General features: G+C 61.7%; 35 protein-coding genes, 1 tRNA gene and 1 pseudogene. 3 read left to right on the top strand and 34 right to left on the bottom strand.

The features are described from left to right. Positions 1-254 precede the first annotated feature (254 nt). The 22 genes and pseudogenes from smpB to LKX83_RS28180 all read right to left on the bottom strand — a co-directional run bounded on the left by smpB (position 255) and on the right by LKX83_RS28180 (position 30887). Positions 255-740, bottom strand: a complete 486-nt coding sequence (gene smpB / locus LKX83_RS28085) for an SsrA-binding protein SmpB (RefSeq protein ID WP_227886157.1) — start codon at positions 738-740, stop codon at positions 255-257. 506 nt (positions 741-1246) lie between these two features. Beyond that, positions 1247-2176 carry an aspartate carbamoyltransferase gene (pyrB, locus tag LKX83_RS28090; RefSeq protein ID WP_227886158.1) on the bottom strand — a complete coding sequence of 310 codons (930 nt, stop codon included), beginning with the start codon at positions 2174-2176 and terminating at the stop codon, positions 1247-1249. A 227-nt stretch (positions 2177-2403) separates the two neighbouring features. Then, the gene (gene rnr, locus LKX83_RS28095) at positions 2404-5493 is read right to left on the bottom strand and encodes a ribonuclease R (protein ID WP_227886189.1); all 3090 of its coding nucleotides are present in this window, start codon (positions 5491-5493) and stop codon (positions 2404-2406) included. A 127-nt stretch (positions 5494-5620) separates the two neighbouring features. Beyond that, a complete protein-coding gene (gene secG / locus LKX83_RS28100) occupies positions 5621-5857 on the bottom strand; it encodes a preprotein translocase subunit SecG (RefSeq protein WP_227886159.1) in 237 nt (78 codons plus the stop codon). Between the two features lie 154 nt (positions 5858-6011). Beyond that, positions 6012-6140, bottom strand: a complete 129-nt coding sequence (locus tag LKX83_RS34050; protein WP_255654956.1) for a hypothetical protein — start codon at positions 6138-6140, stop codon at positions 6012-6014. Between the two features lie 194 nt (positions 6141-6334). After that, positions 6335-6475 (bottom strand): hypothetical protein, encoded by a 141-nt coding sequence (locus tag LKX83_RS28105; RefSeq protein WP_227886160.1) that lies wholly within the window; start codon positions 6473-6475, stop codon positions 6335-6337. A 135-nt stretch (positions 6476-6610) separates the two neighbouring features. Then, positions 6611-7381 carry a sugar phosphate isomerase/epimerase family protein gene (locus LKX83_RS28110; RefSeq protein WP_227886161.1) on the bottom strand — a complete coding sequence of 257 codons (771 nt, stop codon included), beginning with the start codon at positions 7379-7381 and terminating at the stop codon, positions 6611-6613. 737 nt (positions 7382-8118) lie between these two features. Then, on the bottom strand, positions 8119-10923 hold the full coding sequence (locus LKX83_RS28115) for an alpha-mannosidase (protein WP_227886162.1): 2805 nt from the start codon (positions 10921-10923) through the stop codon (positions 8119-8121). A gap of 19 nt (positions 10924-10942) precedes the next feature. Beyond that, complete coding sequence (locus tag LKX83_RS28120; RefSeq protein ID WP_227886163.1) at positions 10943-14110, bottom strand: alpha-amylase family protein; 3168 nt, start codon at positions 14108-14110, stop codon at positions 10943-10945. Continuing rightward, positions 14103-15428: a glycoside hydrolase family 125 protein gene (locus LKX83_RS28125; protein ID WP_227886164.1), complete on the bottom strand. Its 1326-nt coding sequence runs from the start codon at positions 15426-15428 to the stop codon at positions 14103-14105. The genes LKX83_RS28120 and LKX83_RS28125 overlap by 8 nt, the downstream gene beginning before the upstream one ends. A gap of 37 nt (positions 15429-15465) precedes the next feature. Further along, positions 15466-16380 (bottom strand): carbohydrate ABC transporter permease, encoded by a 915-nt coding sequence (locus tag LKX83_RS28130; RefSeq protein WP_227886165.1) that lies wholly within the window; start codon positions 16378-16380, stop codon positions 15466-15468. A 34-nt stretch (positions 16381-16414) separates the two neighbouring features. Next, entirely contained in the window at positions 16415-17353 is a 939-nt protein-coding gene (locus LKX83_RS28135; protein ID WP_227886166.1) for an ABC transporter permease, read from the bottom strand. A gap of 204 nt (positions 17354-17557) precedes the next feature. Next, on the bottom strand, positions 17558-19057 hold the full coding sequence (locus LKX83_RS28140; protein ID WP_227886167.1) for an ABC transporter substrate-binding protein: 1500 nt from the start codon (positions 19055-19057) through the stop codon (positions 17558-17560). A gap of 141 nt (positions 19058-19198) precedes the next feature. After that, a complete protein-coding gene (locus LKX83_RS28145) occupies positions 19199-20716 on the bottom strand; it encodes a response regulator transcription factor (RefSeq protein WP_227886168.1) in 1518 nt (505 codons plus the stop codon). Then, positions 20709-22544, bottom strand: a complete 1836-nt coding sequence (locus LKX83_RS28150) for a sensor histidine kinase (RefSeq protein WP_227886169.1) — start codon at positions 22542-22544, stop codon at positions 20709-20711. Before LKX83_RS28150 ends, LKX83_RS28145 begins: the two co-directional genes overlap by 8 nt. A 338-nt stretch (positions 22545-22882) precedes the next feature. After that, positions 22883-22958 (bottom strand): annotated as a pseudogene (locus tag LKX83_RS34745) (transposase); the annotation flags it as partial. A gap of 675 nt (positions 22959-23633) precedes the next feature. Further along, a complete protein-coding gene (gene eno / locus LKX83_RS28155) occupies positions 23634-24926 on the bottom strand; it encodes a phosphopyruvate hydratase (RefSeq protein WP_227886170.1) in 1293 nt (430 codons plus the stop codon). A gap of 159 nt (positions 24927-25085) precedes the next feature. Continuing rightward, positions 25086-26624: a 2,3-bisphosphoglycerate-independent phosphoglycerate mutase gene (gpmI, locus tag LKX83_RS28160; protein ID WP_227886171.1), complete on the bottom strand. Its 1539-nt coding sequence runs from the start codon at positions 26622-26624 to the stop codon at positions 25086-25088. A gap of 1 nt (position 26625) precedes the next feature. Beyond that, entirely contained in the window at positions 26626-27381 is a 756-nt protein-coding gene (tpiA, locus tag LKX83_RS28165; protein WP_227886172.1) for a triose-phosphate isomerase, read from the bottom strand. Positions 27382-27391: 10 nt separating this feature from the next. Beyond that, a complete protein-coding gene (locus LKX83_RS28170; RefSeq protein ID WP_227886173.1) occupies positions 27392-28573 on the bottom strand; it encodes a phosphoglycerate kinase in 1182 nt (393 codons plus the stop codon). Between the two features lie 194 nt (positions 28574-28767). Then, the gene (gap, locus tag LKX83_RS28175; protein ID WP_227886174.1) at positions 28768-29775 is read right to left on the bottom strand and encodes a type I glyceraldehyde-3-phosphate dehydrogenase; all 1008 of its coding nucleotides are present in this window, start codon (positions 29773-29775) and stop codon (positions 28768-28770) included. Between the two features lie 89 nt (positions 29776-29864). Further along, positions 29865-30887, bottom strand: coding sequence for a sugar-binding transcriptional regulator (locus LKX83_RS28180; protein ID WP_227886175.1), 1023 nt, complete (start codon positions 30885-30887; stop codon positions 29865-29867). A 368-nt stretch (positions 30888-31255) separates the two neighbouring features. On the opposite strand from LKX83_RS28180, the gene LKX83_RS28185 reads away from it, so the two are divergent. From LKX83_RS28185 to sda, 3 genes are all read left to right on the top strand, one after another. After that, a tRNA-Arg gene (locus LKX83_RS28185) sits at positions 31256-31330 on the top strand. Between the two features lie 155 nt (positions 31331-31485). Next, positions 31486-32067, top strand: coding sequence for an ATP-dependent Clp endopeptidase proteolytic subunit ClpP (gene clpP, locus LKX83_RS28190; RefSeq protein ID WP_227886176.1), 582 nt, complete (start codon positions 31486-31488; stop codon positions 32065-32067). Between the two features lie 227 nt (positions 32068-32294). Continuing rightward, positions 32295-32561 carry a sporulation histidine kinase inhibitor Sda gene (gene sda, locus LKX83_RS28195; RefSeq protein WP_227886177.1) on the top strand — a complete coding sequence of 89 codons (267 nt, stop codon included), beginning with the start codon at positions 32295-32297 and terminating at the stop codon, positions 32559-32561. 191 nt (positions 32562-32752) lie between these two features. Here the strand turns inward: sda and LKX83_RS28200 are convergent, their stop codons facing one another. The 12 genes from LKX83_RS28200 to hisA form a co-directional block, all read right to left on the bottom strand. Further along, positions 32753-33529, bottom strand: a complete 777-nt coding sequence (locus tag LKX83_RS28200; protein ID WP_227886178.1) for an SIMPL domain-containing protein — start codon at positions 33527-33529, stop codon at positions 32753-32755. 358 nt (positions 33530-33887) lie between these two features. After that, complete coding sequence (locus tag LKX83_RS28205) at positions 33888-34157, bottom strand: HPr family phosphocarrier protein (protein WP_185670991.1); 270 nt, start codon at positions 34155-34157, stop codon at positions 33888-33890. 105 nt (positions 34158-34262) lie between these two features. Further along, complete coding sequence (gene whiA / locus LKX83_RS28210) at positions 34263-35195, bottom strand: DNA-binding protein WhiA (RefSeq protein WP_227886179.1); 933 nt, start codon at positions 35193-35195, stop codon at positions 34263-34265. A 6-nt stretch (positions 35196-35201) separates the two neighbouring features. After that, positions 35202-36200: a gluconeogenesis factor YvcK family protein gene (locus LKX83_RS28215; protein WP_227886180.1), complete on the bottom strand. Its 999-nt coding sequence runs from the start codon at positions 36198-36200 to the stop codon at positions 35202-35204. Further along, on the bottom strand, positions 36193-37080 hold the full coding sequence (gene rapZ, locus LKX83_RS28220) for an RNase adapter RapZ (protein WP_227886181.1): 888 nt from the start codon (positions 37078-37080) through the stop codon (positions 36193-36195). The genes LKX83_RS28215 and rapZ overlap by 8 nt, the downstream gene beginning before the upstream one ends. Before the next feature lie 227 nt (positions 37081-37307). Next, positions 37308-38264 carry an ROK family glucokinase gene (locus LKX83_RS28225; protein ID WP_227886182.1) on the bottom strand — a complete coding sequence of 319 codons (957 nt, stop codon included), beginning with the start codon at positions 38262-38264 and terminating at the stop codon, positions 37308-37310. Between the two features lie 138 nt (positions 38265-38402). Next, positions 38403-39359: a thioredoxin-disulfide reductase gene (gene trxB / locus LKX83_RS28230; RefSeq protein WP_227886183.1), complete on the bottom strand. Its 957-nt coding sequence runs from the start codon at positions 39357-39359 to the stop codon at positions 38403-38405. Positions 39360-39426: 67 nt separating this feature from the next. Continuing rightward, positions 39427-41169, bottom strand: coding sequence for a tetratricopeptide repeat protein (locus LKX83_RS28235; RefSeq protein WP_227886184.1), 1743 nt, complete (start codon positions 41167-41169; stop codon positions 39427-39429). Positions 41170-41604: 435 nt separating this feature from the next. After that, positions 41605-42555 (bottom strand): ribose-phosphate diphosphokinase, encoded by a 951-nt coding sequence (locus tag LKX83_RS28240; RefSeq protein WP_227886185.1) that lies wholly within the window; start codon positions 42553-42555, stop codon positions 41605-41607. 184 nt (positions 42556-42739) lie between these two features. Next, a complete protein-coding gene (hisIE, locus tag LKX83_RS28245) occupies positions 42740-43399 on the bottom strand; it encodes a bifunctional phosphoribosyl-AMP cyclohydrolase/phosphoribosyl-ATP diphosphatase HisIE (protein ID WP_227886186.1) in 660 nt (219 codons plus the stop codon). Then, positions 43396-44154 (bottom strand): imidazole glycerol phosphate synthase subunit HisF, encoded by a 759-nt coding sequence (hisF, locus tag LKX83_RS28250; protein ID WP_227886187.1) that lies wholly within the window; start codon positions 44152-44154, stop codon positions 43396-43398. The genes hisIE and hisF overlap by 4 nt, the downstream gene beginning before the upstream one ends. Before the next feature lie 99 nt (positions 44155-44253). Next, on the bottom strand, positions 44254-44991 hold the full coding sequence (gene hisA, locus LKX83_RS28255) for a 1-(5-phosphoribosyl)-5-[(5-phosphoribosylamino)methylideneamino]imidazole-4-carboxamide isomerase (RefSeq protein ID WP_227886188.1): 738 nt from the start codon (positions 44989-44991) through the stop codon (positions 44254-44256). Positions 44992-45235: the final 244 nt, after the last annotated feature.

The following is a 45235-nucleotide window of genomic DNA, read 5'->3' on the forward strand; positions in this document are numbered from 1 at the left end:
TTGATGAAGCGGACGCGTCCCCACTACCCGCAACCCATGCTCGAACTATCCCCGTCGAATCCATAAACGCCCCCAAAATGGGAAGCCGGCATCGCCGCCTCTTGAGGCGATTGGATGCGGATCCTAGGCACCGCCGGCTAAGGCAGTGAGTTCGTGCATCGGTCGTGCTACTTTAGTATACCATAAGCGTACGCGGATTACCGCTCTGCATTGCTGGGAAGCTTGGCGATCGCTGCCTTTAGGCCCAATCGGGCTTATCGGGACACCTTCTGCTTCTCGCGCAATGCCCGCTGGATGTCGCGCTGGGCATCCTTTTTAGCGGCGGATTCGCGTTTGTCGTAGTTCTTTTTCCCTCTGCCCAATCCGATCAGGCACTTGGCGTATCCGTTGCGCGTGTACACCTTTAGCGGCACGATCGTGTAACCTTCTTGCTTGGACAAACCGAGCAGCTTCAGAATTTGCGACTTGTGCATGAGAAGTTTACGGGCGCGCGTCGGGTCCGACGGATTGTGGCGGTTGCCCTGCTCGAACGGACTGATGTGCATGTTGTGCAGGAACAGCTCGCCGTTGCGGATCGTTGCGAACGCGTCACTCAGGTTGGCGCGGCCGCCGCGCAGCGACTTGATCTCCGTGCCCGTCAGCACCATTCCCGCCTCGAACGTATCCTCGATGAAGTAGTCGTGCGAAGCTTTCTTGTTCTGCGCGAGCGGTTTGTGGAACTGGTCTTTGTTCTTCGGCACCCTACTTCACCTCCGTTACGATAGCCAGACATTCATTATATCATGCCGCTTGAACGGCATACAACTGAGCATCGCAACACTTTTCATCGATGACACGGAAGCACGTACTTCAGCATCATGCAGATCCAACTTCAAAAGGCAGCGCGATGCGGAACTACTTCATGAAGACCAGCTTCAGTGTCCATTTAGTTGCATTTATACATCTAATTCAGGCTTTTTCCCGGCGAAATAGACGATTAGTTGTAAAAGTACATCTAATTGATGCTCATATGTGCAAATCCGGTTTTTCGAGCCAAAATAGATGTACGATTGCAACTAAATCGCACAAACCCGCCAAAGCACTTAAATTAGATGTACATCTGCATTTAATTACCGCTCCCACGCCACAGTCGACGTCGAGCGAAAACCAGCGTCCAATCCGGTAGGCAGGTTAGGCACCGATGAGACAAGTTTGTACAAGTTTGCACAAGCTTGTCCAACAAGCCCTAGCCTTCCCTAACCTACTCTCACTTGCCCCCGAGCGCCTTGTCGATGAGCGCCATCCGGATGTACAGGCCGTTCTGCGCCTGGCGGAAGTAGGCGGCACGCGGGTCGCTGTCGACGGCTTCGGCGATCTCGCCGGCGCGCGGCAGCGGGTGCAGGACGATGGCGTCCTTGCGCATACGGCCCATCAGATCGACGTCCACGATGTACTGGCCCGCGGCTTTGTCGTACTCCTCCGGCGATGGGAACCGCTCCTTCTGGATTCGCGTCTGATACAGCACGTCGATGGAGCCTGCTACCGCGTTCAGGTCGTTCGCCTCCTCGTAGCGGACGCCCTTTTCTTCCATATAACGCTTGACGTTGGCCGGGATCCGTACGTTCTCCGGGGAGATGTAGTAGATCATGACGTCCTTGAAATTCGCCAGCATATAGCTCAGCGAGTGCACCGTACGCCCGTAGGCGAGGTCGCCGACCATGGCGATCTTGAGCCCGTCGATTCGTCCGAACTCCTTTTGGATCGTGTACGCATCGAGCAGCGCCTGCGTCGGATGCTCGCCCGCTCCGTCGCCCGCGTTGATGACCGGTACGCCGGATACGGCCGCCGCTCGTTTGGCGGCGCCAATCTCGGTATGACGCATGACGATAATGTCGCTGTAGCCCGTGATGATGCGGATCGTGTCCTCGAGCGTTTCCCCTTTGATCGCGGAGGAAAACTGCGCCGCGTTCTCGGTCCCGATGACCGTGCCTCCGAGGCGCGAGATCGCCGATTCGAACGACAGCCGCGTCCGCGTGCTGGCCTCGAAGAACAACGTCGTCATGATCCGTCCCGCGTACCGCCGGTCGCCGCCCGCCTTTACGATGTCCTCCATCGTCTTGGACGACGCGAACAGCTCCTCCAGCTCCGCCCGCGAGAACTGCTTGGCTCCGAGCACGTGATACAATTGGTCTGCCATTCGTCCATTCCTCCCGTTAACGCGCCCATGGCGCGTCCCATTCACACCATGTATTATCCTACCCGGTTAGGAACGGATTGTCTAATGGCATTTCGTCGAAAATCCGGTCGAGAAACGGCGGTTAACGGCGTCAATCTTAAACGGAGTAAACATCGCATCGTATCACTGCGTCCCCCTTCCTCGAAAAAGGGAGCCCCCGGCAACCGCCGGTAAGCTCCCTCTGATCGCTATTGCTGTTCCTTCGGCGCCTTGGGCTTGCTGCGCCGGCGGCGCGGCTTTCCGCCGTTGCCGCCGGTACCGTTCTCGGCCGAAGCCGAGGTCGCCGCCGTCTGCTGATCCACTACGGCAACGGCCGTGGCCGACGCGGTCTGCTGCCGATTCTTGCCCGCGCGGCCTTTGCCGCCGCCCTCACGCCCCGGCTTGTTCGCCTTGGCAGTAGCGGCAGCGGCTCCAGCCGCCTTGCCGCCGGCACCCGGCTTGCCCGCGCCGGGCTTGCCGCGGCCGTTCGGGCCACCGGGTCTGCCGCCCTTGCGGCCGCCCGCCGTGCGGTTCATGCTGCGCTCGCGGCGCAGCTGGCTCTTCTCGCCGTAGAAGCGCTCCTCCTCATCGTCGTCCTGGTATCGACGCGTCGTGAAGGGGAGACCCCACATGTCGAGCTTCGGCTTCTTGCCTTTCGGAACCGGCGCCGGGATATAGTCCGCCGAGTCGCGGTTCACGCCGTCCGCTTCCTGCGCGCGCGCATCGACGCGCGGCGCGAACCCGGCGTCACCGCCGCTCGACGCCTCCTCGCTGTACGCCTCGCCTTGCCCGCGCCGCATCGGCCGCGCCAGCACGACCGCGTTCGCGAACTCGCCCAACTCGTCGCGACCCGCGCCGCCGCGCTCAGCGGCCTCCTGCCGCTTGGCCTGGCGCTCGGCCTTGCCCGGCCGCTGCTTGCGCCCGCCGCTGCGGCCCTGCGAGGCTCCGCCGGCTGCGCTCGCCGGCACCGCTTCGCGTCCGCCCGCGGCAACTTGGCCGCCGTCGCGCCCGCCGCGTCCCGCCGGCTCGGCGCCGCCGAATGCCGCCGCCGGGGCATCCTGCCTGCCGCCGCGGCGCTTCTTGCCCTTGCCGCGCCCGAAACCGGGCGCGCCGGCGCCGACTTTGGCGCCGATAAAGTTCACGCGGCCCGCGCCGCGCGGCTTCATGTCGACCATTTCGAAGTCGATGTTATAATCGTCCATGTTCACCCGACCTACCCGAATGCGCACCTCGTCTCCGATCCGGTAGATCTTCGACGTGCGCTCCCCGATGAGCGCCATGTGCAGTTCGTGAAAATGATAATAATCGTCCGTCAGATCGCTCAGACGGATCAAGCCTTCGACCGTGTTCTCCAGCTCGACGAACATGCCGAACCCGGTCACGCCGCTGATGATGCCGTCGAATTCCTCCCCGATCTTGTCGAGCATGAATTCGGCCTTCTTCAGCTTGGCGGTGTCGCGTTCCGCGTCGACCGCGACGCGCTCGCGCTCCGACGACTGCTGGGCGATGTCCGGCATCCGGACGGCCAGCTTCTCGAAGCGGTCTTCCGGCAGCGCCCCGCCGTTCTCCAGCACCTCCCGCATGACGCGGTGAATGATCAGATCGGGGTAACGGCGGATCGGCGACGTGAAGTGCGTATAGAATTCCGCGGCGAGCCCGAAGTGACCAAGGCTCTGCGCGTCGTACTTCGCCTGCTTCATCGACCGCAGCATCATCGTGCTGATGACGGTCTCTTCCTTCGTGTCCTTGATCTCCTCGAGCAGCGTCTGCAGCGCCCGCGGGTGGACGGAGTTACCCTTGCCGCGCACGGCGTAGCCGAAGTTGGCCGCGAACTGCATGAAGGTCGTCAGCTTCTCGCCGTCCGGCTCCTCGTGGATCCGGTAGACGAACGGCACTTTCAGCCAGTGGAAATGCTCGGCCACCGTCTCGTTCGCCGCCAGCATGAACTCCTCGATGATCTGCTCGGCGATCGAGCGCTCGCGCTTGACGATGTCGACCGGCTTGCCTTCCTCGTCCACGATGACCTTGGACTCCTGAAAGTCGAAATCGATCGCGCCCCGGCGCATCCGCTGGCTGCGCAGCGCCATGGCGAGCTCCTGCATCGTCTTAAATGTGTCTACGAGCGGCGCGTAGCGCTCCAGCAGCTCCGGATCCTCGTCCACGAGGATCTTGCGCACGTTCGTATACGTCATCCGCTCCGTCGTCTTGATGACGCTCGTGAAGACGTCGTGGCGCACCCGGCGCATCGACTTCGGCTCGAACTCCATCTCGCACGACATCGTCAGGCGGTCCACCTTCGGATTCAGCGAGCAGATGCCGTTCGACAGCCGGTGCGGCAGCATCGGGATGACCCGGTCGACCAGGTAAACGCTGCAGCCGCGGTTGTATGCCTCCAGGTCGAGACGCGAATTTTCACGCACGTAATAGCTGACGTCGGCGATATGCACGCCGAGCAGATAGTTGCCGTTCGGCAGGCGCTCGACATTCACCGCGTCGTCCAGGTCTTTGGCGTCTTCGCCGTCGATCGTGACGATAACCTTGTCCCGCAGGTCGCGGCGGCCCTGGCGCACGATCTCCTCCTCGGTGATCGAGTCCGGTGCGGCGTCCGCTTCGTCCATGACTTCCTCGGGGAATTTTTCCGGGAGACCGTGCTTGCGGATGATGCTCAGGATGTCGACCCCCGGGTCGTCCTTGTGCCCGAGCACCTCGACAATCTCGCCCTCGGCCGCGGAGCGGCCTTCCGGGTAGTGGATAATATTCGCGACGACCTTCTGGCCGGTTACCGCGCCGAAGAAGCCCGTCGGCCGGACGAAGATGTCCTTGTTGATCCGCTTGTCGTCAGGAATGACGAAGCCGTAGCTCTCATGGTTTTCGAACACACCCACGACCTGGGTCACCGCGCGCCTGACGATGCGCACGACTTCGCCCTCCATGCGAGCGCCGTTTTCGCTCTTGGAGGTGATGCGGGCAAGGACGGTATCCCCGTTCATCGCGCCCTTCAGGTCGTTGGCATGGATATAAACGTCTGGGTGGTCCTGCTCGTCCGGCAGCAAAAACGCGAAGCCCTTCGCATGCGCTTGAAGCCGCCCACGCAGCAAGTTCATCCGTTCCGGCACGCCATAGCGGTCGGAACGAGTACGCATGACCTTGCCGTCCTGCTCCAGGTCGGTCAGCATTTTCAGGAAAACTTTGAAGTCCGCCGCATCTTCAATGCCGAAGTGTTTCTCCAGCTCCTGATACGTCATCGGCTTGTATGCACTTTCTAACATGAAGTCCAGCAATTCCTGCTCCGTACACAATGGCACCTGCATCACCTCGTCTTCCCTTAGTATACACGCTTTGGCCGCAGCCCAATCGGGATACGCGCCCGAGGGTATGCACAAAAAAAGCGGGAAGCCTTCGCTCCCCGCTTCGTTGATCCGCTAATTACGCCTTTACGACGTAGGCGACGATCAGAGACAGGATAATGAATCCAATCGCCAGCACGATCGTTGCACGCTGCAGCAACAGATCCAGGCCGCGCGCCTTCTGCTTGCCGAACAGATGCTCTGCACCACCCGAGATGGCGCCCGACAGACCCGCGCTCTTCCCGCGTTGCAACAGGACGACGCCGATCAAGCCCAGCGAGAAAATGACCAAAATAATTTTCAAAGCAATTTCCACTGCTTCCACCTCCTGAGATGCCGGAACAACTGTCGCAGTCCGATCAATACAAAAACAGTATTTTCATTGTACCATAAGCCCCGCAACGTGACAACCGTCTTCGTACAAGCTGCCGTAGCGCGTCGGCGCGGAAGAAAAAGGGGCGCATCTTCTCTTAGTCGCCGTCCATCTGCTTGGCTTCGTCCATTGCCAGGTCTGCCTTCGCGGAGCTGACGTGGCCGCCTCCGGGGACCGAGTCCGCTTTGGCCAGCCCCTCCCGCACCCGGCGGCCGCCATTCGGCATCCCAACCTTCGAGATGGAATCGAGGGGGTATTGTTTCCAGTGCCGAAGAGAGTAGGCGAGATCACGGGGACTACGATCACCGAAGATTTAGTTCACCCCGGGGGAAGTGTGACAAATTCGTTCGTGCTCTGTGCGCGGCGGGTTCAGATTTAACCAGACGATACTCCCACGAGCTACGTTTCCTGTTATCGCCATTAAACGATCTCATCTCCTGCAGGCCCATCGTCGTAAATATCCTCATAAGGCTCGCTTTTCTCCGGTCTCGGCTTGGAAATCAGCGACAGCAATCCAAATCCGTGGATCTTGCCTACCGGAACGCTGCGGTAGTCGGACAAGTTAACCCATCATCTCCTTTTTATCAACAGGTCGTTACCTATGTTCGCGCCATTCTAGCCTGATCTCGCAGCAAAAAGAGCCGTAGAGGAGGTCTCCTCTCGGCTCTTTTTTGCATGGGACGAAGTCTGCCTGCCTTAGATCCAGCCGCGCTCCTTGAACCAAGCGTAGTTCAGCTTCGCGCTCTCGAGCGAGCTCACGTCGTAGCGTTCCTGCTCGATGATAACATACTCGACGCCGGCCTTCTCCGCCGCCGCCAGCGCGGAATCCCAGTCGACGGAGCCTTTGCCGATCTCCGTGTCGTTGCCGTCTTCCTTGAAGTCTTTGGCGTGCACGAGCGGCAGACGGCCTGCGTACTTGGCGATATAAGCAGCCGGGTCCTGGCCCGCCACCTTGACCCAGCCGAGGTCGAACTCGGCGAACAGCTTGCTCGCCGGCAAGCGCTCGAACAGGTGGTCGATGACGAGCTTGCCGTCATAGGCCGGCTTGAATTCGAAGGCGTGGTTGTGATAGCCGAACTGCAGGCCGGCAGCCGTGACGAGGTCCGAAGCCTGCTCCAGCGTAGCCGCGAACTTGGCGATGTCGTCCTCGGTCGGGTTGTCGGCGAGCGGATACCACGGCACGACAAAACGGCTGATGCCGAGCTCCAGAGCGTAATCGATCTGCTGCTTCAGGTTGTCGACGAGCTTGTCCGGCTCGTTCACGGTGAGGCCGACATGCGCGGAGTTGGCGTTCAGGCCGGCGGCCGCCAGCGCCTGCTTCAGGTCCTTCGCCGATACGCCGTAGTAGCCGGCCAGCTCGACGTTTTTGTATCCGATCTCGGCAATCTCGCGAATCGTTCCGAGGAAGTCCTTTTCGCTGCGGTCACGTACGGAGTACAGCTGAATCGCTACTTGCGGCTTGCTCATGGGATAACCTCCAAGGTCGGATTTGCACGCGCTGCAAGCGCATGCATTCTCCCCTCATTATAGGCTTTAGCCACCCGCGGTTGCGAGTACGGTTTTGGCTCAGTTCTTATGGCATTTGGACGTGTGGCCTGATGCCGCCCAAGAGAGCAGCGCACCCGGCTCTTATTCGCATAGAGAGCGTTTCATTCCGTACATCGGGCGCTCCACCGCCATTTCGCTGCAAAGTGAGTAGTTTAACTACCTACATCGACGCTCTACCGCCATTTCGCCGCGAGGTGAGTTGTTTAACTACCTACATCGACGCTCTACCGCCATTTCGCCGCGAGGTGAGTAGTTTAACTACCTACATCGACGCTCCACCGCCATTTCGCTGCAAAGTGAGTAGTTTAACTACCTACATCGACGCTCCACCGCCGCTTCCCCGCAAGGTGAGTAATTTAATTACCTACATCGACGCTCGACCGCCATTTCGCCGCAAGGTGAGTAGTTTAACTACCTACATCGATGCCCGACCGCCGCCTCTCCGCAATGTGGGAGAAATGAAGCCTGCGGAAGACGCGCGCATGCGCCCATCATCAATCCCGCTTCCCTCAAATCAAACAAAGGACCCCCATCCTCCGCGCAATCGCGGAAGAGGAAGTCCTTTTGTTCGCCCGGCAAGGCCGGCCGTCCCCCCCGAACAAAGGGGACAGCCGCCTTGGCGATTCTGATCCCGCGTGAACGCTCTGCGCCTCGCCTCAGCCGTTCCGGCCGGCCCGGGGAAACCGGATGCCCGCGGTGAAAATCTCGCAGGCGCCCAGCGTCTCCGCGAAGCCGGAGCCGTCCTCGCCCGCCGGCAGCGCCTCGCCGACGCGCTCGAGCACGTCGCTCTCGTAGGCGCCGCCCGCCGTGCGAACGCGCAGCTCAGCCGACTCGGAGCGCAGGTTGTACCACCGGAGCATCAGATCGCCGCTCTCCTCGGCGATCTTCGCCGACGAGAATGCGACGCCTTCGCCCGTCCAAGCCAGCAGCGCGTCCGCCGGCTTCAGCGGGCCGGCGTGAACGCCCGTCTGAACGACCGTCCACGGCACCTGGAATTGATAGGCCTCGGCGAATGCGCCGTCCGTCGCGCCGTCTCCCGCATGCGGGATAATCTCGAGCTCGACGGCGTGCGGCCCGATGCATTGGGCTTCCGGCGTCGGGAAGACGCCCCAGTCGCCCAGCTCCGCCACCGAGCGCAGCAGGGTGACGGCGATCGTATTGCGCCCGTCGCGCAGCACTTCGTACTCGTTCAGCCCGAAGTTCGCGATGGCGAGGCCCTGTCGGCCGTCGCTCACGTCGGCGAATGCCTGTTGATGCTGCGCGTTGCTCGGGTTTTCCCATTCGACGGCCGGCACGGTGTCGCGCACCGCGACCTCGAAGATCGCGTCGGCGCGGTGTGCGGCGGCGTCGAGATCGGTTGGGAACAACGCGCGCACGCGGTGGTCCTTGGCCTGGTTGTCGAAGGCGGCGCGAATGCGGACGCCTCGGCCGCCGCGCTCCAGGCTGACCGTCGTCGCGATGACGAGCGGCACCGTTTCGCTGACGCGCTGCGCCTTGCGCTCAGGGAAGTAGACGGCTTCCTGCTTTTCGGTCTCGAACGAGGCGTCCGCCGAAGCCGGAACGGCCCAGCGGTGTACGATCTCGATCGAAGCGCGGTAAGGCGTGTCCTCCACGACGCGGATATCGGCCGCGAGACCGCGTGTCGTAAGCGCCGTTTCGCCGTCCGGCTGCTTGTACATGTACTCGTTGCCGATGTCGCCGGTATCCTCGTAGACGAGCAGGTCGCGATACGTGCGCCCGGTGGCGCGGTCGGTGACCGTCAGCGTGCCGTCGTCCGCGACCTCGACGCGCAGCGCGCCGTTGTCGAGTGTCCGGCCGCCGTCGACCAGGGAGGCCGTGCCGGCATCCGCAGCGACCTCATTACCCGCCGCCGTCTTCACCCAGCCGTACGCCTTCACGCCGAGAGCGGGCACGTCTGCCGCTTCGAACGTCAGTTTCACGCGCCGCGTCCAGTAAGGCTGGCGGAACTTGTCGTCCGGCAGATCATAGCCGAACTGCAGACCCAGATCGGTCATCGTATGCGGCACGACACGGCCTTCGGCGTCGACCAGCGTCCGCCCGCTCACGTCGATCGCCTTCATCCGTCCGATCATCTCGTTCGGCGCGAGGCCGTCGCGGTAGTAAATGCGGGCGACGTCCAGTTCCGCTTCGACGACGCCGCTGCGCCGCCAGCCCGTCGTGTTGTGCACGACCAGGGGCAGCGCGTCCTCGCCGTACGCGGCGAAGGTGGTCGTGTCCACCGCTTCGGCGACGAATTGCTTGGCCTCGTCCACGATCGTCTCGGCGACGTGCCGGCTCTTGTCGAACCGGGCGACCATCTCGCGGTGCACCTCGTCGACGCTGCAGCCGCAAATGCTGTCATGCGGATGGTTTTGCATAAGCGTCTTCCAAGCATAGGTGAACAGGTGATGCGGATACGCCATGCCGAGCGTGTGCGCAAACGCCGCAAGCGGCTCCGCCACGCCGGACAGGAGCGACTGCCCGCGCTGGTTCATCTGCTTGAGGTACACGCGGGCGGAGGCCGTGTTGACGAGCGTCGACCAGCCGTCCGTCCGCTGGCTGCGCAGCTCGCCCTTCACGACCGACAGGTCGTTCCGGAGCGCGCCGTTCAGCGCGGCGAGGTATTCCTCGAAGCTCGAATGCAGGAAGTCCGTGTCGGGATACAGCCGGCGCGCCACGCGCAGCGCCTCGGACAGGTCCGTCTGGATCGGCTGATGGTCGCAGCCGTTCATGAACAGCAGCTGTCCCGTCGACGCGTACTTGCCCGCTTCGGCCAGCTTGCGCTCCCAGTACGCCTTGGCTTCCGCCTCGTCGGTCGGAACCTCCATGCCGTTGCAGTACCAGTTCGCGAACAGGATGCCGAGCACCCGCGAGCCGTCCGGGCCTTCCCAGATCAGCTCGGAGAACGACGATTCGTAGGCCGAGTCGGCTACGGTGTTGTTGAAACCGGTCGGCTTCACGCCGCGGCCGAACACCGCATTATCAATGCCTGCCTGCCGCAGGATTTGCGGCGCCTGCCCGATGTTGCCGAACGTGTCGGGAAAGTACCCGACGCGTGCGATCGTCCCGTAGCGGCCGGCGTCCTGGTGGCCGATCTGCAGGTTGCGCAGATTCGCTTCGCCGCTCGTCAGGAACGCGTCCTGCAGAATGTACCACGGGCCGATTTGGATTCGGCCTTCGCGGACCCACTTCTCGAGGCGCTCCCGCTGATCCGGGCGCACCTGCAGGTAATCTTCCAAAATGATCGTCTGGCCGTCGAGATGGAAGCTCCGGTATTCCGGGTCCCGCTCCAGCGTGTCCATCAGCGTATCCATCAGCTTGATCAGCAGCACGTGATGCTTTTCGTAGGGCAAGTACCATTCCCGGTCCCAGTGCGTGTGGGAAATGATGTGCGCCTGGCGGCGCTCACCTTGTACGGCGTCGGCAGACGCCTCGGCCCCCCGTTCGTTCATCGAATTCATCGTTCGGCTCCCCTCCTCTTTAAGCTTCGGCTGCGCCTTCGGCGCGCACGGCGACTTGGTCCGGCCGGTACACGCCGGTCACGCGGCCCGCCCGATCCGTCGCGAACAGGACGGCGCGTTCCCGTTCCAGCGTAAATCCGTATTGCACGCCCGTCCCGGCGTCCCGCACCTCGATCTCCGCGTCCCGCGCGAACTCCGAGACGAAGACGTACAGCGCCCCGTCGGCGAAAGACAGCTTGCGTCCGTAGACACCCTGCAGGTCGCCGCCGCGCGCCCACGTCATCTCCGGCTGCCAGCCGGCCGTCTCGAGCGCGTACGCGTACAGCGCCGCGACCGTGTCGCTCCGCTCGTTCAGCTCGACCGGCAGCGGGCTCCACAGGATGCGGCCCCGGCCGTGCGGCACGGCGACGACGCGATCAACCTCCGCGGTTCCGGCCTCCCCGGCCGGCACTTCCTTCATCACTTCGGCGATCCGACGGTGCCCGTACGAAACCGGGTACGTCCGCTCGCCGATCGCGAGCCGCTCCTCGCGGACGACGTTGGCGAGCTTGCGCGCGCCCAGCGCGTCCGACAGGCGGTCGCCGTGACGCCAGTAGGCGTCTAGACCCGCCGGTCCGGTGAGCAGCAGCGTCGCGCCCGTCCGGCTCACGATGTCCAGCAGCCGCGCGAACGCGGCGTCGTCGACGTTGTGCGCCGAAGGCAGGATAATCAGCTTGGCCGGGTCCGTCTCCAGCGGCGCCAGATCGTACTCGGACACGCCCCGGAACGGCACGTTCAGCTCGTAGCCGAGCACCCGCGCCGCCCGCGTCGTCGCGTCGAACGCTAGCTTCCGGTTGGAGAAGTCGTTCGAATACGGGAACACCACGGCAACGTCCTCGAGGGCGCGATCGCGGAACAAATCCCGCGTCTCCGCCATGAACGCGCCGAAGTCGTAGGAGACGTCCGCCTCGGGCTTTTCCGTGCCGTCCGCCCGCAGCGCGCCGATGTGCGACTCGTTGGCGTTGTCCATGTAGAAGTTCGTGTTCCAGATCCACTGGATCGCCCCGGCTCCGCCCGCCGCGAAAGCATAGGCATACTTACGCTCCAGCATGGCGCGCAGCTCTTCCTCCGACCGCTTGGCGAAGCCAGCCGGCGTCTCGACGTACATGATCCCCGTCTCCTGCACCACGTTCGGCTTGTCCGCCGTCTTGGCGAAGACGCCGTCCCAGAGCAGGTAATCGTTCAGCCACCAAGAGTGCACCGTCGTGTAATCGACCGCTTCTCCGTAGAAAAACGGGGAAGGCCGCTGCGCGCCGAGCGCTTCGTCCTGACCGACGGTGACGAGGTGGTCCGGGCAGACGTCCTTGACCGCGTCATAGAGCTGCTTGGCCCAGCGATTGTGCATTTCCATGGAGAACAGCGCGTAATCCAGCCAGCGCGTCCCCTTTTTGCCTTGGTGCATATCCTGCACGTCGAAGTTGATCTCCTCGGGCTCCGGGATCTTCGCGCTCGCGAAATCCGACAGCTCGCCCGGCGTCATGCTCCAACGCGCCTGCAGCGCTTCGATCGAGCCGTGGCGGCGCGCCAGCCACTCGGCGTACGCCGCCTGCTCGTACGGATCGCGGCTCGACCGCGGGCCGTCCGAGAAAATGCGCGGCGGATCGAACATCGACGGCTCGTTGATCAGGTCCCAATCGACGTTCGTCGTGTCGCGGTGGCGGGCGGCGATCGATCGCACGAACCGCTTCTGCGCTTCGACGCTGCGCGGATCCAGGTACGGATTGCGCCCCTCCCACGTCTCGGGCGTGAAGGAGAAGAACGTGAACGTCAACTGCAGGCCATGCTTCTTCGCCGTCAGGATAAAGGCGTCGATCGCGCGCAGCACCTCCTCCGAGGCGTGGCCGTCGACCTGCATCACGTTGCGGTACGCCGTCCAGATGCCTGTGCGGATCCAGTTGATGCCCGCCTTCGCCATCTGCGCCATGTCGCGGTTCCAGACGGCCGCGTTCGGCAGGAACAAAAACTTGCGCGCCACGTCGGACGTCATGTACGTCATGCCGACGACCGGCATCGGACGGCCGTCACGCTCGAAGTAGTCGCGCCCGGCGCGGATTTTGTCGCCCTCGCGCAGCAGCGCGGGGTCCGCCGCCCAGAAGCCCTGGCGCAGCGTACGCGATTCGCCCTCGTCGCTCGTCGCCTCGCACGTCACGGCGTAGTAGCCGCTCCGCAGCTCGATCGGCAGCGGCACACGCGCGATCTCCAGCGCTTCGCCGACCTCCAGGGACTGCGAGCCGGCATACACCTGCTCGCCCGTGCGCTCGTGCGTCACCGCGATGGCGAACGTCCACGTCGCCTTCGCCGCACGGGAGCCGGCCGCTCCCCTGCCCAGGCGCTGCGCCTGCAGCGTCAGGCTCGGCCGCTCGTGCAGCTCGTAGGAGGCGTAGCCCGGCTTCAGCCACAGCTCGGTCGTTCCTGCGGCGCAAAACGCCGCCCAGCGGCCGAGCGCCTCGACCCCGCCGCGCTCCGCGAAGCCGCGCCCGAGCGGCTGGTTGACGAACAGCCAGCGGCCGCCCGCGAAGTCGCCTTTCGTGTTCTCCCACAGCACGGCGGGTGCGGCAACTTCCCGGCCATCAGCCGAGACGCCTTTCAGGAGCGCGTAAATGTGCGCGTCCATCGGACCGGCCGAACCCATCTGATGCGGGAGATCGCTTGACTTGGTCACGTGCGGCACGAGATTCCACGTGCCGGACACGTCGAACAGGTCCTCGCAGCCCGCGAAGAGCGGGATGTCCGCCAGCGCCGCGAGCCGGTCGATCGGCTCGCGCTTCACGTGCAGCATCTCGTGGATGCGCAGTTGGCGGTGATAGGCCGTCGTCTCCGGCTCCGCCTGCCAGACGCCGTCCGCCCGCCGCACCGGCATGCGGAACGGGGCGCCGCCCGCGCTCACGAGCCCGCCGCCCCGCTTCAGAAAGCCAAGGATCGCCTCCCAGGCGTCCGCCGGGAAATAGGGCGCGTGCAGCGAGACGAAGACGCCGCCCGGCGCTTCGTTCAGCCGCGCGGCGAGCTCCTCGGCGTCCGAGACGGCGCCGAGCGACCGGAGCGCGTCCAAGCCGGGCGCATCAAGAGACAAAGCCCCCGGGAAGGAGGCGTCATAAAAGAAAATCGTATGGGATGGGGAAGCAAGGTTGTCGGCCGACAGGTTAGGCATCGAGCAATCCCTCCTGCATCGCTTTGTAGACGAGCTGCGAAAAGAGGCTGTTGGACCAGGCGAACCATTTGCGCGTGAACGTGTTCGGATCGTCGGAGTGGAAGCCTTCGTGCATGTAGCCGGTGTCCGCGTCCGTCGCCTCGAGCATAGCGATCATTGCGAGCTTCTCTTCGGCGGTCGCCGCCGTCAGTCCCTGCATGGACAGCGCCATGTGCCAGATGTAGCCCGGCGGCGTGTGCGGGCTGCCGATGCCCTTGGCCGCGGCGCCTTCGTAGTAGAACGGGTTCGCCTTGCTCAGCGCGAAGCGCCGCGTATTCTGATAGACCGGATCGTCCGCGCCGACGTAGCCTAGATAGGGGATCGAGACGAGCCCAGGCGTGCCTGCGTCGTCGAGCAGCGCGTGGTTGCCGTAGCCGTCCGTTTCGTAGGCGTAGATCGGACCGAACTCCGGATGGCGGTAGATGCCGTACAGCTTGATCCCGTAGTCGATCGCAAGCTCCAGACGCGCCATCTCCTTCTCGAACGACAGGTCCCGGAACACGAACTCCGCGATCTCCCGCATTTGCCGGAGCGTCACGACGGCGAACATGTTCGCCGGGATGTTGTAGTGGAACTCGCACGCGTCGTCGCTGGAGCGGAAGCCCGACCAGATCATGCCCGTGTAGTTGACCGGCATGCCGATGCCGTCGTTCATGAGCGAGTCCGTAATGATGCCGTTGTCCCGCTCGAACCGGTATGGCGACCGCTCGAAGTGGCGCTGCTCCGTCTTCCACAGATCGACGGCGGCGCGCATCGCCGCCTTGAAGTCGGCGTCGAAGATGTCGGCCGAACCCGTCGCCTTCCAGTAGGCGAACGCGAGGCGCATCGAGAAGCAGATCGAATCCAGCTCGAACTTGCGCTCCCATACCCAGGGAGACATGTCGGTTTTGTCGTCGGTGTTCCAGTGCCAGTCGTTCGCCATTTCGTTGAACGCGTTGGCATACGGATCGATGCGGATATTGCGCATATGGAGCTTGATCAGCCCGCCGATGATCCGGCGCAGGTCGGCGTCGTCCTTGGCGAACGGAACGTAGTGGATGACCTGCTCGACCGAGTCGCGCAGCCACATGGCCGGGATGTCGCCCGTGATGACGAACGTCGTGCCGTCGTCCAGCAGCTTGGTCGTCGTTTCGAGCGTATTCGGAAAGCAGTTTTTGAACAGCCGCAGCAGCTTCGGACGGTGCGCGAGGCGGCGTTCCGCTTCCTCCAGCACCTCCCGAATCGCCGCCGGCAGCGGCAGCTCCGGCATCTCGATCTTGGGCAGTCTGAATTGTTCCATCGTCGTCATGACCTCCGTAGGCGGGTCGTCGGGCCGATTATTCCTTTACGGCGCCGACGGTCAACCCTTGAATAAAATAGCGTTGGAAGAACGGATAAGCGAGCACGATCGGTCCGGTCGCGAGCACGACCATTGCCATGCGCGACGTATCCTGCGGCATCGACTGCAGAATGCCGACGCCGAGCGACGGATTGTTCGTGTTCTGCAGGATGAACTGCATGCTGTTCTCGATCCGCATCAGCATCGATTGCAGCGGGACGAGGCTCGGCTTGTCGATGTAGAGCAGGGCGTTGAACCAGTCGTTCCAGTAGCCCAGCGTGCTGAACAGCGCGATCGTCGCGAGACCCGGCAGCGCGAGCGGCAGCACGAGCCGGAGGAAGATGCCGAGCTCGCTCGCGCCGTCGATCTTGCCGGACTCGATGATGGCGTCGGGGATCATCGTCACGAAGAACGTCCGCATGATCATGATGTAGAAGGCGTTGACCGCCATCGGCAGAATAAGTGCCCAGATCGAGTTCTGCAGGCCGAGCAGCTGCGTGGCCACGATATACGTCGGTACGAGGCCGCCATTAAACAACATCGTGAAAAACGCGAAGAATGCGAAGAAGTTGCGGTACTTGAAGCCTTTGCGCGAAATGGCGTAGGCAAACAGCGAAATAAAGACGAGGCTGATCACGGTGCCAACCGCCGTAACGAAAATCGTAACCCCGTAAGAACGCAGCAGTTGGTCTCCGGCTTTGAACAGGTAGGTGTAGGCGTCGACGCTCCACTTTTTCGGGAACAGCGAGTAGCCGTTGCGCGCCAGCGTTTTCTCGTCCGTAAAGGAAATGATGGTGACGAACAGGAACGGGAAGACGCAGGCGATGGCGATGATGGCGGCGATCAAGTTAAAAAAGACGTTCCAGGCAAGCGAGAGCTTATGAAAGTCGCGCGAACGCGTCATGGATGCCATAGGTCGAACTCCTTTCTCGAATGCGGTCTCGTGCTCAGAACAGGGCGTTGTCCTTGTTGAACTTGCGGACGACGTAGTTGGACGTAATGACGAGCACGAAGCCCACGAACGATTGGTACAAGCCGGCGGCCGTGCTCATGCCGATCTCGCCCGTCGTTTTCAGCCCGCGATACACGTAAGTGTCGATGACGTTGGTGACGGTGTAGAGCGTGCCCGAGTCGCGCGGCACTTGGTAGAAGAGCCCGAAGTCCGCGTAGAAGATCCGGCCGACCGCGAGCAGGGTCAGGATCGTCATGAGCGGCGTCAGCATCGGCAGCGTAATGTTGCGGATCTGCTGCCACTTGTTCGCCCCGTCGATCATGGCCGCTTCGTAGAGCGACTTGTCGATCCCCATGATGGCGGCGAGGTAGACGACGCTGTTGTAGCCGATCGACTTCCACAGGAAGACGACGATCAGGATGAGCGGCCAATATTTCGGATCGGAGTACCATTGAACGGGATCGGCTCCGAAGGAAGCGGCGATTTTGTTCACCATGCCGCGGTCGAAGCTGAGGAAGCTGTATACGAAATAGCCGACGATGACCCAGGACAGGAAGTACGGCAGGAACATCCCGGTCTGGTACCATTTCGCCAGCCGCTTGTTGGCGATTTCGGAAAGTACGATGGCGAGCGCTACGGCGAGCACGAGACCCGCGATGATGAACACGGCATTGTAGAGCAGCGTGTTGCGCGTAATGACGTAGGCGTCTTCGGTGCTGAACAGGAACTTGAAGTTGTCGAACCCAACCCACTTGCTGTTGATGATGCTGGCCAGGAAGCCGTCTTGGCTGACCCGGTATTCCTTGAACGAGATGACCGTGCCGATCATCGGAAGATACGAGAAAAAGAGAAACCACAGGGTGGCGGGCAGCACCATCAGGAGCAGCGCCTTGTTGCGGTTGATGTCCTTAGCGAAGCGTCCTAAGGCCTTCATAATCAATCACCCCTTCGAGAATGTGAGCCCCGTACGTGCAAGTAAAAACGGCTTTGCCGTCTTCCCGGACGGCGACACGTTTTTATCGGAGACCATTTTGAAATGAATAAGCGTGAAACTTATAAATTCTAAATGGTCAAGAAAAAACGGGCGAATGCCGAACATTCGCCCCGTTTTCTCTATATCGCTTGCGCCTGTCGAGGATTACTTGTTGTTCGCTGCCTTCCAAGCGTCGAGCTGCGATTGCGCTTCGGCCATGACTTTGTCGAGGCCGGCCGCTTTGAGCTTTTCGATCGCCTTCGGCAGGTATTTGTCCGGATCGACCGTGCCGGTCATCAGCGGCGCCCAGTATGCTTCCTTGGCGTTGTTGATGGCCGCGATCTCGTTGGACACCTTCGACATGTCGAAGTTGAAGCCGAGCAGGACGGCCGGTTTGCCGGCGGCGTTGTACTTCTTGAACTCGTCCCACTTGTTTTCCGGATCGCCCGGGTTCAGGTAGGTCAGCATGATGTTGCCTAGCGAGAACGTCGGCATGTCGTAGTTTTTGGACTCCGGCAGGTTCTCCATGTGCGTGTCGTCGATTTTCTTGAAGTGCGTGCCTTCGATGCCGGAGTCGACCATGTTGCGCAGCACCGGATCGGTGTTCAGCAGGTTCAGGAACTCCATTGCTTTCTCCGGATGCTTGGAGTTCGCGGAGATCGCCTGCATCGAGCCCATGACGGACCAGTTGTAGATGAGCGCGTCGCTAAGCGGCGTGGAGACGATCGGGTAACCGGCGCTCGTCGACCAGAGGTTGTCTGCGAACGGCTGCGTCGTCGCTTTGTCGGCGAACCATTTGCCCGTTACCATCACGTCGGACGAAGATTCCGTCGTCGCGGCTTCGGTCGGGATGTAGCCGGCCGTGTAGTACTTGTGCATCGTCTTCAGCGCTTGCTTCATTTCCGGCGTATCGAGGACGTTGACGACCTTGTAGCTCGTATCGTCCAGCTTGACGGCCAACGGGAATTTCTCGATCAGGTAATCGTACGGCACGTAAGGACCGTAGTTCTTGTCCACTTGGAACGGCACGACGTCCGGATTTTTCTCCTTGACCGCCTTCAGCAACGGCTCGAGGCTTTCCAGCGAGCGGACGTTCGAGATGTCCAGCTTGTCCGCGTCGAGGATCGTCTTGTTGAAGCGCCATACTTCTTGGGACGGCAGCTCCTTGTAGGCCGGGATGCCGTAGTTGTGGCCGTCGACCTTGGAGCCTTCGAGGAAGGCCGGATCCAGCGTGCTGACGATGCCCGCGCCTTCTTTTTTCAGCAGGTCGTCGATCGGCTTGAACGCGCCTTTGCGCGCGTTTTGCACGTAGTCAAACGCCCAGGAAGCGGTGAACATGATGTCCATCGGCGTGCCGGAAGCGGTCAACACCTGCATCTTCTGGTTGTAGTCGCCCCAGTCGATCATCGTCATCTTCACGGTGGCGTTGATTTTTTCCTTCGTGTATTTGCTGACTTCCTGCATAACCTTGTCTACGTCTTTTTGCGGCGTGCCGATCGTGTACCAGCTCAGTTCGACCGGTGCGCCTTTGGACGAATTGCCTTCGGCCGGGCTGGAAGAGCCGGATGCGTTGCCGCCGTTATTGCTGCCGCAAGCGGACAGGGCGAGCGACGCGGCCAGGACGGACGCGAGGGTAATCGTCGTTTTTTTGCGGTTGTTGCTCATAGGTGTGCCTCCCCTTTTCTATCTGATGTAGTATGTTTCATGCGATATCTAAACATTAATCGATGAAAGCCATTTCAAAAATACAAGAAACCAAAGATATCATGTACAAACTAAAGAAAGGAACTGCGGACGCCCGGCGCGTCACAGCAGTCCCTTGTACTCGCTCGGCGAAATGCCGACGTGTTTCTTGAATTGCTTGTAAAAATACCCGATTTCGAGGTATCCGACCTGTCGGGCGATTTCGTTCACCTTCAGCCGGCTGTCCTTCAGCAGCTCCTTCGCCTTGTCGATGCGGAACTTGTTGATCCGGTCGGCAAAGGTGTCGCCCGTCTGCTTGTGGAACAGATGCCCCAAATAGTTGGGGTGGATGTTGTATTGCTCGCCGAGCGACTTGAGCGTGAGCGCTTCGGCGTAGTGCGCCTCGATGTGCCGCAGCACCTGGCGGATGACGGGGCTCAGATCCTCGCCCGAGTACGACTCGACCGAGAGCAGGGCGGCCGCCTGCACCGCCTGCTCGATCTCCTCCAGCGTCCCCGCCCCCGTGATCCGCTCCAGCGCTTCTTTGAAGCCTTCGCCCCGGTCGCCCCGGTTCAGCTTGTCCGCTTCCATCTTCATGCGAATGACGAGCTCGATGGCGGCGGTCTTCGCCCGCGTCGGATTCAGCCCTTCCGCCGCACGGATCGTCTGGAAGTCGCTCGCGATCCGGTCGGCGAGCGCCTCCCGCTCCCGGCTGACGACCCACTTGGCATAGTCGTCCCAGTTCAGCAGGCCGGAGGGAAACGCGGCGTCTTCTCCCGCCGGCAGCGCGTCGTAGTCCACGAAGCTGCGGTCCGGCAGGACGAGGAAGTATTGCTGCGCCTTGCGCGCCTGCTCGTAGCTCGCGCCGACGTCGGCCAAGGGCAAGGCCCCGCCGATCGAAACGCGCACCGCGCTCGCATGCCCGGCCAGCACGGCGGCCAGCCGCTCCATGGCGGCGACGGCGACGGCCTTGTCCGCGGGGTCGTCCAGGCCGAAGACGACGACCGTGTCCTCCTCCAGGTCGCGGAACGCGACGACGGCCGGTGTCTCCCGGAACCGCTCCTCCGCCGCGGCGTAGAGGGGTCCGGGATGGTCCGGCGCGCGCATGACGGCTACGGCCGCATACGGCTTCGTCAGGTCGATGCGCAGGAGCGCGGTGCGCTCCGCCCACTCGGGCGGTGAAATCCGTCCGGTCAGGTAGCGGTACATGACGTGGTCGCGCAGAATGCCGATCTCGTCGTCGCCTAGCGGACGGTCGTCCTGCAGGGCGTTCAGCTTGTCGACCGCTCCGTCGAGCGTCGCGTGCAGTTCCTCGAAATTCACCGGCTTCAGCAGATAGTTTTCGATGCCGAGCTTCATCGCCTGCTTCAGGTAGTCGAATTCGTTGTAGCCGCTCAACACGACGACCTTAAGCCGAGGCAGCCGCTCGCGCGCCCGTCGGATCAGCTCCAGGCCGTCCATCTCGGGCATGGAGATATCGGTGATCAGCAGATCGACCGGCGCTTTCCGGAGAAGCTCGAGCGCCTGCCTGCCGTTCTCCGCCGTGCCGACGACCTCCAGCCCGAACGCCGACCAGTCCACCGCATCGCCGAGTCCTTCGGAAATGAACGGCTCATCGTCGACGATCAATACGTTATACATCGCTCTCCGCTCCTCCTTCCTCTTCGCCGGCCGGCCAGCGGACCGTCACCATCGTGCCGTGCCGCGGCCCGCTCTCGAGCCCGACTCCGTACGGCTCCCCGAATACCAGCCGCAGCCGGTCGTGGACGCTCCTGAGACCGAAGGAGACGCCCGGCGCCTCGGCTTCCGGCATCTCGAGCGCCTGCCGGATTTCCCGCAGCCGTTCCGGCGCGATGCCTTTGCCGTTGTCCCGGAAGCGAACGACGATGTCCGGGCCTTCGCGGGCGGCTACGATCCCGAGCCGGTTGTCGGTCCGCTGCGCCTCGAGACCGTGGACGATATAGTTTTCCACGATCGGCTGCAGCAGCATCTTGAACACGGGGACGTCCGAGAGCGCCGGTTCGCAATCGATCGTATAGGTGAACTTGTCCTTGTACCGGATGCGGAACAGCTCGAGGTACAACCGGCACATCTCCAGCTCCTCGGACAGCGCGCACGATTCACCTGTGTGGACGGAGTTGCGGAACAGCGCGGCGAGGCTGTAGATCATCTCCCCGACGTCCTTCGCCCCCTGCGACATCGCCCGCATCCGAATCACCTCGAGCGTGTTGTACAGAAAATGCGGGTTGACCCTGGCTTGCAGCGCCGCGAGCTCGGTCTGCTTGATGCGGATCTCGGCCTTGTATTCCCGGTCGATCCGCCGGTTCAGTTCGTCCAGCATCTCGTTGAAGCTCTGCGAGATCTGGCCCAGCTCGTCCTCCCGCGTATCCTGCAACCGCGCGTCGAGGTCCCCGTCTTCGACCTTCCGCATGAAGCGAACGATCTTGTTCGTCCGCTTGGCGATCTGGGCGACGACGAAGGACGGGATGACGACGGCGACGGCGATGCAGCCCAGGCTGATCAGGATGATCGTCCGCCTCAGGCCCTCGTAGGCCTTGGCCACTTCCCGCTTCGGCGATATGCCGACGACGAGATAGCCCGCCTTGTTCTGCGTCAGAAGCGACACGTACGACGGCTCGTCCAGCTGCTCGACGGCACTCGGCGCCTCCAGCTCGCGCATGTACGGGTAGATCTGCCCATAACGCGAGCCGGACGAGTCGAACATGACCTGCCCATCCGGCGTCAGCACCAGAATCTGCCCCTTCAGCGGTTTGGCGCTCTGCGCGAGCGACCTGCTCACGAGGCCCGAGTCAAAATAGACGAGGAGCTGGCCGATGTTTTTCAGCGTGTTTTTGTCGTTGATCTGCGCCTTCATGCCGTACAGCTGTTGGTCCCACTGGCCGATCGTCTTGCGGATCCAGATGTTCGGCGTGGACGCGACCGGCCCCTCGGCCGACATGACGTCAGGAACGTAAGAGTTGGCCCGGCTCACGTTAAAGAGCTTGCGCGTGCCGAACGGCAAATAGACGTACATCTCCTGCCGCTCGGCGCTGTACAGGATGACGTTGCGAACGTCGAGGTCGGTGTCCCGCCGGTCCCGAAGATACGCCAGAATGTTCGAGGAGCTGTCTTCTCCACCCGCAAAGGCCCGATCAAGCGTATACTGCATATATTCCGCGTACGAATGCGTCAGCAAATAGGAGACGCTGGAGGCGAGCGAGTCATTGCGGTAGATGTCCGCGACCGCGTTCTGCACCCATTCGTACTTTTCGTCCATATAGCGGTTCACCCGGTCCATCGCTTCCCGCTGGTTGTCGAGCTCGCTCTGAACGATCGAGGCGGACATGAAGTTGAACAGCAGGTAAGAGAGCGTAATGATCGTCACGACGACAATCGCCGCGAAGGTCACGATGACCTTGGTGAACAAATTGTTCTGTACGTAATTGCGGTAGATTTTCCTTAATCTCAACGGTAGCTTTCCCTCGCAGGCCGAACAGGATGTTGATGCATCGCGTGCATCCATTATAGCATGCGCGCCGGAGCCGGCGCGTCATCCCTGCCTGCCCGTTCGGTTTACAGTCGCCGCAGCGCCCAAGTAAAAACGACTTTGCCGTCTTCAAGGAAGATGGCGGCACGTTTTTATCGGAGACCCTTTAAAAGAGGGAGTCTCAAATGTAAGTATGTTCGCGGGACAGACAGCTCTCCTCCATCCCTAAACGTGTGAATACGAAGGCATGGCGGTGTTTGGGGAGATGAACCCTGCGCCGCCATTTCTCGCTTTCGATCCACTGCTTTCTTCTTCGACAAAATGATGGGCAAGCGAAAGCCATCCGACCTCCAAGCTTACCTTCGGCAAGTCGCGAAGCAGCAAACGCCAGAATCCACTTTCCGTGTCACCTATCCCGCATCCAACGATTTAGATGCAAATGTACATCAAATTTTGCTATATTTCCTGCTTAACGGTCATTTAGTTGCAAAAGTACAACTAAATCGTCGTTTTCTGTGTATAGGGTGGATTTACGCTAAATTAGATGTACTTTTACAAGTAAACCGCTCCACCCTCCCGAAATGAACCTAAATAGATGTACGAATGCAACTAATTGACTGAGCGACCCGAACCGAGCGCAAACAAGGCCAATTGGCATTCGCCAGTTGCGAACCATCGGCCGGAATCCGACGAATTTGCACCAAGACTCAACTGATTCATTCGAAACCAGTCGAAACCAGCCTCGCAGATAACCACGCGTCAGAGGCAGCCGTCATGAGTGGAAATATCGTCGATTATTGCCAATACGTCCGCATTGAAAACCGCGCTGCTGACTCTCGGGCACCATTACAACCTTATGAGGCAGCCTCTTCTAAATGGCTTGTAAAACCGACTCCGTCGTCTTCAAGGAAGATGGCGGCACGTTTTTATCGGAGACGGATCCGTAAAGGATAGGTGAGCTTATACATTCTGTATGATCAAAAAAAGGCGAACCCGTGCGCAATTGCAAGCGGGTTCGCCTCTTCGGCAGATCGGTCTATCGGATGCTACGCGCTCGAGGCGCGAAGCGGATTACTTCAGGTTGCGCAGGTTGTAGAACGCCTGCTTGCCCGCGTATTGCGCGGCGCCGCCCAGACGGTCTTCGATGCGGAGCAGTTGGTTGTACTTGGCGACGCGGTCCGTACGGGACGGAGCGCCCGTCTTGATCTGGCCGGCGTTCGTCGCGACGGCGATGTCGGCGATCGTGCTGTCCTCGGACTCGCCGGAACGGTGGGAGATGACGGCCGTGTAGCCGGCGCGCTTCGCCATTTCGATCGCGTCGAACGTCTCGGTCAGGGAGCCGATTTGGTTGACCTTGACGAGGATGGAGTTGGCTACGCCCTTCTCGATGCCGTCCGACAGACGCTCGGTGTTCGTGACGAACAGGTCGTCGCCGACGAGCTGCACTTTGCCGCCGAGGCGGTCGGTCAGCAGCTTCCAGCCTTCCCAGTCGTCTTCGGAGCAGCCGTCTTCGATCGTGATCAGCGGGTATTTGTCTACCCAGCTCGCGAGCAGGTCGACGAACTCGGCGGAGGTAAAGGACTTGCCTTCGCCTTCGAGGTGGTACTTGCCGTCCTTGTAGAACTCGGTGGAAGCGACGTCCATGCCCAGGAAGACGTCGACGCCCGGCTTGTAGCCGGCTTTTTCGATCGCTTCGATGATCGTGGACAGCGCTTCTTCGTTGGAGCCGAAGTTCGGCGCGAAGCCGCCTTCGTCGCCTACGGCCGTGTTCAGGCCTTTGGCCTTCAGGACGGACTTGAGCGCGTGGAAGATCTCGGCGCCCGTGCGGAGCGCTTCCTTGAAGGAAGGTGCGCCAACCGGCAGCACCATGAATTCTTGGACGTCGACGTTGTTGTCGGCGTGCGCGCCGCCGTTGACGATGTTCATCATCGGTACCGGCAGCGTCTTGGCGTTGAAGCCGCCCAGGTAAGCGTAGATCGGCAGGTCCAGCGCGTCCGCGGCAGCGCGGGCGACGGCGATGGATACCGCGAGGATCGCGTTGGCGCCCAGCTTCGCTTTGTTCGGCGTGCCGTCCAGCTCGATCATCTTGCGGTCGATCGCGACTTGGTCCAGCGCGTCGTAGCCGATGATTTCCGGCGCGATGATGGAGTTCACATTTTCTACGGCTTTCTCGACGCCTTTGCCGAGGTAGCGGTCTTTGTCGCCGTCGCGCAGCTCTACGGCTTCGTAGGCGCCGGTGGATGCGCCGGAAGGAACGATGGCGCTGCCGAACGCGCCGGATTCGAGACGAACTTCAACTTCGACAGTCGGGTTGCCGCGGGAGTCGAGGACTTCGCGCGCGTACACGTCGGAAATGATCGTCATGGGTTGAACACTCCTTAGGGTCATTAATTTAGGGTCTTGATGGCACGCGGCCGTGGGACCGCACTAGGTATGTTACGCGCCCGGCGGACAAGCGTTGCACTAGCCTTCGCCTGTCCGCTTGCGCGGTTGATCTTTCATGGCGTAAAGTACGGCTCTTGGTTAGCCCTCGATCAGCGTGCGCCCCGTCATCTCGGACGGCTGCGGCAGCTCGAGCAGCGTGAGCATCGTCGGCGCCACGTCCGCCAGGACGCCGTCGCTGCGAAGCTTCACGCCCGGCTTGGTCACGATGCACGGCACCGGGTTGGTCGTGTGCGCCGTGAACGGCCGGCCCTGGTCGTCGATGACCATGTCGGCGTTGCCGTGGTCGGCGATGATGACGGCCAGGCCGCCCTTCGCCAGGATGGCGTCGACGACTTTGCCGAGGCAAGCGTCGGTCGCTTCGACCGCCTTGATCGTCGGCTCCAGCATGCCGGAGTGGCCGACCATGTCCGGATTGGCGAAGTTCAGGATGATCGCGTCGTGCTTGTCGTCCTCGATCTCCTTGACCGCCGCGTCGGCGACTTCGTAGGCGCTCATCTCCGGCTGCAGGTCGTACGTCGCGACCTTCGGCGAGTTGATGAGGATGCGCGTCTCGCCCGGCAGCTGGATGTCGCGGCCGCCGCTGAAGAAGAACGTGACGTGCGGGTACTTCTCCGTCTCCGCGATGCGCAGCTGCGTCTTGCCTTGCTGCACGAGCACTTCGCCCAGCGTGTTGTCGAGCTCCTTCGGCTTGTAGGCGACGAAGCCTCCGACGGACTCGGCGAACAGCGTCAGGCAGACGAAGTACAGCCCTTTCGGGTGCTTCGGCCCGCGGTCGAAGCCGCGGAAGTCCTCGTTGGTGAACACGTTCGACAGCTGAATCGCGCGGTCCGGGCGGAAGTTGAAGAACACGACCGCGTCATCCGACTCGACGAGGCCGACCGGCTTGCCGTCGGCGCCGACGATGACGGTCGGCATGACGAATTCGTCCATGACCGACTTCTCGTAGGACTCCTTTACCGCCTGGATCGGATCGACGTAGGCCGGGCCTTCGCCGTACACCATGGCGCGGTAGGACTTCTCCGTGCGCTCCCAGCGCTTGTCGCGGTCCATCGCGTAGTAGCGGCCTTGGACTGTCGCGATGCGGCCGACGCCGACCTCTTCGATCTTCGCCTGCAGCTGCGTCAGATAGCCGACCGCGCTGTCCGGCGCAACGTCGCGGCCGTCCAGGAACGCATGGATGTAGACGTCTTTCAGCTCTTCCTTCTTCGCCAGCTCCAGCAGCGCGAACAGATGCGCGATGTGGCTGTGGACGCCGCCGTCGGAGAGCAGGCCGTACAGATGAAGCTTTTTGCTGTGCTGCTTGGCGTGGCGAACCGCGCCGAGGAGCGTCTCGTTGCCGAAGAAGTCGCCTTCGCGAATGGACTTGGTGATCCGGGTCAGGTCCTGATACACGACGCGTCCGGCGCCGATATTCAGGTGACCGACCTCGGAGTTGCCCATTTGCCCTTCGGGCAGGCCTACCGCTTCGCCTTGAGCCATCAGCTGCGTGTGCGGATACGCCGCCCAGTAGCGGTCGAAGTTCGGCTTGTTCGCTTGGGCGACCGCGTTGCCGTGCGTCTCGGGACGCAGGCCGAAGCCGTCCAGGATGATCAGCGCGACCGGTTTGGGTGCGGCCATCTTACTTCGCCCCCTCGACGAGGGCGATGTACGAAGCCGGCTCCAGGCTGGCGCCGCCGACGAGCGCGCCGTCGATGTCCGGCTGGCCCATATATTCGGCCACGTTGTTCGGCTTCACGCTGCCGCCGTATTGGATGCGGATCTTCGCGGCGACTTCGGCGCCGAACAGGCGGGCGACGACGCTGCGGATGTAGGCGATCGCTTCGTTCGCGTCGGTCGCGCTTGAGGATTTGCCCGTGCCGATCGCCCAGATCGGCTCGTAGGCGATGACGACTTGGGACGCTTGCTCGGCCGTCAGGCCGGCGAGCGCGGCTTCGGTCTGCACGCGGTTCACTTCGTCGGTTTTGCCGGCTTCGCGCTCTTCGAGCTTCTCGCCGACGCATACGATCGGGATCAGGCCGTGCTTGAAGGCGGCGTGCGTCTTCTTGTTCACGGTCTCGTCCGTCTCGGCGAAGTACTGGCGGCGCTCGGAGTGGCCGATGATGACGTAGTGCACGCCGAGATCCTTCAGCATGAGGCCGCTCACTTCGCCCGTGTAGGCGCCGCTGTCTTCGAAGTGCACGTTTTGCGCTCCGATCTTCAGCGACGTTCCCTTTACGGCTTCCACGAGTGCCGGCAGCGCCGTGAACGGCGCGCAGATGACGCTCTCGACGCCGGCCACCTCGGCCTTGCCCTTCACTTCGTTCGCGAACGCGACGGCCTCGGAGACCGTCTTGAACATTTTCCAGTTGCCTGCGATGATCGGAGTTCTGCTCATAGGTTCAACCTCACTTGTCGTTCAGCGCGACGACGCCCGGAAGTGCTTTGCCTTCCATGAACTCGAGCGATGCGCCGCCGCCGGTGGAAATGTGGTCCATCTTGTCGGCCAGGTGGAATTTCTCGGCTGCCGCCGCGGAGTCGCCGCCGCCGATGACCGTGTAGCCGGCCGAGTCGGCGCAGGCTTGCGCGACCGCGCGCGTGCCGTGCGAGAACGGCTCGATCTCGAACACGCCCATCGGTCCGTTCCAGACGACGAGCTTGGAGTTCTTGATGACGTCCGCGTAGATCTCGCGCGTCTTCGGCCCGATGTCGATGCCTTCCCAGTCGGCCGGGATGCCGTCGGTGTCGACGATCTTCGTGTTCGCCTTGGCGCTGAATTCATCGGTGACGACGATGTCGACCGGCAGGTAGAAGTTCTTGCCGAGCTTCTTCGCCTTCTCGACGAATTCGAGCGTCAGCTCCAGCTTGGAGTCGTCGCAGAGCGATTGGCCGATTTCCTTGCCTTGGGCCTTGAGGAACGTATAAGACAAGCCGCCGCCGATGACGATGTTGTCGGCGATTTCGATCATTTTGTTAATGACGTCAATCTTGTCCTTGACCTTGGAGCCGCCGACGATGGCGGTGAACGGACGCTCCGGGTTGTTCAGCGCGCGGCCGAGAACGTCGAGCTCCTTCTCCATCAGCAGGCCGGAGACGGCCGGCAGATGATGCGCGATGCCTTCGGTCGAAGCGTGTGCGCGGTGCGCGGCGCCGAACGCGTCGTTGACGTAGATGTCGGCGAGCGCCGCGAACTGCTTGGCGAGCTCCGGATCGTTGGACTCTTCGCCCGGGTAGAAGCGGACGTTCTCAAGCAGCAGGACGTCGCCGTCCTTGAGGCCGTTCGCCTGGGCTTGGACGGCTTCGCCGACCGCTTCGTCGGCCTTGGCGACCGGCTTGCCGAGCAGTTCGGACAGGCGGGCGGCAACCGGCGTGAGGCGCAGTTCTTCGACGACCGTGCCCTTCGGACGGCCGAGGTGGCTCGCCAGGATGACCTTCGCGCCTTTCTCGATCAGGTAGCGGATCGTCGGCAGCGTCTCGCGGATGCGGGTGTCGTCGGTGATGGCGCCGTTCTCGAGCGGTACGTTGAAGTCGACGCGCACGAATACTTTTTTGCCGGAAACGTCGATATCGCGAACACTTTTCTTGTTCATGGTCCACACTCCTCCTACTTATGCGCGTAAAAACGCGACCCCCGTCCCGGATGACGAAGCGGCGGTCCCGTTTTTACCCGTGTCAAGGCTGTATCCCCGGCCGAAACGCGGGTCGGCGATCGTTCCCGGGCCACGCAGACGGAAAGAGGAGCGCATCGTCTCCTCTTTGCCGTTGTCTACCATTCGATTCGGTCTTACAGGCCTTTGCTTGCGATGAAGGACACCAGGTCTACGACGCGGTTGGAGTAGCCCCATTCGTTGTCGTACCAGGAGAGGACTTTGACCATGTTGCCTTCGACGACCATCGTGGACAGCGCGTCGATCGTGGAGGAAGCGGCGTCGCCGTTGTAGTCGCTCGATACGAGCGGCTCTTCGGAGTAGTTCAGGATGCCTTTGAGCGGGCCTTCGGAAGCGGCCTTGAGGGCGGCGTTCACTTCTTCGACCGTAACGTTGACTTTCAGCTCGGCAACCAGGTCGGTTACGGATACGTTAGGCGTAGGAACGCGCAGCGACATGCCGTTCAGCTTGCCTTTCAGCTCAGGCAGAACGAGGGATACGGCTTTGGCCGCGCCGGTCGTGGACGGGATGATGTTTTCCGCTGCGGCGCGAGCGCGGCGCAGATCCTTGTGCGGCACGTCGAGTACGCTTTGGTCGTTCGTATAGGAGTGAACGGTCGTCATCATGCCTTTGACGATGCCGAATTGATCGTTGATGACCTTCGCGAAAGGCGCGAGGCAGTTCGTCGTGCAGGAAGCGTTGGAGATGATCGTGTGCTGCGCCGGGTCGTACTTGTCTTGGTTGACGCCCATGACGATCGTGATGTCTTCGTTCGTAGCCGGTGCGGAGATGATGACCTTCTTCGCGCCGCCTTTGAGGTGAAGCTCGGCTTTCTCCTTCGCGGTGAAGATGCCCGTCGATTCGACGACGATCTCCGCGCCTACGGAGCCCCAAGGCAGGACGCCGGGGTCGCGCTCCGCGAATACTCTAACCGTCTTGCCGTTGACGATCAGCGCGCCTTCGCCCACTTCGACCGTGCCTTCCAGTTTGCCGTGCGTCGTATCGTATTTAAGCAGATGGGCCAGCGTGTTCACGTCGGTCAAGTCGTTGATGGCGACGACTTCGACTTGCGGGTTGTTCAGGGAAGCGCGGAATACGTTGCGACCGATCCGTCCAAAGCCATTAATACCGATTTTTACCGTCATTGATGGTTCCTCCTTGGCCATTCATATTTTTATTTTGATCTATGTCAGGCGCCGTGAAGCGCCCAGACCACAAAGTTGCCCGGGCGGGGCTAGGCGTGCTTGAGCGCCTCCAGTGCCGCCGCCTCGTCGGTGACGAGGATGTCGTCGTGCCCGAAGCGCATCACCGACGCGATGGCCTCGCCCTTGCTATGTCCGCCCGCGACGCCGATGACCGACTCGGCCGCCTCGATGTCCTCGAGCCGCAGCCCCGCCGTCGCCATCCGGTGCACCACGGCGCCGTCGCGGTCGAAGTAGTAGCCGAAAGCCTCCGCCAGCGCTCCGTCCCGCAGGATTCCCTGGACGGTGTCGGCGTCCAGCTTGCGCCGCCGGGCCATCGCCGTCGCGTCGCCGATGCCGTGGACCACGATGCGGGCGCTCCGGATCATGTCGACCACCTCGCGGACGTTCGGCTCCTGCATGATCGACTGATAAGCGTCCTCGCTCAAATGGTCCGGCACGTGCAGCATCCGATACCGCGCGCCCGTACGCTTCGCCAGCTCGGCGGCGATCGTGTTCGCCTGGTAGTCCACGCTCTCGCCGAGACCGCCTCGCGCCGGGACGAACCAGTTGTCCCGCAGGGGAGACGGCACCGAGAGATGAGCCGCGAGGCGCGCCATCGTGGATCCGCCCATGACGGCCACGACGTCGCCGGGAGTAAGCACGTGGCGCAGCACCCTGCTCCCCGCGCGGCCGAGCTCCCGCTTGACGTCGTCGGAGTCGTCCGAGTCGCCCGGCACGATGACGACCTGCTTCAGGCCGAACTTCGCGCGGAGTTCCTCTTCGAGCTCGGCGAGGCCGAACATCTCCTTCACGAGGGGCTCCATCTCCTCGAGAAGCCGCTTGCCTGCCTCGCTCAACGTCATGCCCGCCGTGCCGGCTTCAAGCAGCCCCTGCGAACGGAGCAGATCGAGCTCGGCCCGCAGCGTGCGCTCGGTCAGATCGACGCTGGCGGCGAGCGTCCGCCGGCCGACCGTCCCCGACACGCGAATGCGGCGGAGAATCTCGTAGCGCTTGTGCAGCACCTGCACCAGATCGGGCACGAGCTTCTTCTGTATGTCCAGCATCTTCCGCATCCTGCCGTCTCTCCCTCGCTTGCCGGAATCGCGCTTTCGATCGAATGCGGACCGTCCAGATGAAGCGGAATCGATGTGGTTGGACGCAAAATGTCCCACCACTTCATTTTAAGTCCCACTCCATGCTTTCATTTTAATCCAAGGAAGCGCCTCTTGCAAGCCTCCTCTTCAACATTTCGTCACATTTCGTCGTACGTCCTCCAGTAAGCGCCGCCATCATTCGCCTTTCGTCCTTTCGAAAACGTCGCAAAGACGGCCCGCACCGCCCGCCGCCCTTCCAACACGTACTTACCCCATTCGGACCGGTTTGGAATTTCGCTTGCATTTCCTATTCTCATCGCCTATAATGAATCTTGCTGTTGCGACAAGCGCCCGTGGTCCAACGGATATGACGCAGGCCTCCGGAGCCTGAGATTGGGGTTCGATTCCCTACGGGCGCGCCATCTTAACCTTACACAGCATGCACCATCCATCATCGTTCCAAACCAAGCGACCCCGAGGCGGTCGTTTTTTTGCCCCCTGGGTTTGACTTTCTTTGACTTTTGCTTTCTGATACTTTAAAATGAGGTCATTCAAATTCCGAAGGAGGGATCTTCGCATGAGCTTCGTCCCTATGGTTGTAGAACAAACGAACAGAGGCGAACGGGCATACGATATTTATTCCCGTCTGCTGAAGGACCGGATTATCTTCCTGGGCACCCCGGTCAACGATGTGGTCGCCAACTCCATTATCGCGCAGATGCTGTTCCTGGCTGCCGAAGATCCGGAGAAGGACATCCACCTCTACATCAACAGCCCCGGCGGATCGATCACGTCCGGGATGGCGATCTTCGATACGATGCAATACATCAAGCCGGACGTCTCGACGATTTGCGTCGGCATGGCCGCCTCGATGGGCGCCTTCCTGCTCGCGGCCGGCGCCAAAGGCAAGCGCTTCGCGCTTCCGAACGCCGAAGTGATGATCCACCAGCCGCTCGGCGGCGCCGAAGGACAGGCGAGCGACATCGAAATTCGCGCCCGCCGCATTCTGAAGCTGCGCGACAAGCTGAACGCCATCCTCTCGGAGCGCACGGGCCAGCCGCTCGAACGCATCGAGAAGGATACCGACCGCGACAACTTCATGGAGGCCGAACAAGCTCGTGAGTACGGCTTGGTCGACAAAGTCATCGAGAAACTCTAAGGAGCGCCAAGCTCCCGCAGCGCGTCATGCCGAACCCGCTCTCCCCTTTCCGGGAAGAGCGGGTTTCGTCTATTAACACGTCGGGTAATATTTGTCAAGATAAATTCAAAGGCTTGAATCACCCCTCTGCGAACGCCCATCAACGTGATATGCTATAGCAAGGAAACATCCATAAACCTCCATATCTTGCTATGGACTAGGAATCACGCAAAAGGGGGATCTCCTCAATGAATCAGCACACCCATTCCTTGCATTTGGTGCCGCGCCCCTTATCCGCATCCGAGATGAACAGCGCCAACTCCGGCAACGACGATCCGGGCTACATGATCGCTCGCAACTTGAAAGATAAGGCATCGTTGCTCCGTCCGCTGAAGGACGAGCATTTGCTGGAAGTATATCGGGAAGCGAAGAAAATGAACCTGTCCAGCGAATTCATCGAGTTGCTGGAAGACGCTATCGAGCTCCGGAACCTCGAGCACCGCCTCAAAGCGTAAGCTTTAGGGCGGGCTCCTCGTTCTTTGCGCCTCGTCAGGGCCAGGTTTGAACGCATGCAGATGCAAAGCGATTGCGCGGGACGCCATCCCGCCGATCGCTTTTTTTTGCGGGCGGGCGCAGGACCCGCCGCAATGCAAAAAACCGGGGAGCGGCTGCCGCACCCCGGTACGTTCCCCGTTATCCTTTCTACTCACTTCAGCTCGTACTGTACCGTCACGTTCGCGCTAATCTCGATCTGTCCCGTCTGAACCGATGAGCCCGGCGTACCCGCCGCGCTCGCCATTTCCCTCGCGAACGACGCATTTTGCAGGACGATCGGCGGCGGCGACGTATTGCCCTGGACGATGTTGATCACGGAGCCGAGCTGCCGCTTGGCCGACGAAGCCAGCACGTTCGCTTTCGCGTCCGCGTTCGCCATCGCCTTCTTCAACGCTTCCAACTCGTACTGATCCTGCTTTTCGGTCCAGAAGCGCACGCCGTCCATCCGATTCGCACCTGCTTCCGATACCGCGTCGAGCAGCTTGCCGATGTTGTTCAGATCGCGATACGTCACCTGCACCTGATGGGAAGCCAGATAGTCCTTGAGCTTTTGTCCGTCCTTGTCGGTGTAGGTGTACTCGGGCTGCACGCTGAAGCTCGTCGTCTGGACGTCCTTGCGGTCCAGCTTAAACGTCTCGTACAGCGTTTTCTCGACCGCCGCGAACCGCTTGGCCGCCTCCTGCTGGGCCGCCTGCGCCGTGGCGCCGCGCGCCTCGACCGCAAAGCTGAGATAAGCCACGTCCGGCTCTACCAGATACGACCCATCGGCCCCGACCGTCACCGTATTTTGCACGTTTGCCGCTGCCGCGGCCGTTACCGCCGGCGTTTCCGCGTACACGCCCTTCGCCCCCCCGCTCGTATAGCCGAACCAACCCGCCACCATAGCAGCCGCTACCAGCAGCGCGACTTTGACGCCTTTTGCCCGCATGGACAAAATCCCCTTTCGTGAGTTTGTCTACTCAACGTCTAGCTTAGGTAAAAGGTTGCAGATTAACCAGTCGTCTCCGAAAAAGAAAATAGCCCGAGCGGAAGGCGGGGCTAAGGCGGATCAAAACGGACGGTGGAGGCGCGGCGAAAGGTTACAGCTGGCGAGTGCGGCGGGATGAGGCTGTAAGCCGACTTTTTCGGGTTACTGCGAGCTCACACGGCGGGATGGGGGCTGTGTCCCGCTATTTTCCGAAGCCCGACAAAACCCGAAAAGGCCCACGGAGAGCGCTCCTCGGGCCTGAAATAAAATGAAATGCAAAAAGCTCCCGCGGGGGAGCTCTGCACGCGCTTAGACGCTATTATTGGTTCTCCAGCTCTTCCTTGCTGACGAGTTGGACTAAAGCGGTTACAGCTTGCTCCGCATCCGAACCCTCGGCACTGATGGCTACCTCGGTGCCCGAGCTGATCGCGAGACTCATGATTCCCATGATGCTCTTCGCGTTCACTTTCTTGTCTTCCTTCTCCACGAAGACATCGGAGGAGAATTTATTGGCTTCTTGCACGAATAATGCCGCCGGTCTGGCGTGAAGCCCCGTCTTAAGCCGAACAACCACCGGCTGTCTCGTCATGGAACGGATACCCCCTATCTTGATCTCATCCCGGTTCACGGGACCCACCGCGCATGGTCTGTTACCTATTATAGCATTAGTCCGAACCATTGCGCCACCAGGTTATCATGTGCCGTTTCGGATTTTTTCGGCCCACTCGTCGATTTTGCGGAGTCGGTGATTAACCCCGGATTTGCTGACCTGACCTTTTAGCATGTCGCCGACTTCCTTGAGGTTCATGTCCGGATGCTTGAGCCGGATCTCCGCGACTTCCCGCAGCTTGTCGGGCATGTTCTCGAGACCGACTTCTTTTTGCAGCAGCTTGATGTTGTCGATCTGGCGGACTGCCGCTCCGATCGTCTTGTTCAGGTTCGCCGTCTCGCAGTTGACGATCCGGTTCACGGAGTTGCGCATGTCCCGCATGATGCGGACGTCCTCGAACTTGAACAGCGCCTGGTGGGCGCCGATGATGCTGAGGAACTCGATGATTTTCTCGCCTTCCTTGATGTACAGGATAAAGCCCTTCTTCCGCTCGATAAACCGGGCGTTCAGTTGGAACTTGTTCGCGAGATCCACGAGCGCCTTGCAGTGCTCTTCATACATCGAGGCGATCTCCAGATGATAGGACGAGCCCTCCGGATTGTTCACGGATCCGCCCGCGAGGAAGGCGCCGCGCAGATAGGCGCGCTTGCAGCAGGCCTTGCGCACGAGATCCTTGTCGATGCTCGGATGAAATTGAAAGCCCGAGCCCGCAATCTTAAGATCGTTGAGCAGCTGCTCGACGCCGGCCGGGACGCGCACCATGTAGACGTTGTTCTTTTTCAGGCGCATCTTCTTGCGGACAAGCAGCTCTGTCGGCACCTGATAGTGGCGTTTCATGAGCGTGTAGATCCGCCTGGCGATGGCCGCGTTTTCGGTCGAGACGTCCAGCACGATCCGCTTGTTGGTCAGCGACACCGCGCCGTTCATGCGGATGAGGGCGGAGAGCTCCGCCTGATCGCAGCACGAATCCGTCTCGACCATCGTCAGTTCTTTTTTGGTTTGAGCAGCGAACGACACCGTCACTCACCCCTTTCGCAACATCCAGTCTTCCACCAGCTGGTAGATGTGTCCGCTTAGCTTCGCCGCGTCGTGACGCAGGTAGGTTCGAAACAGCACGAGCCGGTCCGCGATCACCTTGTACCCGCGCCGCTCGACCTCCTCGAGGTCCAGCTGAACCGCCGTGGAGCCTTGTTCGGCGTACATGCTGTGTACCTGGGGCGGAATCTCCCCGTCGTTCACGATAACGTAGTCGAACAGATGGTGGCCGACGTGAGCGTGGATCGCATCCAGATGATCGCTGACCGAGTAATTGTCCGTCTCGCCCGGCTGGGTCATGACGTTGCACACGAACAGCTTGACGGCATCCGCGTTCACGATCGCCTCCGCCAGCTTCGGCACGAGCAGGTTCGGGATGATGCTCGTATACAAGCTGCCGGGGCCGATCAGGATCGCGTCGGCCTCGCGGATCGCTTCGACCGCTTCGTCCAGCGGTTCGACTTGGGCAGGCTCGAGAAACACCCGCTTGATCGCCAAGCCCGCCTTCGGGATCTGGGATTCGCCGACGACGATCGTGCCGTCCGCCATCTCCGCCTTCAGGACGATCGCCTGATTGGCGGCAGGCAGCACGCGGCCTCGGACGGCCAGCACGCGGCTCAGTTCGCGGATGCCGGTCACGAAGTCGCCGGAAATATCGGTCATCGCCGCCAGTATCAGATTGCCCAGGCTGTGTCCGGCCAATCCGCTCCCGTTTTGGAAACGGTAGGACAGCATATCCGCGAGCAGCGGTTCTGCGTCCGCGAGTGCGGTGAGCACGTTGCGGATGTCCCCGGGCGGCGGCATCTGCAGCTCCTGACGGAGGATGCCGGAGCTGCCGCCGTCGTCCGCCACAGTTACGATTGCGGTAATATCGAGCGGCTTTTGCTTCAAGCCGCGGAGCATGACCGACAGCCCGGTCCCGCCGCCCATGACGACGATCCGGGGACGACGCATCGTCGGCGCGGAGCCGGGCGTCGTCTTAACCATGCCTGTCTCGATCCGCGTCCCGATGGCTCACGCGTACGGATTCGGTCTCGCCGGCACTGAGCATCCGGCCGAGGTATTCGCCGATGGCGACGGAGCGGTGCTTGCCGCCCGTGCAGCCGATGCCGATGACCACCTGGCTTTTGCCTTCCTTGTGGTACAGCGGAATGAGATATTGCAGCATATCGAGCAGCTTCGACAGAAACGTCTGGGTCTCCGGCCACTTCATGACGTAGTCGTACACTTCGCTGTCCTGTCCGGTCTTGGGCCGCAGCGTGTCGACATAGTGCGGATTCGGCAGGAAGCGCACGTCGAAGATCAGATCCGCGTCGATCGGTACGCCGTATTTGAAGCCGAAGGAAGTGACGTTGATGGAAATTTTGTTGCGGTCCAAGTTCGTGAAGCGCGAGACGATTTTGTCCTTGAGCTGCGCAGGCTTCAGGCTGCTCGTGTCGATCACCTGCGTGGCCCAGCCCTTCAGGTCTTCGAGCAGCTTGCGCTCGGAATGGATGCCCTCGAGCGGCATGCCGTCCGAAGCGAGCGGATGGCGCCTGCGGCTCTCCTTGTAGCGCTGGACAAGCACCGAGTCGGTGGCGTCCAGGAACAGGATTTCGTAGTGGATCGTGTAGTGCTCGCGAATGTAGCTCAACGATTCGGACAGCGCGGTGAAAAACTCCCGTCCCCGCAGGTCGATGACGAGCGCCACTTTGCCGATGCGGCCCTGCGATTGATCGATCAGCTCGGCGAATTTCGGGATCAGCACGGGCGGCAGATTGTCGACGCAAAAAAAGCCGAGATCCTCCATGCTCTGGACGGCGATCGTCTTGCCCGCTCCCGACATGCCCGTAATGATCACCAGCGTCGGTTTGGTTAACGTTTCCATCTCCCTCTCCCCTTCCTCTTGCAAACGCGGCAGCACGACTGTGAACGGATGAAGCAAAAACGGCTTCGCCCGCCGTAAGCGGCGGTGAAGTCGTCTGGGCCGAAGCGATCGGGACAGGAACGCAGCCGAAGGCGCGGCGCCCGCCGGGGCTTCCCTGCCCGGCAGCCCCGATCAAGAGAGGCGCCTGCCCGCCGGTACGGGCGAAGCAGGCGCCAATCGTCTGTAGGTCAAGCGTACAAGAACAGGCCCGCCGCCCCGACGACGCCGGCATTGTTGCCGAGCTCGGCGGCGACGATGTCCACGTTCTTCTGCGCCGACTCCGTCGAATACTTGCGGAACACCTCTCGGATCTGCTCGAACAGATACTCGCCGGCCTTGCTCACCCCGCCGCCGATGATGAAGCGCTGCGGGTTGATGATCACCGCCACGGCCGCCATCGACTTGCCCAGGTAAAACGCCGCGCGGCTCACAATGCGCTGCGCGACCTCGTCGCCCGCCTTTGCGGCGTCGATGACGTCCTTCGCCGTGAGCGGCGTCTCGATGAGCGACAGCGACGTCCGGTCCCCGCGTTCGACGGCGTCCTTGCCCATCCGGATGATCCCCGTCGCCGACGAGACCGTCTCGAGACAGCCCATCTGGCCGCAGCCGCACTGGATCGCTTCGAGATCGGGCACGATCGACATATGGCCAAGCTCCCCGGCCATGCCGCTGAAGCCCTCGATCAGGCGGCCGTTCACGATGAGACCGCCCCCGACGCCGGTGCCCAGCGTGTAGCATACGCAGTTCTGGACGCCTTTGCCGGCGCCGCCCCATACTTCGCCCAACGCGGCTACGTTGGCGTCGTTGTTGATCTTGATCGGCTTGGCGAGCTTCTCCTCCATGATCTGCCGCACGGGCACGTTCCGCAGCGGAGGCAGGTTCGCGGAGAAGTCGATGATGCCGTTCGGAATGTCGAGGAAGCCGGCGATGCCGATGCCGACGCCCTTGACGTTCCCCCACTCGGGCGTACCGGGAGGAACGAGCTCGTTCACGTAAGCCGCGATGTTGCTCATGATCCTCTCCGTGCCTTGATCCGTTTCAGTCGGACCTTCGAACGTCCGCAGCAGCTCTCCCTTGTCATTGCACAAGCCGACTTTGATGGCGGTTCCGCCCAAATCGACGCCTACGTAAAGCGATTGAGACATAGTGGTCGACACCTCATGATCGTATTGAACTGCAGAAAAGAATCGGCCGTCGCCGCCCTCCCGGGGAGGACGGCGCGCCAAAAGCCGAACCGGACTCGTCGAACGGGCAAACGTACCGGCGGACGCGCTTAGGCGCCCTTAGCCGAGCGTCTGGCTCCAGTCGTGCACCATCGAACCTTCGAGGAACTTCTCGCAATCGAGCGCGGCCATGCAGCCGCTGCCCGCGGCGGTGATCGCCTGGCGATATTTCGTGTCCTGCACGTCGCCGCAGGCGAAGACGCCGGGGACGTTCGTCTCGGTGGAGTTCGGCTTCGTTACGATGTAGCCATGCTCGTCCGTCTCGACCTGGCCGCCGAGGAACTTCGTGTTCGGCGTATGGCCGATCGCGATGAACACGCCGTTCGTCTCGATGACTTCCTCTTCGCCGGTCTCGTTGTTGCGCACCTTCAGCCCGGTGACGCCCATGTCGCCCGCCACGACTTCCAGCGGCGTGCGGTTCAGCCCCCAGCTGATCTTCTCGTTGTCCCGCGCGCGGTCCTGCATGATCTTCGAGGCGCGCAGCTCGTCGCGGCGATGAACCAGCGTCAGCTCCGATGCGAAGCGCGTCAGGAAGTTCGCTTCCTCCATCGCGGAGTCGCCCCCGCCCACGACGATGATCTTCTTGCCGCGGAAGAAAAAGCCGTCGCAGGTCGCGCAGGTGCTGACGCCGCGTCCGACATTGTCTTTCTCGCCGGGAATGCCCAGGTACTTCGCCGAAGCGCCGGTGGAAATGATCAGCGTCTGCGACGTAAGCGTCTCTCCGCCTTCCAGGTTCAACGTGAACGGCCGCTTCGACATATCGACCGAATTGATCCAGCCGGTGCGGAATTCGGCGCCGAAGCGCTCTGCCTGCTTGCGCATGTTCGTCATCAGCTCGGGACCCATAATGCCTTCAGGGAAGCCCGGAAAGTTCTCGACCTCCGTCGTCGTCGTCAGCTGTCCGCCCGGCTCCGGGCCTTCGATGACGAGCGGCTTCAGATTCGCGCGCGCCAGATAGATGGCGGCCGTGAGGCCCGCAGGTCCTGTTCCGATTACGATACTTTTGTAAGATGACATCTCATTTTCCTCCTCGGCCAACTGTAATAATAATTTTAACAGTTGAACCGTCGTTCCGCAACAAACGCTAGCCTTGTTCCAGAAATGAACGGTTCGTTAGCTTTAGCTTCTCCCGAATGCCGCAAGCTTCGTCGATCCGATTCGCATAGCGGCTGATCGTCGCCTGAGAAGCGCCGTACCGGTTCACCAGATCGGCGTAGGTCACCGTCTTGCGGTGCATCTTGGCTGTCCAGTATTCCAGCGCGGCGGCCCAGCCCGAGGCGTTGTGAAGCTTGGGCACGTCCGGGTAGACGCGCGACAGGTAGTCGACCCACAGCGTCATCATGTCATGCTGCTGGACGACGTCGTAGCGTTCGGCCATCTGGGCCATCGCCTGCTCGAGAATGCCCTGCCAAGCGCTGTCCCAGACCGGCAGGCGCGCGGAGCGGCGGCGGGCCTCCAGGGTGACCGTCCGGCCGCCGAACATGACCTTCAGCGCGTCCTCCACGCCGATCGAACGCAGCACCAGCACGGCGACCCGCTTCAGCTCGTCTCCCTCCTCCGGGTCGACGAGGAACGCCTTCAGCGCCTCGATCACCTCTTCGTCGGCGACAAGCCCGAGCGCCTGGATGACCTGCATCTTCGTGCGCCGGTCGCCGTGGCGGAGCGCCCAGAAGAACGACGAGCGGATCAGCGGATCCTTCTTGAGCGTGGAGGAGACCAGCTCGGGCCGCTTCTCCCATTCTCGGAACTGCTCGTCAAACGGCAAGTGGTAATGATACTGCGCGGGAGGCGCCTCTTCGCCCTCTCTTACCTTGGCCAATTTGCGCAGATAGAAATCAGGCACCGCGGGCGAGGCGTCGAGCCGCTTGGCCTGCAGCCAGTGCCGCTCGGCGTCGTCCAGGCGGCCGATGTTCGAGGCCGCCACCGCCGCGAAGTGATGCAGGCTTGGCTCGCCCGCCAGCTCGCCGGTGCGCAGCAGCCTGCGGAAATGCCGGTAAGCTTCGCGGTGATCGCCGATAATGCCGAGTGTCGTCGCCAGCTTGAAGACGTGCTCGGGATGGATCGGGACCGTCTTCTTCAGCAGGGCGACCAGCGCATCCAGCTCGGTCCGCTGATTCGCGTGCTGATAGAAGATCGCCAGATTGCACAACGCATGCAAATTGCCGGGCTCGGCCGTCAGCACCTCCCCGATCGTCTGCACGGACTTGTCGAACAAGCCCATATAATAGTAGGCAAGGCCCAGATTGTTGCGGGCGGCGAGGAAATCCGGCTGACGCGCGATGATATCCTCGAGGATGCGTACCGCCTCGGCAAAGCGTCCGGCTTCCAGCAGTTCCCGCGCCTTGTCGTGGGCGTACAGGTTTTCCTTGGACTTGATCGTCGACAGCTTGGTCGGGCGGTTCAGTTCGTAATTCAGCAGGTCAAGCAGCTCATCCGCTTCATCGAGGAACTGGCCCTCCGCGTCCGTCTCTAGGTAACGGACGAGCGATTCCTCGGCCGCTTCGTACAGTTCCATGTTGGCGTAGTTGTTCGCCAGGTAGTAGTAGCACTCCGTCATGGCGGGATCGATCTGATCGAGCACCGCGCGGAGAATGACGTTCGACTCCTCGTAGCGCCCCATCTCCGACAGGATGCCGGCCATGTTGCAGTGGTTCACCGGATTGTCCGGCTCGTACTCGACCGCCCGGCGGAAATACTTCAGCGCCTTGTCGTAGTGGAACCGGTCCAGCGATTGCACCGCCCGCTCAAAGAAAAAAGTCGCGTCCAAAGAGAACGGAATCACTTTCGGGCGACGGTTTTTCGCGACCGCGCGCTTCCGCTGATTCATCGGCAAGGCACCTCCCCGGTAGTTCGTTTCAATCCGTTCATTCCCATTCTTCGATCGGAAAACCCGATCGTTCGTTTGTCCATCGTCCGCCGGAGAATCCCGACCTGGTCGGCCATCCGTCCTGCACCGTTCGCCACGCCGCCCATAGCGCGCGTGTATTCGCCCGCTCGAACGCAGGCCCTCTGGGTCGTCCATGCGTATGTACTCGCCCGCGCATCCCGCTTCGTCCGGCGCGGCGATGGCCGGCCCGCCGCCGGCTTTTCGTCAATCCGATTATAACACAGCATCCCGCGCCATTAAACCGCGTAATGATGGGAGAGTCTCCTGCCTTCGCGCCCGCTAGCCCCGGAGCGAAAGAAAAGGATCGCCCGCGTCCGCTGCCGCGGAAGGGGAGATCCTTTCTCCGTCTCGTGCTGGATATCGGATATCGGGGCGTTAGACGCCGGCGGTCTTGAACAGCGTGCTGATCGAGCCGCCTTCCATGATGATCTTCGTCGCTTCGGACAGCATCGGCGCCACGGAGAGCACCTTGAACCGATCGGATCGGTCGTCCGGCAGCAGGATCGTGTCGGTAACGACGACTTCCCGGATGTTCGGGTGATCGAGCTTCTGCAGGGCGTTGCCGGAGAACAGCGGATGCGTCGCGCAGACGAACACGTCGTGGGCGCCGCGCTCCTTCAGCCCTTCGACCACGTTCACGATCGTCGTGCCGGTGTCGATCATGTCCTCGATGATGATCGGCGTGTAGCCTTCGACTTCGCCGATGACGTGGGTGATGACCGACTCGTTGTGCGCGGGGCGTTTCTTGATCATGATCGCAAACGGGGAGTCGAGCTGGTTCGCCAGCTTTTCCGCCGTGGAAGCGCGTCCCGCGTCCGGCGAAACGATGACCGGGTTCGCGATGTTCTTCGCCCGCAGGTAGTCGCTGATCAGATCGAGCGCCGTGAGGTGGTCGACCGGAATGTTGAAAAAGCCTTGGATGGCGGGGGCATGCAGGTCGATCGTAATGATCCGCGAGGCGCCCACCGTCGTGAGGACGTCGGCTACCATCTTCGCGGAGATCGGTTCCCGCGGGGCCGCTTTGCGCTCTTGGCGCGCGTAGCCGTAATAGGGAAGCACGATGTTGATCGTCCGCGCGGAAGCCCGCTTGGCGGCGTCGATCATCACGAGCAATTCTACGAAAAAGTCGTTGATCGGGTGAGACAGGGATTGCACGAGGAACACGTCGCAGTTACGGATCGTCTCCTCATAGTGAACGTAAACTTCGCCGCTCTTGAAGCGCGAAAGCTTAATCTTGCCGAGCGGCAAACCGAGTTGATCGGCTATCTTCTCGGCCAACACCGGGTTCGATGATCCGGAAAAAATACGAAGCTTGCTGCTGTACATGTGCCCCTCCAAAGGTTCGGTCGAGTAAGGCGAACCGCGAATCTATCTTCCCTATTATTATACATGAGATCCTATCGTTCGCCAAAACCGATCTTGCCTTATTCTAGGGCAAACAAAGGCCTCTTTGTTGCGAAAATCCGACATTTCGCGCCAACGTCTCACAATCTCCCGGCCGAAGCGGCGCTTAGTCCTTTTTGACCGGCTTGCGATGGCGGAACTCGAGCTCCTGCAGCACCTCGTCGAACGGGATGCCCTGCTGCTTCAGCAGTACCATCAAGTGGAAAATGAGATCCGCCGCCTCGCTGCGCGTCTCGACGTTGTCGTGGTTTTTGGCGCCGATGATGACCTCCGCGGTCTCTTCGCCGACTTTTTTGAGAATTTTGTCGAGCCCCTTCTCAAACAGGTACGTCGTATAAGCGCCTTCCGGGCGTTCCGCGTAGCGCTGGGCGATCGTCGTCTCGAGGCCCGACAGCGCGGCGAACCGGTCCGGCGCGGACCGGCGCTCTTCCGGCAGCTCTCCGTCGGCATCGCGATAAAAGCAAGTGTAGGCTCCAGTGTGGCAGGCCGCTCCATTTTGCTTGACGAGCGCGAGCAGCGTGTCGCCGTCGCAGTCGTAGCGGAGCGAGACGATCGGCTGCGTGTGGCCGGAGGTGGCGCCCTTGTGCCACAGCTCCCCGCGGGAGCGGCTCCAAAATACGGTTTCTCCCGTCTCCAGCGTGCGCTGCAGCGATTCGCGGTTCATATAGGCGAGCATCAGCACGTCCTTGCTGCCCGCATCCTGGACGACGACCGGCACGAGACCGTTCTCGTCCCATTTGATTTGATCGGCTAGCGATGGCGTCATCGCACGTTCACCCCTTGTTTCCGAAGCGTTTCTTTGACTTCCCGGATCGCGACTTCCTTATAGTGGAAAATACTGGCCGCGAGTCCCGCGTCCGCCTGCGCATCCGCGAACACGTCCGCGAAATGGCCGGCATTGCCCGCGCCGCCGGAGGCGATCACGGGGATGCCTACCCGCTCCGACACCGCGCGCGTGAGCGGGAGGTCGAAGCCGTCCTTCGTGCCGTCGGCGTCCATGCTCGTGAGCAGAATTTCGCCCGCGCCGCGGCGCGCCGCTTCCCGAGCCCATTCGAGCGCCTTGATACCGGTAGGATTGCGGCCGCCGTGGGTGTACACTTCCCACTCGCCCCATTCGGCGTTATATTTCGCGTCGATCGCGACGACGATGCACTGCGCGCCGAACGTGCGGGAACCGTCCGCGATCAGGTCCGGATTTTTGATGGCCGCGGTGTTGATCCCGATCTTGTCCGCGCCGGCCCGCAGCAGGCGCTTCATATCCTCGACCGCGGAGATGCCGCCGCCGACGGTGAACGGGATCGTGATCTCGCCGGCGGTCCGGCGGACGACGTCGACCATCGTGGCCCGGCCCTCCACCGAGGCGGAGATGTCCAGGAAGACGAGCTCGTCCGCGCCTTCGCGGTCGTAGATCGCCGCAAGCTCGACCGGGTCTCCGGCGTCCCGCAGGTTGACGAAGTTGACGCCCTTCACGACCCGGCCGTCCTTCACGTCCAGGCATGGAATGATCCGTTTGGCTAGCATGGGCGTTGGCCCCTCTCTATGGCAGGATGGCGCGCCGGCAGCCAAAAGGCCGTAGCGCGCCGAATTCGGTTCCGTTTCGTCCGGTACTGTTCCGTCCGCTTACGCTTGCGAGTACCGGCGGACCGCATCGGACAGATGAATGCTGCCCGTATAAAGCGCTTTGCCGACGATCGCTCCGCCGACGCCCGCATCCGCATGCTGCGCCAGGTTTGCCAGGTCCTCCGGCTTGCTGACGCCGCCCGAAGCGATGACGGTGCGGCCCGACACCTGCGCCAGCCGCACGATCGCTTCGACGTTCGGGCCGCTCATCATGCCGTCCCGGGAGATGTCGGTGAAGATAAACGTCTCGGCGCCTTCTTGCGCCAGCTCGACCGCGAGATCCTCGGCCTTCACCGCGGACGTCTCCAGCCAGCCGCGCGTGGCGACGTAGCCGTCGCGGGCGTCAAGGCCGATCGCGACCTTGTTGCCGTGCTTGGCAAGCACCTTGGACACGAACGCGCGATCCTCGATCGCGGCCGTGCCCAGGATGACGCGGGAGACGCCGAGCCCGAGCAAGCGCTCTACGTCGGCTTCGGTGCGCAGGCCGCCGCCGACCTGCACCGGCACCTGAACCGCGGCCGCGATCCGGCCGATCAGCGCGTCGTTGACGGGGTGCCCCGCCTTGGCGCCGTCCAGGTCGACGAGGTGCACCCACTGGCCGCCTTGCGCCTCCCAGTCGCGCGCCGCGGCGACCGGATCTTCGTTGTATACCGTTTCCTGGTTATAATCGCCCTGGACCAGACGGACGGCTTTGCCGCCGCGAATGTCGATCGCGGGATAGATAATGAACTTGGACATGTCTGGGTCCCTCCGAATGACGTAAAATGGCTTTCGCGCCCTCGCGCGCGGGAATCGGACAAGGCGCTGATGGCGAGGCGGCTGGTGAGGCGGCGGCTGGGGCGGTCGGGATTGGCCAGGGCCGTTTAGCGTTCCGCCGTCGTCTTTAACGGCAATAAGTATCGCTACAGCTGTCAGATGGCGTGCGCCTGTACCTAAGTCAAGAAAGTGGACACAACTTTTACGCAACCCGCTGCTGGTAATA

The sequence above is a fragment of the Cohnella baijiui genome (genome assembly GCF_020731285.1).
Lineage (GTDB): Bacteria > Bacillota > Bacilli > Paenibacillales > Paenibacillaceae > Cohnella.

Bases quoted from the DNA above. Each gene is read 5' to 3' on its own strand.
- hisF (WP_227886187.1), bottom strand. From the start codon at position 44,154: ATGCTAGCCAAACGGATCATTCCATGCCTGGACGTGAAGGACGGCCGG.
- LKX83_RS28115 (WP_227886162.1), bottom strand. From the start codon at position 10,923: ATGAATTCGATGAACGAACGGGGGGCCGAGGCGTCTGCCGACGCCGTA.
- LKX83_RS34050 (WP_255654956.1), bottom strand. From the start codon at position 6,140: ATGCCGAATGGCGGCCGCCGGGTGCGGGAGGGGCTGGCCAAAGCGGAC.
- gpmI (WP_227886171.1), bottom strand. From the start codon at position 26,624: ATGGCCGCACCCAAACCGGTCGCGCTGATCATCCTGGACGGCTTCGGC.
- LKX83_RS28240 (WP_227886185.1), bottom strand. From the start codon at position 42,555: ATGTACAGCAGCAAGCTTCGTATTTTTTCCGGATCATCGAACCCGGTG.
- LKX83_RS28235 (WP_227886184.1), bottom strand. From the start codon at position 41,169: ATGAATCAGCGGAAGCGCGCGGTCGCGAAAAACCGTCGCCCGAAAGTG.
- tpiA (WP_227886172.1), bottom strand. From the start codon at position 27,381: ATGAGCAGAACTCCGATCATCGCAGGCAACTGGAAAATGTTCAAGACG.
- rapZ (WP_227886181.1), bottom strand. From the start codon at position 37,080: ATGGAAACGTTAACCAAACCGACGCTGGTGATCATTACGGGCATGTCG.
- trxB (WP_227886183.1), bottom strand. From the start codon at position 39,359: ATGTCATCTTACAAAAGTATCGTAATCGGAACAGGACCTGCGGGCCTC.
- LKX83_RS28140 (WP_227886167.1), bottom strand. From the start codon at position 19,057: ATGAGCAACAACCGCAAAAAAACGACGATTACCCTCGCGTCCGTCCTG.
- sda (WP_227886177.1), top strand. From the start codon at position 32,295: ATGAATCAGCACACCCATTCCTTGCATTTGGTGCCGCGCCCCTTATCC.
- eno (WP_227886170.1), bottom strand. From the start codon at position 24,926: ATGACGATCATTTCCGACGTGTACGCGCGCGAAGTCCTCGACTCCCGC.
- LKX83_RS28200 (WP_227886178.1), bottom strand. From the start codon at position 33,529: ATGCGGGCAAAAGGCGTCAAAGTCGCGCTGCTGGTAGCGGCTGCTATG.
- hisA (WP_227886188.1), bottom strand. From the start codon at position 44,991: ATGTCCAAGTTCATTATCTATCCCGCGATCGACATTCGCGGCGGCAAA.
- LKX83_RS28125 (WP_227886164.1), bottom strand. From the start codon at position 15,428: ATGGAACAATTCAGACTGCCCAAGATCGAGATGCCGGAGCTGCCGCTG.
- LKX83_RS28180 (WP_227886175.1), bottom strand. From the start codon at position 30,887: ATGCGGAAGATGCTGGACATACAGAAGAAGCTCGTGCCCGATCTGGTG.
- LKX83_RS28110 (WP_227886161.1), bottom strand. From the start codon at position 7,381: ATGAGCAAGCCGCAAGTAGCGATTCAGCTGTACTCCGTACGTGACCGC.
- gap (WP_227886174.1), bottom strand. From the start codon at position 29,775: ATGACGGTAAAAATCGGTATTAATGGCTTTGGACGGATCGGTCGCAAC.
- LKX83_RS28145 (WP_227886168.1), bottom strand. From the start codon at position 20,716: ATGTATAACGTATTGATCGTCGACGATGAGCCGTTCATTTCCGAAGGA.
- LKX83_RS28225 (WP_227886182.1), bottom strand. From the start codon at position 38,264: ATGTCTCAATCGCTTTACGTAGGCGTCGATTTGGGCGGAACCGCCATC.
- LKX83_RS28130 (WP_227886165.1), bottom strand. From the start codon at position 16,380: ATGGCATCCATGACGCGTTCGCGCGACTTTCATAAGCTCTCGCTTGCC.
- hisIE (WP_227886186.1), bottom strand. From the start codon at position 43,399: ATGACGCCATCGCTAGCCGATCAAATCAAATGGGACGAGAACGGTCTC.
- LKX83_RS28215 (WP_227886180.1), bottom strand. From the start codon at position 36,200: ATGGTTAAGACGACGCCCGGCTCCGCGCCGACGATGCGTCGTCCCCGG.
- LKX83_RS28120 (WP_227886163.1), bottom strand. From the start codon at position 14,110: ATGCCTAACCTGTCGGCCGACAACCTTGCTTCCCCATCCCATACGATT.
- LKX83_RS28135 (WP_227886166.1), bottom strand. From the start codon at position 17,353: ATGAAGGCCTTAGGACGCTTCGCTAAGGACATCAACCGCAACAAGGCG.
- LKX83_RS28170 (WP_227886173.1), bottom strand. From the start codon at position 28,573: ATGAACAAGAAAAGTGTTCGCGATATCGACGTTTCCGGCAAAAAAGTA.
- LKX83_RS28205 (WP_185670991.1), bottom strand. From the start codon at position 34,157: ATGACGAGACAGCCGGTGGTTGTTCGGCTTAAGACGGGGCTTCACGCC.
- clpP (WP_227886176.1), top strand. From the start codon at position 31,486: ATGAGCTTCGTCCCTATGGTTGTAGAACAAACGAACAGAGGCGAACGG.
- pyrB (WP_227886158.1), bottom strand. From the start codon at position 2,176: ATGGCAGACCAATTGTATCACGTGCTCGGAGCCAAGCAGTTCTCGCGG.